The 56,423-nt window shown below is 69.1% G+C and carries 48 protein-coding genes, 1 tRNA gene and 1 pseudogene (1 of these 50 only partly in view); 29 read left to right on the forward strand and 21 right to left on the reverse strand.

Translation table 11 applies throughout. The annotated features are described in order from the left end of the window. The 6 genes from rpsU to GTY96_RS22160 all read left to right on the forward strand — a co-directional run. Positions 1 to 51: the final stretch of a 30S ribosomal protein S21 gene (rpsU, locus tag GTY96_RS22135; RefSeq protein WP_014395136.1), read on the forward strand. Its footprint begins 144 nt before the window's first position; the window shows 51 of its 195 coding nt (coding positions 145-195); its start codon lies off the left edge, out of view; it ends in the stop codon at positions 49 to 51. 110 nt (positions 52 to 161) lie between these two features. After that, the gene (locus GTY96_RS22140) at positions 162 to 620 is read left to right on the forward strand and encodes a GatB/YqeY domain-containing protein (protein ID WP_143906984.1); all 459 of its coding nucleotides are present in this window, start codon (positions 162 to 164) and stop codon (positions 618 to 620) included. 334 nt (positions 621 to 954) lie between these two features. Beyond that, positions 955 to 2,790 (forward strand): DNA primase, encoded by a 1,836-nt coding sequence (gene dnaG, locus GTY96_RS22145; RefSeq protein WP_186002114.1) that lies wholly within the window; start codon positions 955 to 957, stop codon positions 2,788 to 2,790. Between the two features lie 90 nt (positions 2,791 to 2,880). After that, positions 2,881 to 5,001 (forward strand): RNA polymerase sigma factor RpoD, encoded by a 2,121-nt coding sequence (rpoD, locus tag GTY96_RS22150; RefSeq protein ID WP_143906982.1) that lies wholly within the window; start codon positions 2,881 to 2,883, stop codon positions 4,999 to 5,001. 99 nt (positions 5,002 to 5,100) lie between these two features. After that, positions 5,101 to 5,427 (forward strand): MGMT family protein, encoded by a 327-nt coding sequence (locus GTY96_RS22155; protein WP_143906980.1) that lies wholly within the window; start codon positions 5,101 to 5,103, stop codon positions 5,425 to 5,427. Between the two features lie 54 nt (positions 5,428 to 5,481). Continuing rightward, positions 5,482 to 5,554: transfer RNA gene (locus GTY96_RS22160), tRNA-Ile, on the forward strand. 35 nt (positions 5,555 to 5,589) lie between these two features. Here the strand turns inward: GTY96_RS22160 and GTY96_RS22165 are convergent. Continuing rightward, on the reverse strand, positions 5,590 to 6,477 hold the full coding sequence (locus GTY96_RS22165) for an NmrA family NAD(P)-binding protein (protein WP_161665703.1): 888 nt from the start codon (positions 6,475 to 6,477) through the stop codon (positions 5,590 to 5,592). A gap of 138 nt (positions 6,478 to 6,615) precedes the next feature. Between GTY96_RS22165 and GTY96_RS22170 the strand changes: the two genes are divergently transcribed. From GTY96_RS22170 to GTY96_RS22195, 6 genes are all read left to right on the forward strand, one after another. After that, the gene (locus tag GTY96_RS22170; RefSeq protein WP_161665704.1) at positions 6,616 to 7,593 is read left to right on the forward strand and encodes an AraC family transcriptional regulator; all 978 of its coding nucleotides are present in this window, start codon (positions 6,616 to 6,618) and stop codon (positions 7,591 to 7,593) included. A 232-nt stretch (positions 7,594 to 7,825) separates the two neighbouring features. Continuing rightward, positions 7,826 to 9,040, forward strand: coding sequence for a methyltransferase (locus GTY96_RS22175; protein ID WP_161665705.1), 1,215 nt, complete (start codon positions 7,826 to 7,828; stop codon positions 9,038 to 9,040). A 140-nt stretch (positions 9,041 to 9,180) separates the two neighbouring features. Continuing rightward, the gene (locus tag GTY96_RS22180; protein ID WP_161665706.1) at positions 9,181 to 9,411 is read left to right on the forward strand and encodes a hypothetical protein; all 231 of its coding nucleotides are present in this window, start codon (positions 9,181 to 9,183) and stop codon (positions 9,409 to 9,411) included. A gap of 177 nt (positions 9,412 to 9,588) precedes the next feature. Then, positions 9,589 to 11,691, forward strand: coding sequence for a WD40 repeat domain-containing protein (locus GTY96_RS22185; protein ID WP_161665707.1), 2,103 nt, complete (start codon positions 9,589 to 9,591; stop codon positions 11,689 to 11,691). A 304-nt stretch (positions 11,692 to 11,995) separates the two neighbouring features. Beyond that, positions 11,996 to 12,619, forward strand: a complete 624-nt coding sequence (locus tag GTY96_RS22190) for a vWA domain-containing protein (RefSeq protein ID WP_235685794.1) — start codon at positions 11,996 to 11,998, stop codon at positions 12,617 to 12,619. A gap of 81 nt (positions 12,620 to 12,700) precedes the next feature. Next, entirely contained in the window at positions 12,701 to 13,795 is a 1,095-nt protein-coding gene (locus GTY96_RS22195; protein WP_161665709.1) for a helix-turn-helix transcriptional regulator, read from the forward strand. A gap of 56 nt (positions 13,796 to 13,851) precedes the next feature. On the opposite strand, the gene GTY96_RS22200 is transcribed toward GTY96_RS22195, so the two are convergent. Together GTY96_RS22200 and GTY96_RS22205 are read right to left on the reverse strand one after the other, a co-directional pair. Then, positions 13,852 to 14,553: an iron-containing redox enzyme family protein gene (locus GTY96_RS22200; RefSeq protein ID WP_161665710.1), complete on the reverse strand. Its 702-nt coding sequence runs from the start codon at positions 14,551 to 14,553 to the stop codon at positions 13,852 to 13,854. Positions 14,554 to 14,632: 79 nt separating this feature from the next. Continuing rightward, positions 14,633 to 15,445 (reverse strand): GNAT family N-acetyltransferase, encoded by an 813-nt coding sequence (locus tag GTY96_RS22205; protein ID WP_161665711.1) that lies wholly within the window; start codon positions 15,443 to 15,445, stop codon positions 14,633 to 14,635. 224 nt (positions 15,446 to 15,669) lie between these two features. Here GTY96_RS22205 and GTY96_RS22210 point away from each other — a divergent pair, with 224 nt between their 5' ends. After that, positions 15,670 to 17,664 (forward strand): S8 family serine peptidase, encoded by a 1,995-nt coding sequence (locus GTY96_RS22210; RefSeq protein WP_161665712.1) that lies wholly within the window; start codon positions 15,670 to 15,672, stop codon positions 17,662 to 17,664. Positions 17,665 to 17,769: 105 nt separating this feature from the next. Here GTY96_RS22210 and GTY96_RS22215 read toward each other — a convergent pair whose 3' ends face one another. Continuing rightward, positions 17,770 to 18,846 carry a lipase family alpha/beta hydrolase gene (locus GTY96_RS22215; RefSeq protein WP_143906959.1) on the reverse strand — a complete coding sequence of 359 codons (1,077 nt, stop codon included), beginning with the start codon at positions 18,844 to 18,846 and terminating at the stop codon, positions 17,770 to 17,772. Positions 18,847 to 19,290: 444 nt separating this feature from the next. On the opposite strand from GTY96_RS22215, the gene GTY96_RS22220 reads away from it, so the two are divergent. From GTY96_RS22220 to GTY96_RS22230, 3 genes are all read left to right on the forward strand, one after another. Beyond that, positions 19,291 to 19,893 (forward strand): hypothetical protein, encoded by a 603-nt coding sequence (locus GTY96_RS22220; protein WP_255442806.1) that lies wholly within the window; start codon positions 19,291 to 19,293, stop codon positions 19,891 to 19,893. Next, positions 19,886 to 20,935 carry a GNAT family N-acetyltransferase gene (locus GTY96_RS22225; RefSeq protein WP_161665713.1) on the forward strand — a complete coding sequence of 350 codons (1,050 nt, stop codon included), beginning with the start codon at positions 19,886 to 19,888 and terminating at the stop codon, positions 20,933 to 20,935. Before GTY96_RS22220 ends, GTY96_RS22225 begins: the two co-directional genes overlap by 8 nt. A 68-nt stretch (positions 20,936 to 21,003) precedes the next feature. Then, positions 21,004 to 22,044 carry a Gfo/Idh/MocA family protein gene (locus tag GTY96_RS22230; protein WP_186002112.1) on the forward strand — a complete coding sequence of 347 codons (1,041 nt, stop codon included), beginning with the start codon at positions 21,004 to 21,006 and terminating at the stop codon, positions 22,042 to 22,044. Positions 22,045 to 22,301: 257 nt separating this feature from the next. On the opposite strand, the gene GTY96_RS22235 is transcribed toward GTY96_RS22230, so the two are convergent. After that, entirely contained in the window at positions 22,302 to 23,264 is a 963-nt protein-coding gene (locus tag GTY96_RS22235) for an AraC family transcriptional regulator (protein ID WP_161665714.1), read from the reverse strand. 116 nt (positions 23,265 to 23,380) lie between these two features. On the opposite strand from GTY96_RS22235, the pseudogene GTY96_RS38735 reads away from it, so the two are divergent. Both GTY96_RS38735 and GTY96_RS22245 read left to right on the forward strand, forming a co-directional pair. Beyond that, a pseudogene (locus tag GTY96_RS38735) lies at positions 23,381 to 23,701 on the forward strand (quinone oxidoreductase family protein); the annotation flags it as partial. A gap of 143 nt (positions 23,702 to 23,844) precedes the next feature. After that, a complete protein-coding gene (locus tag GTY96_RS22245) occupies positions 23,845 to 24,363 on the forward strand; it encodes a quinone oxidoreductase family protein (RefSeq protein ID WP_268903966.1) in 519 nt (172 codons plus the stop codon). Between the two features lie 3 nt (positions 24,364 to 24,366). Here the strand turns inward: GTY96_RS22245 and GTY96_RS22250 are convergent, their stop codons facing one another. Then, positions 24,367 to 24,792 (reverse strand): DUF3592 domain-containing protein, encoded by a 426-nt coding sequence (locus tag GTY96_RS22250; RefSeq protein ID WP_161665716.1) that lies wholly within the window; start codon positions 24,790 to 24,792, stop codon positions 24,367 to 24,369. 109 nt (positions 24,793 to 24,901) lie between these two features. On the opposite strand from GTY96_RS22250, the gene GTY96_RS22255 reads away from it, so the two are divergent. Together GTY96_RS22255 and GTY96_RS22260 are read left to right on the forward strand one after the other, a co-directional pair. Continuing rightward, on the forward strand, positions 24,902 to 25,885 hold the full coding sequence (locus GTY96_RS22255; protein WP_161665717.1) for an RNA polymerase sigma factor: 984 nt from the start codon (positions 24,902 to 24,904) through the stop codon (positions 25,883 to 25,885). Continuing rightward, the gene (locus tag GTY96_RS22260) at positions 25,879 to 26,502 is read left to right on the forward strand and encodes a glutathione S-transferase family protein (protein WP_235685777.1); all 624 of its coding nucleotides are present in this window, start codon (positions 25,879 to 25,881) and stop codon (positions 26,500 to 26,502) included. The genes GTY96_RS22255 and GTY96_RS22260 overlap by 7 nt, the downstream gene beginning before the upstream one ends. A 116-nt stretch (positions 26,503 to 26,618) precedes the next feature. On the opposite strand, the gene GTY96_RS22265 is transcribed toward GTY96_RS22260, so the two are convergent. The 5 genes from GTY96_RS22265 to GTY96_RS22285 all read right to left on the reverse strand — a co-directional run bounded on the left by GTY96_RS22265 (position 26,619) and on the right by GTY96_RS22285 (position 33,125). Continuing rightward, positions 26,619 to 27,347: a hypothetical protein gene (locus GTY96_RS22265; RefSeq protein ID WP_201756318.1), complete on the reverse strand. Its 729-nt coding sequence runs from the start codon at positions 27,345 to 27,347 to the stop codon at positions 26,619 to 26,621. Further along, positions 27,347 to 29,176 (reverse strand): serine/threonine-protein kinase, encoded by a 1,830-nt coding sequence (locus tag GTY96_RS22270; RefSeq protein WP_235685778.1) that lies wholly within the window; start codon positions 29,174 to 29,176, stop codon positions 27,347 to 27,349. Before GTY96_RS22270 ends, GTY96_RS22265 begins: the two co-directional genes overlap by 1 nt. Before the next feature lie 108 nt (positions 29,177 to 29,284). Continuing rightward, positions 29,285 to 30,325 (reverse strand): hypothetical protein, encoded by a 1,041-nt coding sequence (locus tag GTY96_RS37770; RefSeq protein ID WP_235685779.1) that lies wholly within the window; start codon positions 30,323 to 30,325, stop codon positions 29,285 to 29,287. 106 nt (positions 30,326 to 30,431) lie between these two features. Then, positions 30,432 to 31,166, reverse strand: coding sequence for a hypothetical protein (locus GTY96_RS22280; RefSeq protein WP_143906941.1), 735 nt, complete (start codon positions 31,164 to 31,166; stop codon positions 30,432 to 30,434). 213 nt (positions 31,167 to 31,379) lie between these two features. Beyond that, positions 31,380 to 33,125: a sigma 54-interacting transcriptional regulator gene (locus GTY96_RS22285; RefSeq protein WP_161665720.1), complete on the reverse strand. Its 1,746-nt coding sequence runs from the start codon at positions 33,123 to 33,125 to the stop codon at positions 31,380 to 31,382. 457 nt (positions 33,126 to 33,582) lie between these two features. Here GTY96_RS22285 and GTY96_RS22290 point away from each other — a divergent pair, with 457 nt between their 5' ends. The 3 genes from GTY96_RS22290 (at position 33,583) to GTY96_RS22300 (ending at position 37,917) form a co-directional block, all read left to right on the forward strand. Then, positions 33,583 to 35,463, forward strand: a complete 1,881-nt coding sequence (locus tag GTY96_RS22290; protein ID WP_328700969.1) for an amidohydrolase — start codon at positions 33,583 to 33,585, stop codon at positions 35,461 to 35,463. Between the two features lie 314 nt (positions 35,464 to 35,777). Then, positions 35,778 to 36,293, forward strand: coding sequence for a hypothetical protein (locus tag GTY96_RS22295; RefSeq protein ID WP_143906935.1), 516 nt, complete (start codon positions 35,778 to 35,780; stop codon positions 36,291 to 36,293). 175 nt (positions 36,294 to 36,468) lie between these two features. Continuing rightward, entirely contained in the window at positions 36,469 to 37,917 is a 1,449-nt protein-coding gene (locus GTY96_RS22300; RefSeq protein ID WP_161665722.1) for a M20 family peptidase, read from the forward strand. A gap of 101 nt (positions 37,918 to 38,018) precedes the next feature. On the opposite strand, the gene GTY96_RS22305 is transcribed toward GTY96_RS22300, so the two are convergent. The 4 genes from GTY96_RS22305 to GTY96_RS22320 form a co-directional block, all read right to left on the reverse strand. Continuing rightward, complete coding sequence (locus GTY96_RS22305; protein ID WP_161665723.1) at positions 38,019 to 39,899, reverse strand: extracellular catalytic domain type 1 short-chain-length polyhydroxyalkanoate depolymerase; 1,881 nt, start codon at positions 39,897 to 39,899, stop codon at positions 38,019 to 38,021. Between the two features lie 121 nt (positions 39,900 to 40,020). Beyond that, positions 40,021 to 41,073: an alpha/beta fold hydrolase gene (locus GTY96_RS22310; RefSeq protein ID WP_143906930.1), complete on the reverse strand. Its 1,053-nt coding sequence runs from the start codon at positions 41,071 to 41,073 to the stop codon at positions 40,021 to 40,023. A gap of 2 nt (positions 41,074 to 41,075) precedes the next feature. Next, complete coding sequence (locus tag GTY96_RS22315; protein ID WP_235685796.1) at positions 41,076 to 42,692, reverse strand: hypothetical protein; 1,617 nt, start codon at positions 42,690 to 42,692, stop codon at positions 41,076 to 41,078. 143 nt (positions 42,693 to 42,835) lie between these two features. Beyond that, the gene (locus tag GTY96_RS22320) at positions 42,836 to 43,456 is read right to left on the reverse strand and encodes a hypothetical protein (RefSeq protein WP_143906926.1); all 621 of its coding nucleotides are present in this window, start codon (positions 43,454 to 43,456) and stop codon (positions 42,836 to 42,838) included. A 746-nt stretch (positions 43,457 to 44,202) separates the two neighbouring features. Here GTY96_RS22320 and GTY96_RS22325 point away from each other — a divergent pair. Continuing rightward, entirely contained in the window at positions 44,203 to 45,198 is a 996-nt protein-coding gene (locus GTY96_RS22325) for a ferritin-like domain-containing protein (RefSeq protein WP_161665724.1), read from the forward strand. 12 nt (positions 45,199 to 45,210) lie between these two features. Here GTY96_RS22325 and GTY96_RS22330 read toward each other — a convergent pair whose 3' ends face one another. Continuing rightward, entirely contained in the window at positions 45,211 to 46,782 is a 1,572-nt protein-coding gene (locus GTY96_RS22330) for a serine hydrolase (protein ID WP_161665725.1), read from the reverse strand. A gap of 126 nt (positions 46,783 to 46,908) precedes the next feature. Then, entirely contained in the window at positions 46,909 to 48,513 is a 1,605-nt protein-coding gene (locus GTY96_RS22335; RefSeq protein WP_161665726.1) for a PKD domain-containing protein, read from the reverse strand. A 248-nt stretch (positions 48,514 to 48,761) separates the two neighbouring features. On the opposite strand from GTY96_RS22335, the gene GTY96_RS22340 reads away from it, so the two are divergent. Together GTY96_RS22340 and GTY96_RS22345 are read left to right on the forward strand one after the other, a co-directional pair. Beyond that, positions 48,762 to 49,211 carry an OsmC family protein gene (locus tag GTY96_RS22340; protein WP_161665727.1) on the forward strand — a complete coding sequence of 150 codons (450 nt, stop codon included), beginning with the start codon at positions 48,762 to 48,764 and terminating at the stop codon, positions 49,209 to 49,211. A 181-nt stretch (positions 49,212 to 49,392) separates the two neighbouring features. Next, positions 49,393 to 50,217, forward strand: a complete 825-nt coding sequence (locus GTY96_RS22345; RefSeq protein ID WP_161665728.1) for a tetratricopeptide repeat protein — start codon at positions 49,393 to 49,395, stop codon at positions 50,215 to 50,217. Between the two features lie 40 nt (positions 50,218 to 50,257). On the opposite strand, the gene GTY96_RS22350 is transcribed toward GTY96_RS22345, so the two are convergent. Further along, on the reverse strand, positions 50,258 to 50,740 hold the full coding sequence (locus GTY96_RS22350; RefSeq protein WP_304503242.1) for a GNAT family N-acetyltransferase: 483 nt from the start codon (positions 50,738 to 50,740) through the stop codon (positions 50,258 to 50,260). 268 nt (positions 50,741 to 51,008) lie between these two features. Between GTY96_RS22350 and GTY96_RS22355 the strand changes: the two genes are divergently transcribed. Both GTY96_RS22355 and GTY96_RS22360 read left to right on the forward strand, forming a co-directional pair. Next, positions 51,009 to 51,851 carry a class I SAM-dependent methyltransferase gene (locus GTY96_RS22355; RefSeq protein WP_161665729.1) on the forward strand — a complete coding sequence of 281 codons (843 nt, stop codon included), beginning with the start codon at positions 51,009 to 51,011 and terminating at the stop codon, positions 51,849 to 51,851. Positions 51,852 to 51,948: 97 nt separating this feature from the next. After that, a complete protein-coding gene (locus GTY96_RS22360; RefSeq protein WP_143906912.1) occupies positions 51,949 to 53,106 on the forward strand; it encodes a 50S ribosomal protein L11 methyltransferase in 1,158 nt (385 codons plus the stop codon). A 62-nt stretch (positions 53,107 to 53,168) separates the two neighbouring features. Here the strand turns inward: GTY96_RS22360 and GTY96_RS22365 are convergent, their stop codons facing one another. After that, positions 53,169 to 53,984: a metallophosphoesterase family protein gene (locus GTY96_RS22365; RefSeq protein WP_235685780.1), complete on the reverse strand. Its 816-nt coding sequence runs from the start codon at positions 53,982 to 53,984 to the stop codon at positions 53,169 to 53,171. 502 nt (positions 53,985 to 54,486) lie between these two features. Between GTY96_RS22365 and GTY96_RS22370 the strand changes: the two genes are divergently transcribed. After that, positions 54,487 to 55,308: a WD40/YVTN/BNR-like repeat-containing protein gene (locus GTY96_RS22370; protein ID WP_161665730.1), complete on the forward strand. Its 822-nt coding sequence runs from the start codon at positions 54,487 to 54,489 to the stop codon at positions 55,306 to 55,308. A gap of 63 nt (positions 55,309 to 55,371) precedes the next feature. Here the strand turns inward: GTY96_RS22370 and GTY96_RS22375 are convergent, their stop codons facing one another. Beyond that, a complete protein-coding gene (locus GTY96_RS22375) occupies positions 55,372 to 55,740 on the reverse strand; it encodes a cupin domain-containing protein (protein ID WP_143906908.1) in 369 nt (122 codons plus the stop codon). Between the two features lie 198 nt (positions 55,741 to 55,938). Further along, positions 55,939 to 56,139 carry a cold-shock protein gene (locus tag GTY96_RS22380; RefSeq protein ID WP_014395088.1) on the reverse strand — a complete coding sequence of 67 codons (201 nt, stop codon included), beginning with the start codon at positions 56,137 to 56,139 and terminating at the stop codon, positions 55,939 to 55,941. Between the last annotated feature and the right edge of the window lie 284 nt (positions 56,140 to 56,423).

Here is a 56,423-nt window from a genome sequence, read left to right on the forward strand (position 1 = left end):
GCCCTCGCCGCCAAGAAGCGCGCTGTGAAGAAGGCCCGCAAGTCGTACTAGCAGGCCCGCAGTGAGGAGCCGGGGCGCCACCTGAAGTCAGGTGCCCTGGCTCCCGCCGTCCCATGCCCTGGCGCGGCGACCCCTATTTCCCGCCCGTGAGGAATCCCGACATGGCCACCCTGAAAGAGCGCATCGACGCGGACCTGAAGGACGCGATGCGGTCCAAGAACGAGCTGACCCTGAGCGTGCTGCGCATGCTCAAGAGCGCCGTGAAGTACAAGGAAGTCGAGCCGGGCGCCTCCGCGCTGGACGACGCGGGCGTGCAGCAGGTCATCACCGGCCTCATCAAGCAGCGCCGCGACTCCATCGAACAGTTCAAGTCCGGTGGCCGCCCGGAGCTGGCGGAGAAGGAAGAGCAGGAGATTGGCGTCCTGCAGCACTACCTGCCCCAGCAGCTCACCGCCGCGGAGCTCACCGCCGCCATCCAGGCCGCCATCGCCGAGGTCGGCGCCAAGGGCCCCAAGGACATGGGCGCGGTCATGAAGAACGTGAACCCCAAGCTCCAGGGGCGCGCCGAAGGCAAGGCCATCTCCGAGGAAGTGAAGTCCCAGCTGGCCAAGCTGTCCTGACGCACCGTGGTTTCCAGGGGAACGGGCGCCGGGAATGTCTCCCAGGGGCCCTCCCCGACCGGGCTCGCAGCGGATTTTTTGATCCCTCGCCCGCCGCCCATTAAGCGCTGATCCACAGGCCCTCCGCCCGTCCCCCACCCCGGGAGGCGTGCGGGCAGCCTCCAGGAGTGCGCGCCGTGTTCCAGTCCCCGTCCGATTCCGCGCCCCGTCCGCGTCCGCTGTCCCGCTTCGCGTGGGAGAGCCGCCGGCGGAGCGCCCGGTCCGGACGCGTCAGACGGAGCCGTCAGGATGGCGGGCGGATGGCCGAGCGCATGAGGATGGCTGGAGGGGCATCGTGATTCCGGAGCACAAGATCCAGGAGGTCCTCGACCGCGTGGACATCGTGTCGCTGGTGTCCCGCCACGTGGAGCTCAAGAAGGCCGGGCGCGAGTTCAAGGGCCGCTGCCCCTTCCACCAGGAGAAGACGCCTTCGTTCTACGTGGTGCCGGAGAAGCGCTTCTATTTCTGCCATGGCTGCCGGGCGAGCGGCGACGCGGTGTCCTTCATCCAACGCTACCTGGGCAAGACGTTCCAGGACGCGGTGCGCGACCTGGCCCAGGAAGTAGGCATCGACCTGGAGGCCGCGCAGGACCCGGGCCTCAAGGAGCGCCAGCAGGTCAAGGAGGCCACGGACTTCGCCGCTGAACACTTCCGCGCCCTGCTCTGGCAGGAGGATGAAGGCCGCGCCGCGCGCGCCTACCTCGCCAGCCGCGGCGTCTCCGAGGAAGTCGCCCAGGGCTTCGGCCTGGGGTGGGCCCCCGCGCAGTGGAGCCTGCTCGCGGACCGCTTCCAGAAGAACGGCATGCTGGAGTGGGGGCTGAAGGCGGGCCTCATCACGAAGCGCAACAGCGGGGATGGCTGCATCGACTTCTTCCGCAGCCGGCTGATGGTGCCCATCCGCGCGCCGGAGGGCCGGCCCATCGCCTTCGGCGGGCGGCTGGTCGCGGCGGAGGACGGGCCCAAGTACCTCAACTCGCGGGAGTCCCGGCTCTACAACAAGAGCGAGACGCTCTTCGGCATGGACCAGGCGCGCGACGACATCCACAAGCGCAAGACGGCGGTGCTCGTGGAGGGCTACTTCGACTGCATCGGCCTGCATCAGGTGGGCGTGCGTCACGCGGTGGCCCTGTGCTCCACCAACCTCACCGCCGGCCACCTCCAGGTCCTCAAGCGCGCGGAGGCGCGCGACCTGGTGCTGCTCCTGGACGGAGACTCCGCGGGGCTCGCCGCCGTGGAGCGCCTGGCCGGCCCCCTGCTCGCCGCGGGCGCGCCCACCCGGGTGGCGCTCCTGCCCCAGGGAGACGACCCGGACGTGTTCGCCCGCCGGGAAGGCACGGACGGCGTGGAGCGCCTCCTGGAAGGGGCCCAGCCCCTCACCTCCTACCTCTTCGCCACCCTGCTCCCCCAGGGCAAGCAGGCGAGCTTCGAGGACAAGATGTCCGCCCTCGAACGGCTCAAGCCCGTCACCTCGCAGGTGCCGCCGGGCCTGACGCGCTCGGCGCTCATCAGCGCGCTGGCCGGCCACTTCGGCTGGATGCCGGCGCAGATCGAGTCCTCGCTCCAGTACAAGCCGCCCCCCACGCCCCGGCCCCCGGCCCCGGCGCCCAACACCGTCGCCGCCCAGGCGGTCCCTCGCCCGGTGCCCAAGCCCCAGGCGGAGCGCCCTCCTCCGGAGTCAGAGGCGCTCTATGTGGCCGCCATTCTTCGGGAATCCCGCCTGCTCGCCCGGGACACCTTCCGCGTGTGTGATGAGTTGTCCCACATGGGTTTGAGGATGGTGCTGGCGCAGACGACGTCCGGGCAGGGGCTGGAGGAGGCGCTCTTCGAGGCGACGGAGGTCGTCAAGCGAGCGCTCCTGGAGGCCGGCCGGCGGCTTTCCCCCGGGGGAATGGAGCTGGAGACGGAGTTCATCCTCGCGTGCCGCGACATCATGGTGCGGCGTATCGACGAGCGGCTCGTTTATATAAAGCGGGCGACGGAACAGACGCCGGGGGCTTTTGATTTGACAGAGGAGACGCGGCAGCTCCTGTCCGAACGAAAGGAACTCCTGGCCCTCCGCAAGCGCGTCCTGGATGAGCTGAGGCCCGCTACCTCGGGAACGGGAACAAAGGCACCAATGCAACCGGTTTGAGTTCGCGTTTGTAAGAAAGCTCGACTTTGCGGTAGATCGGCCGGCTCGCCCAGGCCAAAGCACCTGATTTTCTTAAGGAGAAGTACCCGAATGCCGACGCAGAAGCCCCCCAAGGCATCCGTGAAGCCCACCAAGAAGAAGGTGGATCCGGTGATCCGCAAGAAGAAGGCCCCGGACAGCCCTGCGGCGAAGGTCACGAAGGCAGCGGAGCCCGAGGAGAAGGAGCTGGTGGCGAAGGAGGCCCCCTCCGAGGCGACCGAGAAGATCAAGAAGAAGAAGGGCGTGGCCGCGATCGCGGACGACGTGGACCCCGAGGAGGCCGCGGAGGAAGCCGCCGCCGCCGTCCAGGTGGATCCCGACGCGGTGGAAGACGACGTGGAGGAGGATCCCGTCGCCGAGCGCAAGGAAGTGAAGGACCTGCTGGCCGCGGGCCGCGAGAAGGGCTTCCTCACCTACGACGAGGTGAATGACGCCCTGCCCGCCGACATCGTGTCGTCCGATCAGATCGACGACGTGATGAGCATGTTCGGCGACAACGACATCGAGATCGTCGACGCGCAGAAGGCCGCGCAGTCCAACGAGATCAAGCCCACCGTCGCGGTCGAAGAAGAGAAGGAAGACCAGGACGAGGACGAGAAGGACGAGGACGACGAGCCGGGTGGCAAGTCCAACGACCCCGTCCGCCTCTACCTGCGCAAGATGGGCAGCGTCAGCCTCCTCACCCGCGAGGGCGAGGTGGAGATCGCCAAGCGCATCGAAGAGGGTGAGAAGGAAGTCCTGCGCGCGCTGCTGGCCTGCCGCGTCGCGGTGGCGGACATCCTGGACATCAGCAACCGGCTGAAGACCGGCAAGCTGCGCGTGCGCGACGTCATCAAGGACGCGCCGGAGGAGGCGCAGTCGGAGAACGCCGAGGAGCCGGTCGAGGAGGCCGCCGAGGGCGAGGCCCCCGCGCAGCTGGCCCAGAGCGAGCTCAACAAGATCGAGCAGATCTCCAAGCAGATCGAGCGCTTCCGCAAGTTCGCCAAGGACTGCGAGGTCCTGGAGGAGGAGCTCTCCGGCAAGAAGAAGCTGACGGAGGTGCGCAAGAAGGAGCTGAAGCAGGAGGTGAAGGACCTTCGGACCAAGATGATGGAGGTCCTGGAGGAGATGCGGCTGAACAAGAAGCAGGTGGACCGCATCGTCCTGAACCTCAAGGGCCTCATCGAGCGCGTGGAGAAGGCGGAGGAGGAGCTGGGCGACCTGGAGCGCCGGTACGCGGTGTCCATGAAGGACCTGCGCCCGCAGCTCAAGGAGTCGCGCGAGAACCCGAACATCGCCAAGAAGCTCCAGAAGCAGCTCAACTTCACGCCGGAGCAGCTGGAGGTCCTGGACCGCGACGTGCGCACCGCGGTGCGGAAGATCAAGCGCGTGGAGGAGGAAGCCAACCTCCCGGTGGACGCGCTGCGCCGCAACTACGACGCCATCCGCCTGGGTGAGAAGCGCGCCGAGCGCGCCAAGAGCGAGCTGGTGGAGGCGAACCTGCGCCTCGTGGTCTCCATCGCGAAGAAGTACACGAACCGCGGCCTGCAGTTCCTGGACCTCATCCAGGAGGGCAACATCGGCCTGATGAAGGCGGTGGACAAGTTCGAGTACAAGCGCGGCTACAAGTTCTCGACGTACGCCACCTGGTGGATCCGTCAGGCCATCACCCGCGCCATCGCGGATCAGGCCCGCACCATCCGCATCCCGGTGCACATGATCGAGACCATCAACAAGCTCATCCGCACGAGCCGCTACCTCGTGCAGGAGATTGGCCGCGAGCCGACGCCGGAAGAGATCGCGGAGAAGATGGAGCTGCCGCTCGACAAGGTGCGCAAGGTCCTGAAGATCGCCAAGGAGCCCATCTCCCTGGAGACGCCCATTGGCGAGGAAGAGGACAGCCACCTGGGCGACTTCATCGAGGACAAGAGCCTGGTGTCGCCGGCGGACGCGGTCATCAACATGAACCTGGCCGAGCAGACCCGGAAGGTGCTGGCCACGCTCACGCCGCGCGAGGAGAAGGTCCTGCGCATGCGCTTCGGCATTGGCGAGAAGAGCGACCACACGCTGGAAGAGGTGGGCCAGGACTTCGAGGTGACGCGCGAGCGCATCCGCCAGATTGAAGCCAAGGCGCTGCGCAAGCTGCGCCACCCCAGCCGCTCCAAGCGCCTGCGCTCCTTCGTGGAGAGCTGACGCGGCTCGCTTTTTCCGCTGAGCGGATTGGATCTCCGAAGGCCCCCGTTCCCGCGCGTCGTGGACCGGGGGCCTTCCTCGTTTCCCACCCGAGTCCCCATGCCTCCGAAGAAGCCCGAAGCCCCCCTGCCCTTCTCCGAGAGCGTGATGCGCCAGGTGCGCTCCATTCCCCGGGGGGAGGTGCGCTCCTACGCGCAGGTGGCCGTCTACGCGGGCCGACCCGGCGCGGCCCGAGGCGTGGGGCGGGAGCTGAAGCACCTGCCAGGACAGGCCACGCAGGTGCCCTGGTGGCGCGTCATCCGCTCCGACGGGACGCTGGCGCCCCCGGTGGCCCATGAGCAGGCGCGCAGGCTGCGCGCGGAGGGCGTCACCGTGAAGGAAAGCGGGCAGGTGTTCCGGGTGGTGAAGAAAGACAGCAAGGACTGACGCGCGGCGGCGCTTGCAAGGCCAGCGCGCGCGGGGAGATAGTCCCGGGCCTGAGGGCCCTTAGCTCAGCGGTTAGAGCTGTCGGCTCATAACCGATTGGTCCCTGGTTCGAATCCAGGAGGGCCCACTCCCCTCACCTCCTCGGGAATCTCCCTGGCCGCCCTATGTCGCCGCGTAGGCGCGGGCCAGCTCGTCGGCGAAGTCCTCGAAGCGGGTGGGTGTCGTGTTCGCGGGCGTGCGGCCTTCCAGGGAGCGGACACGGCCGGCGTTGATGGCCTGGCCCAGCTCCACGTAGAGCCGCGCCAGGTCCTCGGAGAAGCCGCCGACGACGAGCGCTCCCGCGATGTCCTCTGGAGGGAGCTGCACGTACGGCAGCGCCGGCTGCCCGATGCGCGCTCCGAGGATGCGGGTGGCCTCCGCGTAGCTGAGGTCGCGAGGGCCCAGCAGCTCACGCACCACGAACCCCGTCCAGTCCAGGGCTCGCAGCGCCGCCACGGTCGCGTCGGCGATGTCGCGCGTTCCAATCATTGGAATGGCGCGCTCGGGCTCGACGACGTCCGCGTTGAGCCCCTGGTGCCGGATGACCGGCAGCACTTCGAAGAAGTTCTCGAAGAACGAGCCCGCTCGCAGCACCAGCACGTTCACCCCCGCGAGCGCGCGCAGGCGCTTCTCCTGCGCATGCAGGCTGTCAATGGGGCCCGTGCCCACGCCCTGATCCGCGCCCACGCTGCTCAGCGCGACCACGTGACGGAGGCCCGCCTCCCGGATGGCGGCGACGACGGCCTCGCCCATCCGGTCCTGCTGCGCGCGGTAGTCCGGCACCCGCACGTCATAGGGCAGCAGCGTGTAGGCCGCGTCCGCGCCCCGGAAGGCTTCCGTCAGGAAGCCCGCGTCACCGGGGTCCCCGACCCGGACCTCCGCTCCGGCGCGGGCCAGCGCCGCCAACGACTGCTCCGAACGGCCGATGGCGCGCACCGCCTGCCCCGCGCGCAACAAGGACTCCACCACCCGCTTCCCAGTACGCCCCGTCGCTCCCATCACGGCAATCATCCGCAGCCTCCTCGTGTCTTGCATGCCGTCCAATATCGGCGCGACGCGGCGGCCTCTCAATGACAGCAGGTCCAGGATTCATGCCCGAACGTCCAGCTCGCTGGACGCCGCGCGCCCCGGCCCCGCAGAGTTCCAGGCATGGATGAACGGGACGTCTGGCGCTCGGTGGATCCGCTCGGAGAGGCGCTGCACCTGCTGCGCATGAGCGGGGCGTTCTATTGCAGCTCTGAGTTCTCCGCCCCCTGGGGCCTCGCGCTGCCGGCGATGCCACAGTGCCTGATGTTCCACGTCGTCACGGCGGGTCAGGCCTGGCTGGAGGTCGAGGGGCGTGACAGCGTCCTGCTCCAACCCGGAGACCTCGCGCTCGTGCCGCAGGGCACCGGACACCGCCTGGTGAGCGATCCCGGCACCACCGCCGCCCCGCTGTTCGAGCTACCGCGCGAGGCCGTCAGCGAGCGCTATGAAATCCTGCGGCATGGCGGCACGGGCGCGGTGACGAAGATGGTCTGTGGCGCGGTCCGCTTCGACCATCCGACCGCGCGCCACTTCGTCAGCCTGCTGCCGCGCATCATCCGCGTCGCTGCGTCCCAAGCGCCGAACCCGGAGTGGCTGCACAGCACGCTGCGCTTCATGGCGGCGGAGGCCGAGGCCCTCCGGCCCGGCGGTGAGACGGTCGTCACCCGGCTGGCCGACATCCTGGTCATCCAGGCGATCCGCGCCTGGCTGGAGCACGACCCGGAGGCGCGCACCGGCTGGCTCGGCGCGCTCCAGGACCGGCAGGTGGGCCGCGCCATCGTGCTCATCCACCGCGACCCCGCGCGCGCCTGGACGCTCGGCACGCTGGCGAAGGAGGCCGCCATGTCACGCTCCGCCTTCGCCGCGCGCTTCACCCAGCGCGTCGGCATGCCCGCGATGCAGTACCTGGTGCACTGGCGCATGCAGGTCGCCGCGTCGCTGCTCCGCGAAGAGGATGCGGGACTGGCGGACGTGGCGAGCCGCCTCGGCTACCAGTCCGAGGCCGCGTTCAGCCGCGCGTTCAAGCGCTGCATCGGCGTCGCACCCGGGACCTTCCGCCGCGACGTGGCCCCCCTGCCCGCCCCGGACTCCCGTCATTGAGCGCCCCCCGTGACCTGGAGGTGCTCCATCGCTGAACGTCCGCGGCATGTTGGTGGGTTGGGCGAAGGTATGGATCAAGCGCCATGCCGGGTTGACCCTGTCAGCGGGGGTGAGGACCTCGATACGCGTTGGAGCCGACATCCCGATGGAAGCGGTGACCTGGATCGTGACGACCCCCTCGGGGCCCTATCAGCACCAACCGGCGGAGCGGCGGCGCATAGGATGTGACGACATGGACTTCCAGGCGCGACTCGAGGCGCTCACGCACGAACTCCGGCCCTGGTCCCCGCTCTGGTCCCGCTCCATCCTCCAGGGCTGGCCCGAGTCCGGCGCCGCCTATCCCGAGGACTGGCTGGCCCATGCCCGGTCGCTCGATGAAGCGGGCGAGCGGCAACTGGACCAGGGCGTGCTCGTGGGCGTCCCGCCGCCGTCCCTGTCCGCGCTCCTGGGCGCGCTTCAAGAACTGACAGCGCTGCCCTGGCACGAGGGCATTCACGCGCTGACGGTCGCGGAGACGCAGGGACTCAGCGTCAAGAAGACCCACGAGCTGGAGCGGGTGCTCGCCCTGCTCGCGCCGAGAGCCCGCTTCATCCACCAGGCGGTCGATATCGGCGGCGGCATGGGACATCTCGCCCGCCTCTGTACGCGGACGTTCGGGTGGACCTTCCACAGCATCGACCGGGACGCCGCGCTGCAGGACAAGGGCCGGCGGTGGCTGACGAGAAACCCGCCCCCAGTCAGGGACACCCTGTGTTTCATCCAGGCCTCCGTCGAGGACGGGCTCCAACCGCGGATCGATCCGCTCTTCTCCGGCCAGGACCGGGCTTCCATCGGCCTGCATACCTGTGGACCGCTCGCCCTCACGCAGATCCGCAAGAGCCAGGACGCGGGCTTCGTCCTGAACATCGGCTGCTGCTACGACAAGCTGGAGGCCCCTCGGGACTACCCCGTCTCCCGCTTCGGGGGCGTGCATCCGCTGCCCTTCACCTCGCATGCCCTGGCGCTGACGACTCGGGGACGGCATCACAAGACCGAGGAGGAGTTCGCGCGGATGAAGCGGGTGTACGCATGGCGCTTCGCGTTCGATCTCCTATCGAGGCGGCGCTTTCCCGAGCGCGGCTTCGTGAGAGCAGGAGACGCCCCCCGGGCGCTCTATGCCGGCCCTTTCTCCGTCTACGCGCTCGACCGCATGGAACGCCTCGGCCTTGATTCCGGCATGACGGCCGCCGAGCTGGATGCCTTCGAGGTGTCCGTTCGCGCCGAGACGCGGGAACTCTTGCTCTGCCATCTGCTGAGGGACCGCTTCGCGAGGGCGTTGGAGGTCGTGCTCCTCCTTGATCGCGCGCTCCTCCTGGAGGAGCTGGGCTTCCAGGTCGAGCTCCTCCAGCTCTTCGATCCGCGCCTGTCTCCGCGAAACCTCGCGCTCATCGCGTCGCGGAGCGCTTGAGCAGTCTGACCCCAAGCTCCCACTCCCGCTGTCGTTGCAACGGCGCACGGAGCACGGGCCAGGCGCGTGTCCGCCGAACATGAGTAGACAGCGGGCATGTCGCCCCTGCGCTCATCCGCGGCACGGCAGACGATGTCCGGGTGCCCTTGCGCGACGTCCTCTCCACCGAGGCGATGTCTGTGGTCCTGCACCGGCAGCTCTCACCGTTCGTCTCCGCGCGGGTCGGCCGACAGGTGAAGCCCTCCTATTGCCACGTCGCGGAGCGCATGCCGGGCGAGGTGCTGCGCCGGCACGTGGACCGGCCGCAGTGCGCGTTCACCCTCTCGCTCCTGGTGGACTTTCCACCATGCCCGGCGGGAAAGTGCGCCTGACTGCGCTGGCGCTCTCCCACGGGGAAGGATCGCCTGGGGGTGCGTCTTTGGGATTGGGGATGCGTTTCTCTACGAGGGGCGGGAGATCGCGCACTGGCGCAACACCCTGGCGCCAGACAAGCCGTGCATCTCCCACTTCTTCCACTTCGTCTCCGAGTCGTTCGATGGAGCCCTGACATGAACGAACTCTGTAAGCGTCTGCCGATCTTGGCGTTGCTGTTCGCCGCCTGTGCGACCCACCCCGCCCAGCGTGAGTCCGACGCACTCCGGCCATCCTCGCTCGAGCAGGAGCTCCGCTCGCGCGTGTACCTGGCGAAGGGGGATGCCGCCATCGAGTCGCGACAGTGGGGGCTGGCCGCGGGCTACTTCGCAGTGGCGCGCGCGTCGCAGGACTCCGCCGTTGCACGCTGGGGACAGGGCTGGGCGACGGACCGCGCCTCCCGCCAGCGATGGACGAAGAAGTTCGAGGGTTCCGTGCTCGCGGTGGCCTTCTCGCCAGACGGAAAGCTCCTGGCCTCCGCCGGCTTCGACTCCGTCGTCCGCATCTGGAACGTGGGCAACGGCGAACCGGTGGCGGCGTTCAAGGAGCATCCGGCGGAGGTGCACGCCGTCGCGTTCTCCCCGGACGGGGCGCTGCTGGCCTCCGCCGGCCGGCCGGGAGAGATCCGCGTCTGGGATGTGCGCCAGGGCCGCCGTGTGGCCGTGCTCCAGGGCCACACGGACGTCGTGCGGGGCCTGGCGTTCTCTCCCAGTGGGAAGCAGCTCGCCTCGTGCGGCGTGGACAACACCGTGCGCGTCTGGGACGTGCAGTCCGGCACGGAGCGGCTGCGCTTCGAGCACGACGCGTATGCGATCGCCGTGGCCTTCTCAGCGGATGGCCGGTGGCTGTTGTCGACGAGCATGGACAAGACCGCCCGCGTCTGGGACCTGGAGGCCCGCAGGGAACTCCACCGCCTCACCGGGCATGAAGAGAAGGTGGAGTCGACCGCTTTCTCCTCGGATGGGAACCTCGCGATGACGGCGGCCGCGGACCACTCCATCCGCTTCTGGAATCCCCGCTCCGGGCAGCTCGTCGACGTCTTGAAGATTCCGGCGGACATCTCGGCCACGTCCATCGATCCTCGGTTCCAGCTCGTGGCCCAGGCGGGTTGGGATGGGCGCGTGCAGCTCTTCGATGCACACAGCGGCGAGCTCCTGGAGCGCCTGGATGCCCACCACGCCTTCGTGATGTGCATCGCCCTGTCGCCGGATGGGCGCACCTTCGCGTCCGGAGGGATGGATGGCTCCCTGCAGGTCTGGGCCCGGCCCTCCGCGCCCGCCGAGGTGCTGCTCCGAGGACACGAGGCCTGGGTGGAGGCGCTGGCCTTCTCCGAGGAGCAGGAGCTCGTCACCGGGGCGGAGGACGGCATGCGCCGCTGGCGCCTGGGGGACGCGAGTGCTCCCGTGGCTCGGACGGAGAGCACGGAGGCGGTCGTGTCGCTCGCGGCGAGCCCCGACCGGCGGTTCATCGCGGCAGGCACATTGAAAGGGAAGGTGCGTCTGCTTGAAGCCGCCACGGGCCAACAGGTGCGCGAGCTGTCCGACGTGAAGGGCTCGGTGCGCGGGCTTGTCTTCAGCCCGGACGGGAAGGTCCTGGCCGCGGGTGGCGACCGGGACGTCTACCTGTGGTCGATGCCAGACGGAGTGCCGCTCGGGCAGCTGGCGGGGCACACGGGGAAGGTCTGGGCCCTGGCCATCAACGCGGAGGGGACCCGGCTGGCCTCCGGAGGCTCGGACAAGCTCGTGCGGCTCTGGGACCTGGGGCGGCGCCAGCCCCTGCGCCAACTGGACGTCGGCGACCGCGTCCGGGCGTTGGCCTTCACGCCCGGCGACAACCATCTGGTGACGGCGGGCATGAACCAACCCATCCGACTCTGGGATGCCGAGGACGGTCGCCTGCTGAGGAGCATGGACGAGGGCTCCGTGGGCGTGCTGTCGCTGGGTGTGTCACCCGATGGCGGGTTCCTGGCCTCGGGGGGAATGGACATGCGGGTGAAGGTCTGGAGCCTGCCTGGCGGGGACCTGATTGGGCGGGTCCGGGGCCAGCAGGGTTTCCTTTCGGCGGTGGCCTTCTCACCCGACATGTCCGTCCTGGCTTCGGCGGCGTCCGACCGGACCATCCGTCTTCTCCACTTCGACAGCCTGGTGCACCCGCCGCCCTCGGGAGGAAATCTGGAGGAGACCCTGCGCGCCTATGGACTCGTCTGGGACGAGGCGCGGCTCGTCGTCCAGCACCGCTGAGGAGGAGCCACCGGAGCCAGCGGCTGGCGGCGAGCGTCATGGAAGTTGTCGAGTGAGAGGCTCCAGCCCGTTGGGAGGGGCTCCACCGCGCCGACCCGACGTGGGGACGGAGGCTCCGGGATGGACCGGAGCTGTCGGTCTGGATGGCTTTGTCGCCCGAGAGTAGCGGCCCATATGGATTTTCCGCTATTTCCAGTTTGAGCCGATCGCGCCATCATTTCCCATGAACCCGCGTGACGGTCATTTCCCGAGGCACGGGTCACGCTCGCGACGTCGCTCCGCTGAAGAGAGGAGATCATCCGTGATGACAGGCAAGGTGATGCTGCGTCTGCTCCTGGTGTTCGCAACGTTCGTCATCGCGCGCCCAGGAACCGCATCGGCGCAGAGATACGAGGATCACACCGTCCTTCTCCTGGACCGAAGCGCGTCCATGGCGCTCCCGACGACCGGCGGTCTCACGCGCTTCCAGTTGGCGGTTCGGCGGGCCCAAGACATCGTCGCGATGGGCGGCAGCACCCCGCAGCATTACGCGGTGGTGTCCTTCAATGGCACCTCATACATCGTGCACCTGGGCTTCACGACGAACACCGCACTCATCCAATTCACCCTGAACAGCCTCAAGGTGGGCATGGAGTCGGCACCGGTGGCACATGCCATCTGCGGATCGGTGGACGAGCTCCTGGCCTACCGTCCCCAGGTGCTGGCATGGAAGCGGATCGCCTTCTTCTCGGCCTCCGACGGGGACACCGGCACTCCCCCGTCCTCACAGTGCTACGGCCCGCCGAGCACGACCCCCTCGCCGACGCCCGGCTCCTGGCAGTTCAAGGTCCGCAACAAGCTGGTGTCGGGCGATCCTGACAACGAGGGCGATCCCCGCTCCCCTCTTGTCCAGTTCTCCAATGTCTTGTTGGGCGGTCCTTTTGGATGAGGAGGATCACGCTCGCCGCCTTCGCGCAATACCCCTTGGGAGTGAGGGACAGGTTTTCAGTCCGCGCCTAAAGATGGGCGGATGTCCAACCTCATGACTTTCGATACCCAAGAGCTCATGCTTCGGGACAGGGTGATTTCGACCCTCAATGGCTCGCTGGACCTCCCCCAGGTCCTTGAAGCCGCTCGAGCGCCCCTCCTTGAGTTCGCACAGGCTGACTCCGTGGCTTTGTGCCTCATGCGCACCACGCCTTCACTCGACTTCCGATGGCATGTCCCGGGCCACCGACTGCGTGTCCTCGATGAGTATCTCGGCTTGGCTGGCCATGACTTCGTCCGGGCCCCCATCTTCGCCCAGCCGGGTGTGGTCCTCCGCGATCCGGAGATGCTCTCCCGCGAGGAGTATGAACAGAACCTCCTCTACCAGCGCAGCCGGGAGCTGGATCTAGGCCTGGAGCACGTCATGGCCGTCCTCCTCCCCATCCGCCCCGACTTCCTCTGTGCCGTCGCACTCTACCGGACCCAGCGGCGCCCCTTCTCCGCGCAGTGCGCCGCCGCCCTCTCCAGCCTCAACCCGCACCTGGTGAATACGCTGCGCAACTGCAATGACGTCCAGGCGTTCACCACTGGCGGCCACCTCCTCGAAGAGCACTACCGCAACCCCGACACCGCGTTCCTCGTCGTGGAGCTTCCCCACCGGGAGGTCATGCGCTCTCGGCACGCCGCTGTCCTCCTGGAGCGGTGGTTCGCCCCCTCTGAACTCCACTCCTCCGGACTCCCCCTCCCACTCAAGGAGCAGTTGGACGCCCTGGTTCGCATGAACCCGGATTCGCGGGTCGAAAAGGACGTCTGGGTGTCCCTCCGTGACGATGGCTACCGCCGGGTTCGATTCATCGAGCTGCCCGCCTCCGAGGGCCCCCGGCGATGGGCCCTCCTGCTGAACGAGATTCCCACCTCCATCCCGCTTCCCACGGAGATGAGGCGCAAGCTCACCCGCCGCCAGATCACCGTCGCGATGTATCTGCTCCGCAACTGGCCCATTCAGCAGATCGCCGATGAACTCCGAATCTCGATCCTGACCGTAGACACCCACTGGAAAAACATCCGCGACAGGCTGTGCATCGACAGCCGCGCGGACCTCCTCTATCAGGCCGCGCGCCTCAACAAGCCCGTCTGAGGAACAGGAGTTCCCCCGTGTTCCCACAGGGGAGCACCCTGCTTGCGTGCAGCCCCCTACCTCGCGAGGGTGACACCGCCCTCACGGAAGATGCCCGGGTAGATGCTCCGGGTGGCCCGGGCCGAGAGGAGGATCGCCGCCTGATCCTCCCGGTCCGTCAGCCGCCCCAGGATCTCCACCATCTCCGCCACATGGTCTCCGTCCAGCGCCCCGTGGCTGCGCAGGAACGTCACCGACTTGTGGATGTTGGGAATGGAAGACACCGCCTGCAGCCGCTCGGCCCACACCCCGGCTCGCGTCTGCGACAGGTACTCCAGCACGAACGCGGTCCCCAGCACCGCCGTCGGCACGCCCGAGCGCGACGTGAAGAAGTTCCACCCCGTATAGGCATCCACCGCCGGGCTCCGCGCCGTTGCCTCCACCTGCCCCTCCGAGCACCCCAGGTTCTTCAAGTCCGACAGCAACCACCGCTCGTGCCCCCGCTCCTCCTCCGACTTCTGGATCAACAACTCCGCCAGCTCCGGGTTCCGGCCCAACCGCTTGAGCCGATGCCCCGCCTCCCCGAGGAGCGGCGTGCTCCAGCGGGCATAGTGATACGTCTGGGTGAGGTAATGGATGTAGCCCACATCATCGAGGGTGCCGTCGAGGAGGCGGCTGGCGTCAGGCTGCGCATCCACCGCCGCCACCAGCCTTCGCGCCTCCTCATCCAGCGCCGCCACCCACTGAGTCCCCGTCTGACAATCCGTCTGTGATTGCACGTACGTCTCCCGTCCGGGGCCGTGGGGCTCCCGACTGCTGCGTGTTGAAGATGGAAGGAAAGGAAGAGCCGCCCCGGGCCTAGCCGGCGGGGCTCACGCCGCGGTCCAGCGCGTGGAAGAGCGCCAGGGTGTCAGCCGGAATCTCTTCGAGCGCGATGATGAGCGGCAGCGTGAACCACTGAAAGTACGCGTCGTAGAGCGGCTCCGCGATGAAGCGCGCGCCCAGCTTCCTGGCGAAGAGCAGCGGCGCCTTGGGCAGCCGCAGCCCGTCCAACATCCCCTGCTCCGCCCTCGCCCACTCCTCCGGCGTGTAGAAGGGGCTGCGAGGATGCGCCGGGGCCAGCCACGGGTCGGGGACCTCCACCCGCCAGCGCGGACTCAGCCATCCCCGGTGAGCCGCGACCTGCCACGACAGCAGCGCGTCCTCGCGCGAGTCCGTCTCCAGGTTCGCGGACCCAATCCAGTGCGTCACCCCGCGCCGCCGGCTCTCCGCGTACATGCCGGCCTGCAACCACGTGATGGCCTCCGAGCGCCGCCACCGCTCCAGCACGCAGAAGCGAGAGGGCTCCGCGAACACCCGCTCCGGCCCGAGCAACCCCGAGAGGTCCACCCGCTGCTCCATCTCAAGGCCCATCCTCCCGCCCAGGCTCGCCGCCAGCTCGGGGTTGGGCAACGACAACCGCAAGGTCGCCACGGGCTCGGTGCCCGCATAGACGAGCAGGTGCAGCGTGGTGTCGAGCGTGTCGAAGCACGTCACCTCCCGCCTCGACGGCGCCCCCCGCCCCGACAGCAATCCCAACTCTCCGCCGAAGACAGCCCAGCGGATGCGGGCCGCGTCATCCATCTCCCGCTGGGTGGTGGCGACACGCCAGCGCCAGTGCCTGCACGTCATGGGTCCTCTCCCGGTAGCGAAACGAGGCGGTGTCTCACCGCCCTCACACGTTCTTTCGCCGCTGGTGACCCGAGTTCGAGCCCGGCCCCACAGGAAGGGCGGTGTCAACGTTCGCGGACCCACATGCCCAGAAATACCGCGTTGACCGCTTTATCAAGAATAGCTAATTTTACTGCCTGTGCGAGGGCTTCCGACCCGGTGCCCGCACGTCCCCGAGAGGCCGAATGAAACTGAAACTGACCCAGGCGGTGAGCGTCATCTCCCTGCTGGCCGCGGCATGCGGCCCGATGCCAGAGGCCCAGGAGTCCGACAGCGAGCAGTTCGGTCACTCGGCGCAGCTGCTCCGCCGCGACCGGGCCATCCCTGGCGAGTACATCGTCGTCCTGCGTGACTCCACGCCGGAGGTCCGGCAGCAGGGGGCGGCGAACATCGCCCAGGACATGGTGTCCCTCGCCGGTGGCAAGGTGCTGCGGACCTACGAGCACTCCATCCACGGTTTCCTGGCGAACATGAGCGAGGCCGAGGCCCGCCGGCTCCTGTCCGACCCTCGCGTGGCGTATGTGCAGGAGAACGGCCTCATCCACGTGTCGGCGACGCAGACCAACGCGACCTGGGGCATTGACCGCATCGACCAGCGGGACCTGCCGCGCGACAGCTCCTACACCTACAACGTCGACGGCACCGGCGTGCATGCGTACATCATCGACACCGGCATCCGGCTGACCCACACCGAGTTCACCGGCCGCACCGGCAACGGCTACGACTTCATCGACAACGACAGCGACCCCACGGACTGCCACGGCCATGGCACGCATGTGTCTGGCACGGTGGGCGGCACGACCTGGGGCGTGGCGAAGAAGGTCACCCTCCACGGCGTGCGGGTGCTCGACTGCACGGGCTATGGAAACGACGCGCAGGTCATCGGCGGTATCGACTGGGTGGCGGCCAACCACATCAAGCCCGCGGTCGCCAACATGAGCCTGGGCGATGTCGGCATCCAGGCCATCGATGATGCGACGGAGCGGTTGATCGCCGCGGGCGTCACCACGGTGGTCGCCGCCGGCAACGACAGCGCCAACGCGTGCAACTACTCGCCGGCCCGTGCGCCCAACGCCATCACCGTGGGCTCCACCACCAGCACCGATGCCCGCTCGTCGTTCTCCAACTACGGGACGTGCGTGGACATCTTCGCGCCGGGCTCGAGCATCACCTCGGCCTCGAACTCCGGCAACAGCTCCAGCACCTCGATGAGCGGCACGTCCATGGCCTCGCCGCACGTGGCCGGCGCCGCGGCGCTCTACCTGAGCGCCAACCCCACCGCGACGCCCGCGCAGGTGCGCGACGCGCTGGTGAACAACGCCACGCCGAACAAGGTCACCAGCCCGGGGACCGGCTCGCCCAACAAGCTGCTCTACACGCTCTTCATCACCGGCGGCGGCGGCGGTGACACCACCCCGCCCACGACGTCCATCACCTCTCCCGCGGGCGGCGCCACGCTGAGCGGCACCGCGAGCCTGAGCGCCAGCGCCACCGACAACGTGGGCGTGTCGCGCGTGGAGTTCTACGCGGGCACCGCGCTGCTGGGCACGGCGACGGCCTCGCCGTACAGCATCTCCTGGAACACGACGACGGTGGCCAACGGCACCTACTCGCTGACCACCAAGGCGTATGACGCGGCGAACAACGTCGGCACGTCGGCCACGGTGTCGGTGACGGTGAACAACGGCACGGGCTCCTGCTCCATCAACGAGCAGCTCCTGCTCAACCCGGGCTTCGAGAGCGGCAACACGGGCTGGACCACCTCGTCGGGGGTCATCGACGGCACCACGTCGGGCAGCGCGCCGCGCACGGGCACCTACAAGGCCTGGATGAACGGCTACGGCAGCACGAGCACGGAGTTCGCCTACCAGGACGTCACCATCCCCTCCACGGCGTGCAGCGCCACGCTCAGCTTCTGGGCGCGCATCACCACGGCGGAGACGACGACCACGACGGCCTACGACAAGCTGGCCGTCCAGATCCGCAACAGCGCGGGTACGGTGCTCGCCACGCTGGCCACGTACAGCAACCTGGACAAGAGCACGACCTACGTGCAGCGGACGTTCGACCTGGCCGCGTACAAGGGCCAGACCATCCGCCTCTACTTCAACGGCACGGAGGACTCGTCCCTGCAGACGAGCTTCTTCCTCGACGACACCGCGTTGAACGTCGTCCGGTAGTCCTCACGGACGAGGACAGCCGGGACCTCCCCGCGCGAAGGCCCAGCAACCCCACCGGGTTGCTGGGCCTGTTTTTTCGGCCGGAGCCGGGCCACGCCTTGTCGCTCAGCCGCCCTTGGGCATGTTCAACGCCATCGCCACCAGCGAGAGGGTCAGGTCCTCGGGGTGGTAGGGCTTGAAGGGGTTGAGCGTCGTCCCGGTCGAATCGAGGTGATCCAGCCCTTGCAGGGTCACCGACTTGGAGCCAGGGATGAACGCGTCCTGCGGCAGCACCAGGCCGTCTGACTTCACGCCGTAGCGCTGCTGCATGTACTCCTCGGCGGCGAACAGCGGCGAGGTGGGGTTGGCGGTGGTGGAGGCCATGCACACCGCGGGGATGCCCGCGGGCATCGGGTGCTCCGCCAGGAACTTCTTGCGCGAGTCGTACGTCAGGTCCTCGCCGGCCTGGATGCTGCCCCCCAGCGCCTCGATGGCGCCGCCCACCCCGTAGCGCACCAGCGGGTTGTCCAGCAGGTCCTGCGCCATGGGGGAGCCGCCGTACGGCGACTGGATGGTGACCAGGGCGCGCACGTGGTCCTTGAGCTCCGGGTACATCGCCAGGGCCGCCGCGGAGTCCAGGCCGCCCTTGCTGTGGCCCATCAGCACCACCTGCTTGCCGTTCTTGGCGGCCTCGAGCACCGCCTGACGGACGATGGCCGCGTTGTGCTCCACGCCCATGTCCGTGTCCACGGGCACCCGGCCCACCTGCAGCCCCTGGGCCTTGAGCGCGTCCAGGTTCTTGTCGAAGTACAGCTCCTTGGGCGCCGCCTCCGACAACAGGCCGCCCACCGCCAGGAACACGCAGTCCTTGGCCTCGGGAGGCAGCACGTTCTGGCCCGCGCGCACCGCCTGGTTCAGCTTCTGGAACTCCGGCGTGGCGTCCCTGGCCGGCGGATACGCCTTCTGGATCCAGCCGATCTTGTCCGCCTCCCCCCTCCCCGGCCAGGGGATGGGCAGGCGCAGGCTGTTCACCTGCGAAAGCTCAGGGCCCCGCTGCGCCCCCGCCGGAGCGTCCGCCGTGAAGCCGTCGCTCACCACCAGGGCCTTGGGGCCCTGCGCTGCATTGGGCCGGAGGGAGGCCTCTGGAGCGACCCGCGTCTGGGGCGGCGAGGTGAGGCTGGAAGGACGCGTGATCTGGGCCATGGGCGGACCTCGGATGGGGGAAACGAGAGGAGCAGCGAGGGAGGTGCCTACATTGTCGCAGGAGGGCGTTGTTTGTTGCGTGCTCCGCTCCAAGGGCGTGAGAAGCCGAGAACCCCAGGTGGATGCCGCATTGCGACATCCCCGAAACCGCCTCCCGCCCCCCGGGCGCGGGTGTTTCAAATCACCAATCCAGGCCCGGCTCGGACGCCGGACGCGCCCGGGGCATGTCGGCTGTGGGGAACATCACGGTGGACGTCTGGGATTGCCTCAACAGTGACAATCCAGAGCGCCTGTCCCAGAGGACAACTACCGCCCAATCACATCCAAATTAAATCTTCCACCATGAACAGCATGCAGTGGCGGGATCTGCGAGAGATGTTGGGCGAGCACGAAGCGCCTGGGGGGCATTCCCTCGAACAGTTGTCGAGAGAGGACATCCCCCTCGTGACCGGGCTCTTGCGCGGCTGGTATCCGGACATCCAGGTCGGCACGGAGAGCCGGCACCTGGAGCCCTCGTTCTACGAGCGGGAGTTCTTCCTGCGCGGCGAGTCTCCGGACCGGCCGCTGTGCGCGGTGCTGTGCCGCACCCGGGAGCAGCACGACATCATCGGGCTGCTCACGCTCGAGAAGAACGCGCGGGGGCTGCAGATCTCCGCGCCCATGGGCGTGGTGGAGCCGTCCCGTCGAGGGATGGGGATCGGCCAGTTCGGGGTCAGCCTCCTGGAAGTGGTGGGCCGGAGCATCGGCGCGGAGGTGGCGCTCTACTACTCCACGCTGAAGGTCGCCCAGGCCCAGCTCAACGCCGAACGCCGTGGCTTCAAGCTGGTAGGCATTGTTCCAGCCTTCGACATGGATGCCATTGCTCCCGGGACCGTCAAGCGCGTCTACGAGGCGATCTACGCCAAGGTGCTGGTCAGCCCGGAGCGCATCCACGTTCCGGATTGGGACGCGCTCGTCCCGTCGACCCGCGCGCTCTTCACGCACCTGTTTGGCACGCACCCCGCGCATCCCCACGAGCTCCCGATGAGGAACCAACTCCATGGTTGAGCTGCGCACCTTCGAGGGCGACGCCGAAGAGGCCTCCCACTTCATCAACGGCGTCTGGCAGGACCGCTACGGCAAGAAGCTGCCCCTGGCCGTGTGGGACGCGCGCTTCTTCGACTGGCTGCTCTTCCGCGAGGGCCAGGCCCCCCGCGACTATCTGGTGGCGGCGTACGACGGCGGCCGGCTGGTGGGCACGTTGTTCGCCGAGCCCGCGAGGCTCCGCGTTGGCACGCGGGAGGTGGATGGCACCTACGGGAGCTGGGCCAGCGTGGCCCCGTCGCACCGGGGACAGGGCATTGGCGGAAAGCTGGCGGAGGAGCTGTTCCGGCGCCACCGCGACCGGGGCGCGATGCTGACCCTGGGCTGCGTGGCGGCGGGGACGGACGGGCCGGGCTTCTGGAAGCAGACCGAGCACGCGCGCATCCTCGGCGGGATGGGGCTCTGGGTGCACGTCTTCGACGCCCAGGCGCTGGCCCGCTGGTCGATGAATGCCTCGGAACGCGCCCTGTTCACCATGGCCCGGCCGTTCCTCCGACACCGCTTCCGGCAGGCGAGCGGACAGGACATCCGCCCCTACCGGCCCTCGGACCTGCCCCGGTGCATGGCGTTGCTCCAGCGGATGATGGCGCCCGTGACCCTGGGCTACACGTACACGGCGCAGCGGCTGGCGCACCAGCTCCAGTACCGGGACGTGCCGCACACGTTCGTGCTGGAGCAGGCGGGCGAGGTCCAGGGCTTCGTCAACAGCTACCCGATGCGGATGACGGGCCGAGAGACCATGACCGCGGAGGTCGTGGACCTGATGGCCTTCGCGGACTCCGTGTCCCATGACGACCGGCGGCTGCTGCTGCAGGTGGCGATGCAGGACATGGAGCGCCGGGGTGCGAGCTGCGCCGCGATGCTGCGGAGCCCCTGCATCCCGGCTTCGCTGATGTGGCGCTCGGGCTGGGTGCCTTTCCCGGGAGGCGCGAAGGTGACGTGCCTGCTGCCCTCGCCCCAACTGGAGCTGCCAGCGTCCCCCTGTGTGTTCACGCACCTGCGCTGAGCCGGAAAGGGGCTGGTTTGGGGAGGAGCTCACGCATCCCGTGAGGCCCAGCGGATAGATTCGAGTCCGTGAGCCCCTTCCCGACCACCCTCCCCCCAGCCGAAGCCATTCCCTTGCGCGGAGGTCCCGCGCTGCGGTGGGGCGTGCTGGCACCCGGGAGGATCGCGGGGGGCTTCGTCTGGGCCCTGCATCAGCACACGGACCAGCGCGTCCACGCGGTCGCCTCGCGTGCTCCCGAGCGCGCCCAGCGCTTCGCCGCGACCCATGGCATTCCTCGCGTCCACGAGTCCTACGAGCAGCTCGTCGCCGATCCTCACGTCGACATCGTCTACGTGGCGTCTCCCCACAGCGAGCACAAGCGACAGGCCTTGCTCGCCATCGGCGCCGGCAAGCACGTCCTCGTGGAGAAGCCCCTCGCGCTCGATGCCGCCGAGGCCCGGGACATCGCGCGGGCGGCTCGCGCCGCGGGCGTCTTCGCCATGGAGGCCCTGTGGTCGCGCTTCCTCCCCCAGACCCTTCTCATTGAACGACTGCTGCGCGATGGCGTGCTCGGAGACATCCGGCTCGTCATGGCGGACTTCGGTGGCCGCTTTGACTTCGATCCCGAAGGCCGCGTCTTCAACCCCTCGCTCGGCGGCGGCGCGCTGCTCGACATCGGCATCTATCCCATCTGGCTCGCGCACTTCGTGCTCGGCCCGCCCCCGCGGGTGCACGCCACGGGCTCGCTCGCCCCGACGGGTGTGGACGGGCAGGCGGCGCTCGTCCTCACCTACCCCACGGGTGCCCAGGCGCTGCTGCACACCACCCTGTTCGCCGAAACGCCCCAAGAGGCCGTCATCGCGGGCACGCATGCGCGCCTCCAGCTCGATTCGCGCTTCTTCGCTCCCAGCGGCTTCACGGTGAGGGCCGCGAGGTCGGACCAGCGGCTGCGCTGGACCGATCCCTCCGGAATCCACGGCAGCGAGGGCCTTGCCTACCAGGCCGCCGCGGTCGCACGACATATCGCCGAGGGCCTCACGGAGTCGCCGCTGCATCCGCTCGAGCACAGCATCGCCTTGCTCGAAACCATCGACGCGGCGCGCGGACAGCTTGGCGCCGCCGGCCTCTGAATGGCGCCGCGGTCGGACTGCTGGACGCGCGCCTTCTCTCGGAAGCCCTCGCCGACGACTTGCTCCGGCTCCTCATCCATCAAATCTCAAGACCCATTGTCTGCCATTACCGTGCTCGCCTTCGCCTCCCGCGCGATGAGCGCCAACGCGCTGCCAGCGGATCCATCCCATCCAGGAGGAAGCGCGTGTTCGCAACGAGCGGCCGTTCATCAGACGGCCAGCGCTCAGGTGTCGGACGCGGGAGGACTGTCGAGGCGTCAGCGGATCGCGGGGGGTGAAACACCGCGACGATGGGTTCCGGGCGTCATCCCGACATGGCGCTTGAAGGCCTTGCCGAAGGAGCTCTCCGTCTCGTAGCCCACGTCGCGGGCGACCTCGGCCAGCGACTTGCCGGGGTCGCGCATCAGGACCATGGCCTGATGCATGCGCCAGCGAGCGATATACGCGAGCGGCGCCTCCCCCACGAGCGCCCGGAAACGTTCCGCGAAGAGGGTGCGCGACATGCTGGCGAGCTTCGCGAGGCCCGCCAGCGTCCAGGGAGCCTGTGGCTTCTCATGGATGCGCTGCAACACCTTGCCAATGCGCGGGTCCACCAGGGCCCTCAGCCACCCGTTCGCGTGGGAGGCTGAATCCATGTGCGCCCGGAGCGCCTGCACGAAGAGCACGTCCGCGAGCCTGCTGACGATGGTGTCATAGCCGGGCTGTCTGGCTTCGACTTCGGAGGCCACGAACCGCAGCGTCGGCTCCAGCCAGGGCAACGCCGGGATGCCGTCGCCCTTCACGTGCAGGAGCGTGGGGAGGTGCCGCAAGAGCGGGCTCAGGGCCTCCCCCTCGAACGCGAACGAGCCCACGAGGAGTGTCGCGGCCACGCCTCCGCCCCCGTAATGGAGCAGGCCCCCGCAGCGCATGGGCCCGCGCGTCGCATAGACCTCCTCCACGGGCAGTGCCCGGGTTCCCTTCGCGTCCCGCAAGGTGAAGCGCACCCCAGCGGGGATGAACACGAAGTCACCGCCCACGAGCGTCAGGGATTCCTCGTCCGTGGACAGCAGGCAGTTGCCGCGCATCACGGCGTAGAAGAGGGGATTGGGTGAGCTGTCGATGCGCATGCCCCAAGGCGCCGTCAGCTCGTAGCGTCCATGCACCTTGCTGCGCAGCTGGATGCCGCCCAGGACTTCCGTGAGGACGTCGAACCCGGCTGAGTCACCGGACGTTTGGACCATGGAAACGGACTTCTGGCGCATGTTCGTCCTCCAGAGCGGGACTATAGGTCCATCCCGTGAGCGGCAGGGCGAGCGCGTCCACGCGTTCGACGGTCCGCCCCAGAGGAGTCAGTCCCATGAAAGCCATCCTGTTGCGTGCCTTTGGCGCGCCCGAGCAGCTTCGCCTCGAGGACGTGCCGACCCCGGTGCCCGGTGACGGCGAGGTGCGGATCCGCGTGCATGCCGCCGGGCTCAACTTCACTGACCTCGCGCAGCGGGAGGGACGCCTGCCCGGCGTGCCGCCATTGCCATTCATTCCTGGCCTGGAGGCCGCGGGGGTGGTGGATGCGACCGGCGCCTCCGTCCACGGCGTCGCTCCAGGCGCGAGGGTCGTCGCGCTCCTGCCGGGACAGGGAGCCTTCGCGGAGTACGCGCTCGCTCCTGCTTCGGCGCTGATTCCCATCCCGGACGCGGTCTCCTTCGAACAGGCGGTGGGGCTCCCCGCGCACGGGCCCACGGCGCTCCTGGGGCTTCGCGTGGGGGCTCGGCTCCAGGGAGGCGACACGGTGTTCATTCCTCCGCTGGAGGAGGCGTTGGGACGCTGCTCGTGCAGCTGGCGAAGAAGCTGGGCGCGTCGCGCGTCATCGGAGGCGCGAGCCATGAGGCCCGACGCGCCCTGGCGCACCGGTTGGGCGCGGATGCCACCGTGGATACCTCACGCGCGGACTGGCCCGAACGCGTCCGCGAGGCCACGGGTGGGCGCGGCGCCGATGTCGTCTTCGTCTCGGGTGGCGGCGAGACCGGCGCCCGGAGCCTTCAGGCGCTCGCGCCGCGAGGACGACTGGTCCTGTTCGGCGCGGAGAGCATGTTCGACACGCAGCTCGGCCGGGAGCAGATGGCGGGCCTCATCGCTCGGAACCAGTCGGTCTCGGGCTTCGCGACCTTCACCCTGCCCCAAGAGGAACTGCGGGCGGCGCTCCTGGAAGTCCTCGCGCTCGTCCAGCGCGGCGAGCTCTCGGTCGTCATGGGTGCGCCGCGTCCCCTTGAAGCCGTGGCTCAGGCACACCGGGACATGGCCGCACGGAAGACGGAAGGGAAGGTCGTCTTCCGCGTTGCTTGAGGTTCACCCTCGCAGATAGCCCCCCAGCACGCCGGAGCCGCCGCAGAGCGCGAAGGACAGGACCAGGAGTATCACCAGGACGACCTGCGGCCGCTCGAACCCCACGTCCTCGCGCAGGTGCTGTCTGGGATTTTCGGGCAGGTAGGCGATGTCGAGGGGGCTGCCTGGGGCCCGTTTGGAGGCCGCCTCTTCCGCGGACTCGGTGAACTGGTCTTCGACCTCAGGCCCCTCCACCGGGCGGAAGGAGTAGTAGACGGTGCTCGTCGACCGGGTCTTGGAGTTCTGGACACGGAGCACCTTGCCGCGCGTGTGCAGACCTCGCTGCCGCACCTGAAGGGTGAGGGTGCGAAACGTAAGGAAGTGCCGCAGAAGCAGAAGCGGCGCTCCCACGAAGAGTGCCAGGAGGATGACCAGAAGCGGGAATGGCATGGCGGTGCGCAGGATCGCGCGCTGGAGCGCGCGGTGGCAACCGGCGCCAGAACGGCCCGGCCCGTGAGAAGGGACGTATCCTTTCGGTGCCCTCGGCCGTTCTCCCTGCATGACGCCTCCTCCAGACCCACTCCCGTCGACGCTGCGCGGTTCATGGCAGCGCTTCCTCGATGTCTATGAGCCGCACCGCTCCGAGCTCTACCGCTATAGCCGGTACCTCACCCGCAGCCCGTGGGACGCCGAGGACCTGACCCAGGACACCCTCGCGCGCGCCTTCGTCACGCTCGGACAGCTGGGCGCCGCGCCGCCCAACCCCCGCGCGTGGTTGCTGCGCGTCGCCACGAACCTGTGGATCGACCGGACGCGCCGGACACGACCGGAAGATGTCCCCATGGAGGCGCCCCCGGTTCAGGCCGACCCGCGCCCGACCCGCGAGGCGGCTGGGACGCTGCTCGTGAGGCTCCCTCCGCAGGAGCGCGCGGCGGTGGTGCTCAAGGACGTCTTCGAACTCTCGATCGAGGACATCGCGGAGACGCTGTCCACGACGGCGGGCGCGGTGAAGGCGGCGCTGCACCGCGGGCGCGGCAGGCTCGCGGACTCCGACGCGGCGTTGACGCGCGCCCCTGCCCCAGGCGCCCTCGACGCCTTCTGCGCCGCCTTCAACGCGGGCGATCTCGACGCGCTCACGGCGCTCCTGCTCGACAGCGCCATCGTCGAGGTGGTGGGGGCGACGACGCAGTACGGCCCGGAAGCGGCGCGGCGCACCGTGCTGTACGGCATGCTCTTCGGCGTCGAGCGAATGGTGGACGCCGAGCGGCGCGGCGGCATCGAGCCGCGCTTCATCCAGGGCGTGCGCGCCGTCGCGCCGCGAGTGGAGGCCCGCGAGCACCGCGGCAACTGGGTCCTGCTGCACTGGTACTCGCACGACGACGGAGAGGCGGTGCGCGCGCTCACCCTCTTGCGCGGCGAGGAGGGTCGCGTCGCGCACCTCGCCAACTATTTCTTCAGCCCGGACCTCCTCGCGGAGGTGTGCGCGGAGCTCGGCGTGCCGTTCCGCGCCAACGGCCACCGCTTCTGGATCGAGGGATGCTGATGCGCACGCTCTACTTCCACCCGCTCTCGTCGTTCTGTCAGAAGGTCCTCGTCGCGCTCTACGAGCTCGAACTGCCGTTCGAACGGCGCTTCGTGGACCTCGGGGCTCCCGCCGACCGCGAAGCGCTCGCGCGACGCTGGCCGTACTGCCGCTTCCCGGTGCTCGAGGACGACGGCCACGTCGTGGCGGAGTCGAGCATCATCGTCGAGCACCTGGGCCCTGGACTCATCCCCTCCGGCCGGGAGGCGGCCCTGGAGTGCAGGCTCCTCGACCGGGTGTTCGACCTGCACGTGAACGAGCAGGTGGGCAAGGTCGTCGCCGACCGGCTGCGGCCCGCCGACGCGCGCGACCCGATCGGCGTCGGACGCGCGCGCAACACACTGCGCACCTCGTACGACGTCCTCGAAGCGCGTCTGCCAGGACGAACCTGGGCGGCCGGCGACACGTTCACGCTCGCTGACTGCGCTGCGGCGCCCGCGCTCTTCTACGCGGCTCGCGTCGAGCCGTTCCAACACCCGCACCTCACCGCGTACTTCGAACGCATCCTCGCAAGACCGACGGTCGCGCGCGTCTTCGAGGAGGCGCGGCCATACCTGCACCTCTTCCCCGTGAAGTAGGCGCCCCCCGGACCAGAGGTCAGGCGGCGCCCTTTCGGCCCGCACGCGGGTTCCCTTCAGCGCGGGGAGCCCGCGTGCTCGAGCAGTGGCGCCGAGACGAGCCTCCCGCCCAACGCTCAGGGCGCCGGGCGAGCTGGCGGGGCGGGCGTCACCACCATCCCGTCCAACACGCCATACGCGTAGGCCACCGCGAAGGCGTAGGCCCCCACCAGGTACGTCACGTTGAGCGTCCGCGCCGTCCCCGCGTCGCTCGCGCTGTAGCGGCCGTCCGGCCCGCGCAGCGAGAGCGCGGTCCCCAGCGAGACTCCCGCGGCCGCGAGTCCCAACCCCTGCGTCACCGCCAGCACCGTGCCCATCCCCGAGCGCTTGTGTTTGAAGTGCCCCACGCCAAAGGGCGCCAGATACCAGGCACGGGTCAGCGCTGGCGCGGTGGGCACCTCGTCCTTGCGCAGGAGCGGGTCGACAATGGGGGTTGGCGGTGGCAACAGCCGGGGACGCCGCTCGGCGCGCAGCTCCGCGATGCGGGCCTGGTGCTGAGTACGCGCGCGCTCGACGAACGCGAGGAAGTCCGGCGGATACAACAGCGGGTCCAGCACCGAGTCGCCGTGAACGGCCAGCCCTCGCACCACCTCGTCCTCCGCGCGAGCCAGCTCTTCCTGCGCGTGGTAGGTGGCCGCGAGCAGCAGGTGCGCTTCCGCCTCCAGCACATCTCCGTCGAGCCGCAGCGGATAGAGCAGGGACTCCAGCTCGGCGCGGGCGTGGGACAGCTCTCCGGACTGGTAGGCACCGCGCGCGCCGTCGAGCGGGGACGCCGCGAGCACCACCATCATCAAGGCCGCGCACATCACGGCGTCACCTCCAGCGCCACTTCGAGACGACGACCAGCGACCACGTCCACCTCTCGCTGCAAGGGAGGCGCACCCGCGCGGCGTGCCGTCACCGTGTGACGCCCATGCTCGACCCGCACCGGAGCAGCGAGAGGCGCGATGCCCACCTCTCGGCCGTCCACGAAGAGCCGCGCGCCCGCCGGAGCGAGGATGAGCACCTCCGCCTTGCGCAGCGACAACACCACGTCGCGCGTCACGGTCTCCCCCGGAGCGAGCGTCACCTCCTGGTCGACCTCGTCACACAGCGGATTGACGAAGCGCAGTCGGTAGGTCCCCGCGGGCAGCGAGAGTTCACGCACGCGGGGCGTGTATCCCTGGCTCTCACCGTTCACGAAGACCTCTGCCCATGGGCGTGCCGTCACCTTCACCACGGCGGGCCGCTCGGGGACGGGGGTTCCCACTTCCGGAGCCGGGGGCGGTGCCGAGGGCCTTGTCGGCAGGGAGGGCACGGCTGGCTTCGCCGACTCCACTCCGTCCGGACGCCCTCTTGAAACGGAGGGCCGAGCGGGCTTCTCCACCACGGCACCGTCCTTCGTGCGGCTGCCGGAGGAGCCGACAACGGGCGCCGTTTCCAGGGACGACTTCCGCGGCGCGACCTCCGCGGCGGGGCCCTGACCAGCCCCCCGAGGAGACTCCACCGGCTCCCCCGCGAGGTCTTCCTTCGAACGCGCGGTGACGCTCGCCACTTCCACTCCAGATGTCACGGCGCCACCCGCTGTCCCCTCGCTCCTTCGAGTGAGCGTCCATCCACCCCACCCCACCACCGCGCAGAGCACGAGCCCCGCGCCCACGGCGCCAGCCCTCCCCCCAGCGCGCCTCGGCCGCTCGCGCAACAACGCCGCCACCTCGGCGGACGTCGGCTCCAGCGCCAGCGCGGCGTTGAGGACCTTCGCGGCCCGGGCACCCTCTCCGCGCGCCAGCAGTCCGCGCCCCTCCTCCAGCAACCGCTCGAAGCGAGCCCGGCGCCATCGAATGGCACCTGCCACCGGGTTCGCCAGGAACTCCCGAGCCACGTCGGCGGGCGGCCCCACCTCTCGCTGGAGCAGTTCCTCCAACGCCAATGCCAACACGGCCCCGTCGTGCGGTCGGTCCCGTGCATCCTTCGCCAGGCACCGCGCGACCAGGGCCGCCAGCGGCTCGGGCGTGCCCGGCACCACCTCCGTCAGCGACGGCGCATCCTTCGTCATCACCGATGCGGCCAGGTGCGCCGCGCCCTTGCCCGCGTGCGGCGTGCTGCCCGAGCACAGCTCGAACAGGATGACCCCCACCGCGTACACATCCGACGCGGGCGAGTACGCGCCCGTGTCGATGCGCTCGGGCGCCATGTACGGCAACGAGCCCGTCACCGCTCCCGTGCTCGTGAGGCGTTCCTGATCCTCCAGCGCGGCGAGGCCAAAGTCCGCCAGCTTCAGCGGGCCTCCTTCCGCCACCAGCACGTTGTCAGGCTTCACGTCGCGGTGGACGATGCCGCGCGCGTGCGCCGCCGCCAGCGCCCGGGCGAGCTCCCAGCCCAGCACCATCACCGCCTCGGGCGGCACCGGCGCGAGCCTCGCCGCCAGCGCGCGCAGGTCCTCGCCCCGCACCCACTCGCAGACGAGAAACGGGCCTTGGTCCCCATCCTCGCCGTAGTCGTGGACCCCCAGGACGTTGGGGTGATGGAGCGACGCGGCCAGCTCGGCCTCCCGGCGGAAGCGCTCCGCGCGGCCCGCGCCGCCCCCCGGGTGCATCCGCTTCACCGCCACCGGGCGCGACAGCCGCAGGTCCGTGGCCAGGAAGACCGTGGCCATTCCCCCACGCCCCAACTCCCGCTCGAGTCGGTAGCGGCCCGCAAGCACCTCACCCGTCATCACCCGGGCATTCTCCGGGAGCGCGCTCCCGCGAGCAACCCGAACAGATTACAGCGACAGCCGACAGGCCTTCGTGTCCCCCACCTGCTCGCAGGCGCCCGTCGCCCCTCCGGGGCAGTCCCGGTCCAGCCGGCAGGGTTGCCGACACCGCAATGCCGTCCCCGACGACAGACACACGCTACAGGGCGCGCAGTCCAAGGAGTTCTCGCAGACCTCTCCCACCGACGACGGAGTCCCCGAACACTCCCGCACGCACAGTCCGTCCGGAGCACATTGGTAACCCGGCTCGCAGAGGCCCGCACCCGCGGGATTGCACTTCTCCTCGCACCGCAGTCGCTCCCTGGGACACGTGGCGATGCCGGGACAGTCGAAGGAGTCCCTGCACGCCCCTCCCAGTCGAGGCCCCACCACACAGTGCGTATTCGTGCACCGCCGCTCATCGCGACACGTGAAGTCCAACGAGCACTTCAGCGTGCACGCTCCGCCTTCACAGGCCGCCGCGGGATCCGCGCACTCGCACGCCCGCGAGCACGTCCCCCCCAGCTCCACCGTGCTCGAACATCCCGCGTCCGGCGGCGAGCACCCCGCCCCCGTGCAACCTCCATCCGGCTTCACGCAGCCGGCGTCGGGGCAACCGCCATCCGGGACCTCGCACCCCGCACCCGTGCAACCTCCGTCCGTCGGCGGCGTGACCGGCACGCAGGCGTTCAGGGTGCCGGACGGATCCGGCACGCCCCCGCAGCCATATCCCGGCCGGACACAGTCCTCGCCGCAGGTCCGCAGGCACTGCCCCAGCTCCGTCGCGCACACGCTGCCTCGCGGACAGGACCGCTTCGCGGAGCACGCCAGCAGGCAATACCCGCCCGGAAACCCCATGCCGCAGGTGAGCCCCGGACCGCAGTCAGCATCCGCGCCACAGGCCTCCCCCAGCCGGTCCGCGTCCACGGGCTCGCACTCCCCTCCCACACAGACCTGCCCCTGGGAACAGCCCTGGGACTCGTCGCAGCGGACGCGGATGTCGAGCGGACAGCCCGTCGCGGCGAACAGCACCAGCGCGGGCACCAACGAGAGCAGGAGGAAGCGGCGCATCACCAAGGCCCGGGCGACTCTACGCGGAGGGACGCGCGAAGAGCAGCCCCCCAACACGAGGGGCCTCATGTTCCCCGACGGGGGAACACGAGGCCCCCCTCACCCGCTACATGCAGGCGCCCATGACGCCGGGCGCGGAGAAGCACTGGCCGCTCTTGCACTGAGCGTTCTCCGTGCAGGGGAAGCCGAAGTCACCCGGGCTGCAGAACCCGAGGACCGAGCCGGTGAAGGGCTTCACGCAGCTCCACGCCGAGGGGCAGTTCGAGCCGTCGCGGCAGAGCCCCTGCATGCAGAAGCGGCCCTTGTTGGCCAGGATTCCGTCGTTGCACACCGCGCCGCCCAGGCCCGTCGGGCACACGCCGTCCTCGGGGCACGGCGGGAAGCTGGCGCAGTACGGCTGCTTCGAGCCCTGGTCATCTGGATCCAGGCACACCGAGTAGGTGTCGCAGCCGTCCTTGAAGTCGGAGGTGTTCGGGTTGCACGAGGGCGGGTTGGGCGGGGGCGTCAGGCTGCACAGGCCCTCGATGCACTGCTGGTTGCTCTGACACTGGCTGTTGGAGGTGCAGGTCGCCACCTTCTTGTTCTTGCAATACGAGGCGAGCGTGCCGGTGTCCTCGGCGTCGCAGTACTGATCCGCCGCGCAGTTGGCGTTCGTCTGGCAGCCCAGGGCACACAGGCCGTTGAAGCAGAACTGCCCGGAGGGACACGCCTTGCTCGAGCCGCACAGCTCCGCGCTCTGCTCGCTGGGCTTCCCGTCGGGCCCCTCGCTGTCATCGTCCTTCGTGCTGCCACAGCCCACCACCGCCAACGCCAGGAACAGGCTCATCACCACATGCTTCATGTTCGTCTCCAGGATGTTCGTTCGTGCCGCGGCGACCCTCCGCCAGCGGGTGATGGGCACCCCCATCGCAACGGGCGTGCCGCGGCCTCGCGAGGCATCGGATCGCCACGATTCCAGGGGGTTGCATGACGCCTCGGGCCCGCCTCGGGCCCGCCGCCGGGGGAAACGTGCCAGGACTGGCACGCGGACAGCCCCTCCCGAGGAGGCGGCCTGTCAGTCCTCCTCGCCCAGGTAGCGAAACAGCGAGCGCAGCCCGATGCCCAGCGCCGCCGCGGCGTCCTTCTTGCTGCCGCCGCAGCGGGCAATCGCCTCTCGCACGTAGCGTTGGACGAACGCCTCGCGCGCGTCCTCCAGCGGAATCATGGGCGCGGCGTCACCGCCCAGCTCCAGGTCCTCGGGTCTGAGCAGCTCGTCCTTCGCCAACACCGCCGCGCGTCGCACGCGCGACGTCAGCTCCCGCACGTTGCCGGGGAAGGGGTGCCCTCGCAGCGCCTCCGTGGCCTTCTGCGTGAAGCCTCGCGCCTTGCGTGCCTCCTGCGTCAACACGTGGTGGGCGATGAGCAGCACGTCGTCCCCCCGCGCTCGCAGCGGCGGCACGTCCACGCGCACCTCTTCCAGCCGGAAGCGCAGGTCCGCGCGGAAGGTGCCCCGCCGCACCGCCTCCGACAGGGCCACGTGGGTCGCGGACACCACGCGCACGTCCACCTTGCGCGGCTGGTGTTCGCCCAGCCGGGTCACTTCGCGCTCCTGCACGACGCGCAGCAAGCGCGTCTGGAGCGACAGCGGCATGTCCCCAATCTCATCCAGGAAGAGGGTGCCCCCGTCCGCCGCTTCCACCAGCCCCGACCGCGCCGCGCCCGCGCCGGTGAACGCGCCACGCGCGTGGCCGAACAGCTCACGCTCGATAAGGCTCTCCGGCAGCGCCGCGCAGTTGATGGCCACCAGCCGTCCGCGCCGACCGCTGCGCCGGTGGAGCGCCCTGGCCACCAGCTCCTTGCCTGTTCCCGTCTCGCCCTCGATGAGGACGTTGAGCGGCGTGGGCCCCAGTCGCTCCACCTGCTGGTACAGGGCGCGCATCGACGGGGACTCTCCGATGAGCCCCTCGAACGTCGCGGCTTCGATGCGGCGGGTGAGGCCCTCCACCTGCGCGCGCAGCTCCGTCAGCTCGCGCCGGGTCGACAGGAGCAGCGCCGTCAGCGCGCAGAGCGCCATGGCCTCCTCCAGGTCCGCCGCGGAGAAGGCCGCCGCGCCCAACCTCCTCCCCAGGTACACCACGGACAGCGGCACCGGCTCCACGCGCAGCGGCACCACCAGCGCGGAGCCCAGCCGCAGGGCCTCCATGCTGGGCGCCCTGGCCAGCACCGCGTCCGCCTCCACGTCGGCCACCCGCACCGGAGCGCCCGACGTCAGCACCCGGTCCACGAGGCTGTCCGCCACCGCCGCGTCAGGCATGGCCCCCGTGGAGCACAGCACGCGCCGAGGTCCCTCCCGCGAGTCCGCGGCGACGAGGAAGCCCACGTCCGCGCCCGCCACGTCGGCGAGCCCCCGCATCGCCACCTCCAGCAGCTCCAGCGGGGGACGCTGCACCAGCAGCCGCGAGGACAGCTCCGCCAGCACCGCCGCCAGCCGGCCCTCCTGTCGCCGGGGCGCCGCCTCCGTCGCATCCGCCGCGACGGTCTCCACCGCTTCGACGAGCTCCAGCTCCGCCGTGCCCACACGGAAGCGGTCGCCGGGCACCAGCGGCGCCAGGTCCACGCGCCGCCCTCGAACCTTGAGGTCACAGCCCTTTCCCGCTGGGGACACGCTCCAGCCTCGCGCATCGCGGAACAACAGCGCGTGGCTCGGCTTCACGCCGGGCGCGACGATCACGGCGTCGCAGGTGGCGTCGGAGCCCACGGAGACGACGGGCTTGTCCAAGGGGAGACGACGGCCGTCGGGGAGGACCAGAAGCTGGGGCATGGCGGAGCGCGGGCGCCGCTGTCGCATATCAGGAACGCGAGAGGCGGGCACGTGCCTCCACGTCGGCCCCGGGGCCTCGGGCAGCGGCATGAACCCTGCGTCGTCGCACCACGGTCCGACGAACCGGAATCGCTGACGCGTCAGAGCTGGCATTGACACGTCAGAACACATCCCTGACGTGTCAGACTCGAGCGACAGCGATTGATAAGAACCCCTTGCACATCGACTTGCCTAATTTTCATGCGTGCGATTGAAGTCCGTCTGTGTACGGTGATTCATCCCCTACAGGAGCTCCATGAACCGTTACCCTCGCAGAGAGTCCCCAGGCCACTGGCCTGCCCTTCCGCGTTCCCTTGTGTTTTGCGCGGCGCTCGCCCTCCTGTCGTCCTGCACGACGAAGGGAGGGGTCGGCACCCCCGCATCTGGCACCACCGTCTTTGTCGGCAAGGTCGTCACCATGGATGACCTTGGGACGATCGCGGAGGCGGTCTCCGTGGACAGCCGGGGCCACATCGTGAAGGTGGGCACCGAAAAGGAAGTGATGAAGGACCTTGGCCCAGGGGTGGGCCTCGTCCGTCTGGCGCCAGGGCAGGTGCTGATGCCGGGGTTCATCGACCCCCACCTGCACCTGTTGCCGACGCTGGCCCAGAGCCTGCTGGGGTCACACAACCTGGCGCCCTGCCTGCCCCCGCCCTACAAGGAGGCCTCCGCCCCGGGCTGCGAGAGCCACGCGGATCTGCTCAGCGCGCTCAAGTCGATGCGGATCGCCGCCGAGACCCAGGTCAACAGCAAGGAGTTCATCCTTGGGATGAACCTGGATCCGTCACGGCAGCAGTTCGTCGCCGGAAACTGCGGCGTGAGCGGGAATGTGTCCTTCATGGCGCAGCCGAAGCTCTATCTCGATAACTGTGTGAGCAAGGACCGTCCGGTGCTCATCCTGGATCAGTCCGGCCACCTGGCCTACGTGAACCAGAAGGCCTTCGATGTCGTCTGCAAGGGGGCGAAGAACTGCACGACCCCTGCGTCGGTCACGGACAACGGCGGAAGGTGGCGGTCGGACGCGAACGGATTCACCGGGTTGATCGAAGAGTCCGCCGGGTACGCGCCGTTCATGGCGGCGATGGAGAAGAGCCTACCGCTGGGGCTGGTGCAGACGAATCCAATCCAACTCGTCGAAGCCTACGAGAAGGACATCCAGAAGACCGTCCAGGAGCTGCGCAAGGCAGGGCTCACAACCCTCGCGGATGGAGGCCTGTCGAGCGCGTCCCAGATCCAGGCCGTGAAGTTTCTCGCGGAGCGGCGCGACTTCCCGATGCGGATCACGGGCCTCGTGACCTACGACGCCGCGACCCAGGGCGTCGTGGCCGCCCCCGGTGTGTCTCCCGTTGGAATGCCCGCGCAGGGGATCCAGCCGACGGGCCCCGCCTGCGATCCGAGCCAGGATCCCCAGTGCCAGCTGCCCCGGTGGCTGGGCGTTGGCGGCATCAAGCTCTGGGTGGACGGTTCGACGCAGGGCTGCACCGCTTGGCTCGAGTCTCCCTACCAGTACCTGAGCTCCGGGCACTGCCCGGACAAGAAGGAGGGCGAGGCCGACTTCCAGAGCGTGCAGGCCATCGTCGACAGCTTGAGCCCGCTCTGGAAGCAGGGGTCCTGGCGGTTCCAGCTGCACGCCAACGGCAACCTGGCGAACCAGTGGGCCGTGGATGCGTTCTCGAAGCTCCAGCTCCAGAACGTCAATCCGCACCGGGCGCTGCTCATCCACAACACGTTGGGGCAGGAGCAGGTCACCCAGAACATCAGCGACCTGCGCAAGGGCACCTATGTGTCGGGCGGGAAGAAGGTGCCGGCGCTGGATGTGCGCGTGACGCACCTCATCGGCCATGTGGCGTATTGGGGAGACGCCTTCAATCAGATGTTGGGCAAGGAGAGCGCGCGCAACATCGACCCGGTCCTCTTCGACCGTCGCCATGGCGTCCCCTTCTCGTTCCACAGCGACTCCATGGTGACACCGGCTCGCCCGCTCTGGTTCGTGGAGCAGGCCGTCACGCGGCGCACGTGGGCCTATCCTGATTTCAAGACGACCACGGTGCTCGGGCCCGAGCACGCGGCGACCGTCGAGGAGGCGCTGCGCGCGATCACCGTGGAGCCCGCCCGTCAGCACGAGCTCGACGCGTGGCTGGGCAGCATCGAGCCAGGCAAGGTGGCGGACTTCGTCGTGCTGGGGGCCAATCCCCTGGATTACGACCCGGCCAAGGGTGGAGACCCCACGAAGATCAGCCAGATTCCGGTGATTCAGACCTACCTGAATGGTCAGCCCACCGGGAACGCCAACGACTGACCGGGGCCGTTGTCACTCCGTCGTGCGGCAGCGCTCGCAGCCCTCGCTGCCGCACCCTTCCTGCCTCCTTCGGACCGGTAGGCGTCCGCCAGTGGTCACGTCGCGGGCCTCCTCCCTCGCATCGTTCTTCTGAGAACCCGGAACACAGACCATCCTGAACAGAGCGATTCCCAGACCAACGGGACAATGGCTGTCATGGCCAGGCAAGCACACTTTGCGATACCAGGCAGGCACAGCATCCAGTGTCTGCCCGCCCGAGCGCCCGCAGGTGCGCCGGGCTTCCTGTCATTCGCGGTGCTGAACCAGGGTGGACCATGACGAACCTCGGCAGATGGCTGGTCGGTGTGACGTGTTCGCTGTTCCTCGGTGCTTGCGGACCGCTCCCCGAAGGCGAAGGGGAGCAGGCCGCCAATCCCTCTGACGTCACCGACGACGCGGAGATTGGGACGGTGCATCAGGAGACGCTCGGGGGCGACCTGGGCAGCAACATGGGCCAGCCGGTGGTCATCTACCCCACCACCTGCACGGCGACGAACCAATGGCACACCACCTGCGGCTCCGGTTCGTCCCGGGACATCGCCTACGTGTGGAAGGTCCCTGAGACAGGCACCTATTCGTTCTCCACGCGGAACTCGAACTACGACACCGTCATGGAGATCCGGAACTACAAGGCCACGTCCGAGGTCCTGAAGTGCAATGACGACACCGGAAGCCTCTACACGTCCGCCATCAGCCTCAGTGGCCTGATCAAGGGCACCCAGTTGCTGATCATCATCGAAGGCTACGAAGGCGACTGCGGAAACACCCACCTGAACATCGTCAAACGGTAGCGGCCTCCTCGGGAAGGGAGGATCCGCTCGGGGGCCGGGGGACGTCCGCACCCGCGGAGGGGGGGCGGGCTTCCTCGGGTCGCGGGAGGACCGGGGTCGAAGGCGAGCTGCTCCAGGCGGTCGCGCCGCGCATGCTGATACGCTCGGAGGCGCCCTCCCTTGGAGCCCTGAGTTGATGAAGCGTGCCCTTCTCGCCGTGCTGGCCCTCCTGCTCCTCCTCGTGGGCATCCTCGTCGTCCGGACGCTCCACTTCGGCTCGCGGCAGGCCCCCGCCGAACCCGCCGAGCCCTACTCGGTGGATGCCCCCGCGGCCGCGGGCCGCCTCGCCCAGGCGCTGCGTCACCGCACCATCGCCGCCTCGGACGGGACGAGCGGAGAGGACGCCGCGTTCCAGGCGCTCCATGCCCAGCTTGTCGCTCAGTTCCCCCTCGTGCATGCGCAGCTGGGGCATGAGGCCGTGGGCGCGCATTCGCACCTGTATACGTGGGAGGGGTCGGAGCCCGGCCTGAAGCCAGTGCTCTTGATGGGCCACCTGGACGTGGTGCCCGCGGAGGCGGAGGCCACCTGGAGCCACCCGCCCTTTGGAGGTGAGGTGGCGGACGGCTACGTCCACGGCCGCGGGGCGCTCGACGACAAGGGAAGCGTGCTCGCCATCCTGGAGGCCGTGGAAGGCTTGCTCGCCCAGGGCCACCGCCCACGCCGCACGGTGCTGCTCGCCTTCGGCGCGGACGAAGAAGTGGGTGGGCGCGACGGCGCCGCGCAAGTGGCCAGGCTGCTGCTCGAGCGGGGCACGCGTCTCGAGTCCGTGCTGGACGAAGGGGGCCCCATCGGAGTGGGGCTCGTGCCCGGCGTGGCGGCGCCGGTGGCGCTGGTGGGTGTGGCGGAGAAGGGCTCGGCGCGCCTCGAGTTGAGGGTGCGGAGCGCGGGTGGTCACGCGTCCATGCCGCCCCCGCAGACGGCCGCGGGGATCCTCGCCCGCGCCCTGGTGCGCATCGAGGAGCACCCCTTCGAGGCCGGGCTGCGCGGCGCGACCCGGGGGTTGTTCGAGTACGTGGCGCCGGAGATGGAGTTCGGCATGCGCCTGCTCTTCGCCAACACCTGGCTCTTCGCCCCCCTCATCGAGCGGAAGATGGCCGCGACGCCCTCCACGAACGCCAGCATCCGCACCACCACCGCGGCCACCATGCTCGAAGGCAGCCCCAAGCCCAACGTGCTGCCGTCGCAGGCGCGCGCGGTGCTCAACGTCCGCCCGCTGCCCGGCGACAGCCTGGAGGCGGTGCGAGACCGCATGCGGGAGGCGGTGGACGATGCGCGGGTGGAGCTGTCCATCGAGGGCGACGAAGCCTCCCCGGTGTCACGCCTGGACACGGAAGGCTGGCGGCAGTTGCAGCGAAGCATCCGCCAGGTGTTCCCGGAGGCGCTGGTCGCGCCCTTCCTCACCGTGGCGGCCACCGACGCCCGGCACTTCTACCCCTTGAGTGACAGCGTGTACCGCTTCATGCCCGTGCGCATGACCCGCGACGACCTCGCACGCATGCATGGCCGCGACGAGCGGCTCTCCGTCGAGGGGTACGCGGCCGCCATCCGCTTCTACGCGCAGTACCTGCGCAACACCACGCGCTAGCAGGGGCGGCCTCATCCGCGCGGGCCCTGCCCTCTTGTGGGAGGGCAGGGCCTGGAGCGCCTTCCATGACGGCCCGGAGGCCGTCCTCCCGCGGTCGCGACCTACGGGGTGTAGACGACGGTGAGCGTGGCGTTCGCGCCGTCCTTCACGAACAGGTAGGCCGTCGCCGCTGGGTCCTGGGCGAAGCGCAGACGCAGCTGCGTCCGCCCGACCTTGTTGACCGCGGAGGCCCCCGTGCCCGTGAAGTCCGTGGAGCGGGCGGTGCCGGACGTGAACTTCGCCACGCTCGCCACGGCGCTCGCGGTCGCGGGGGCGGCCCAGTCGGCCGTCTCCGTCGGGGCGGCGTTGAAGGTGCCCGTGGCCACGTCGATGACGAGCGTGTTGCCCGCGGGGCTCGCCCAGGGGTCGCCGGAGCCGGATGAGTAGGCGATGGTGAGGAACGCCCGGGTGATGCTGGCGGTGTCCGGCAGGCTGGCCGTGTCGAACGACAGCAGGGAGCGGTTCTGCTTGCCGTCCGTCCCGCGGCCGAGCGCGAGCCCCGTGAGGGTGCCAATCGTCGCCGCGCTGCCATCCGCGTTCGCCTTCACGTAGCCATCCTCCTCGGGGATGCTGGTGAAGCTCACCATCGTCGGCGTCGTCTCGCTGTTGTTCACCGTCACGGAGGTGTCCGCGTCCAGCGCCGAGTTCCCCGCCGCATCGAAGGCCCGGGCGCTCAGCGCATGCGAACCGTTGGCGACCGTCGTGGTGTTCCAGGCGAACTCATAGGGTGCCGTGGTGTCCGTGCCCACGAGGCCGTCGTCCACGTAGAACTCCACCCGCGTGACGCCGACCGCGTCGGAGGCGCTCGCGGTCACGGTCACGGTGCCGCTCACCGTGGCGCCGGTCGCCGGCGCCGTCACGTTCACCGTGGGCGGGACGGTGTCATCCGGCGGGGTGCTGGCGTCGGTGAGCCCGAAGAAGCGCGCCTGGTAGTACACGCCGCAGAGGTTCACGTCCGTCTGATACGCGCCCGTCGCGCCGCAGACCGTGCTGCTTCCAGGAAAGCTGTGCTGCGGATCCACTGGAACAGCGTGGCCCATGCCGGTGATTTCGTAGGTCTCCACGAGCGCCGTGCCCGCGCTGTCGCGGTACACCTTGTGAGGAAAGCCCGCCACCGTCTCCGTCGTATCCGGCGTCTGGTCAATGCCGAGCACCTGGGTCCACTGCTCCATGGACTCGGTGAGGTTGGATGACTTCACCGTGAAGTCATTGGTGCCGTGCCAGATGGAGACGCGCGGGCGAGGGCCCGCGTAGCCGGGGTACGCATTGCGCACGAGGTCCGCCCAGGCCGCGGGCGTCTTGTTGACGCCCGGGCTCATGCAGCTGAAGCCCTCCGTCATGGAGCTCGCGCACCGATAGGGCCCGCCCGAATTGATGGCGCCCGCCGCGAAGACGTCCGGGTAGGTGGCCAGCATGGCGGGCACCATGTAGCCACCGGCGGAGAAGCCGGTGATGAACACCCTCGCCGGGTCGATGGAATAGGCGGCCTTCATGGCGTCCACCATCTGCTTGATGGACAGCGCCTCCCCACTGCCGCGCGTGGTGTCCCCCGGCTCGAACCAGTTGAAGCAGCTGGTGGCGTTGTTGCTGCTCGGCTGCTGCGCGTAGACGACGTAGAACTTGTAGACGTTCGACGCGGCGGTCCAGCCCCCGGGCTCCGCGGCCGCGGCGGACTGCGTGCAGCCATGCAACACCACCACGAGCGGTGCATTGGCCGGCATGCTGGCAGGCACCTGCCGGAACATCTGCAGGTTGCCTGGATTGGACCCAAAGCCTGTCACCTGCGTCAGCTCCTGCGCCACCTGCTCGACCCGGGAGCCCGGAGTGTCCGGGGCTTCAGCGCCGAGCGGACCGCAACCGATGGCGGCCACGACGGAGAGCGTGAAGCCAACCCAGGGGACGTGCGCGAACCACCGAAGACGACGGATGCCTCGAACGTGCATGGTGCCTCCCGGGCCGCCAGGGGGGAGGTTGGCGGCCGAGGGTCGAGACCTGACTGTCTTCAGGTGGCGCGGTTCAAGGCGCGTCGCGTCGCAACCGCATGAAACCTGAACCACCCTTCATCTAGGGCGCGGCGGACCCGGAGGCCGGCACGCTCCCAAGAAACGCCTCCAGCGCGGCGTTGAAGGGCGCCGGACAGTCGAGCTGCACGGTGTGGCCACACCCCTTCAGCTCCACGAGCTTCGAGCCCGCGATGCGCGAGTGGCCGTACTCGAAGATGTCCCGGGGGAAGCCGCCGTGCATGAACGGGTTGGGAATCAAGCGGTCCGCCTCCCCGAAGATGATGACCGTGGGCGCCGTGATGCGGTGGAGGTTGTCGCGCACGAAGTCATCGTTCGCGAGCCCCCTCACCGAGCGCACGTTGGCATAGGCATACGCGTCGAACTCGGGCGACTTCGCCAGCCGCACGCGCTCCTCGATGAGCCACTCCAGCTCCGGCCGCCAGTTCTGGAAGTTGGCCTGCCGCACGCTGCCCCAGATGCCGTATTCGGGCGCGGACTTGATGAACTCCGTGCTCATCACCCGCGAGAACCACGCCTTCTCCTTCGGGGAGAACTGCTCGAAGCCCGCGGGCGACACCAGCACCAGGGCCTCGGGCTCGTCCGGGTAGCGGATGGCGTACGACAGCGCCGTCTGCCCGCCCATGGAGTGGCCCACCAGGATGGGGTGCTCGACGCCCAGGCCCTGCGTCAGCTCGCGCACCGCGTCCGCCATGGCCTCCATGGTGTACGGGAAGGAGCCGGGCTTGTCGGACTTGCCGTACCCCGGCAGGTCCACCGCGACGACGTGGTAGCCAGCGCGGCTGAGCGTGTCGAGCTGCGAGCGCCAGAACTTCAGGTAGCTGCCCAGCCCGTGGATGAGCACCACCGTGCGCGCACCCGGCGCGGCGGGCAGCTCCACGTAGGCCATCTCCGGCACGCGCGTCATGCCGTAGGTGGCGGCCGTGTTCGGCAGGGCCATGCGCTTCACCGGCCAGGGCGTCGTCGCCCCGGGCGAGGCGTAGTCCAGGTCCTGGAACGCCAGCGGCGGCGCGCTGGCGTACGAGCGGACACAGCCAGAGGAGGAGGCGAGCCCCGCCGCGAGCAGCAGGGCCTTGAGGGCGCGGAAGGTGCTCATGGTCAGAACGCGTACCAGGTGAAGGTGGTGAAGGCGGCGAAGGGGTTGGTCTTCACCGTCGTGGAGCCGTCGTAGAAGTCGCCGCGGAACAGGTAACCGGCGTGCACGCCCACCGTCATGAGGTAGCGGATCGTGTAGCGCACCTCCGCGTTCACCTCGGCGCCAATGAAGCGCCCCCGCCGCACGGCCGCGTCCCAGCGCGGCGGCGTCACGCCCGAGTTGGCCAGGCCGGTGGCCAGCTTGAGGTTGAGCTTGTTGGGGATGACGTCCCACGCCGCGCTCGCGATGCCGGTGCGCAGGCCGTAGCCCTGGTTGGAGATGTCCGTCACCGCGCCCGTGTAGTTGTTCACGGTGCTGGTGAAGGGGAACAGCAGCAACATCTTGTGGTTGAACCACACCGAGCCGGGCAGGCCGTACTGGTTGAGCGTGAAAGCGCCCGTGTAGCGCCCGTCATCCAGGTTGCTGTCGCCGGTGGTGAACATGCCCTCCAGCGTCACCAGGTCCGCCGGGCCCCGGCCCCACTGGTAGAGCACCTCCAGGTTCGCGGACAGGCCGGAGATGTCCACCTTCTTGTTGAACGTGGTGTCCGCGCGGTCGCTCGTGTAGCTGCCGCCGTTGTACATGACGAAGCCGGAGGCGGCGAGGCGCCCGGTGCGGAAGTCGATGTTGTGGTTGAAGTTCGCGCCCAGCCAGAAGACGTTGCCGGTGGGCCGCTCGATGTTGAAGCGGGGGGTGCCCACGAACGGGCTGAGGCCCGTGGACGACGGCCCGCTCTTCACGATGCCTTCGAAGGCATAAGCGTCCCCCTTGGTGTCATCGCGCAGGTACCACGCGGACAGGCCGATGTTCGTCCCGGGCCGCACGGGGTAGGCGTAGTCGGCGGTGAGCAGGTAGATGAACTTCAGGCGGGGATCGTCCCGCGTCGCCTTGTCCGACTGGGCGCTGCCCAGCGGCAGGAGGCTCAGCTTGGACAGGCCCTTGTAGTTGCTGAAGATCGACAGGCCGGTGGCGTCGCTGCCCAGGAACGCCAGCTTGTAGCCCGTGCGGATGATGTCGTTGAGCGGCGTGCGCGTCGGGTCGAAGATGGAGTCGTAGACCGGCTGCGTACCGATGAGCAGCGTGAGCTGGGCGGGCTTGCGCGTGGGGTAGATCGCGACGTTGACGTTCTTCGTCTGGATGTTGACCTGATCCGCGTTGAAGCCGCCGCCCTCGTTCTGCTGCGAGGCATTGGCGGCGCGGCCCCAGAGGTAGTCCACCTCGAACTGGGCGCGGAAGGACGCCAGCCCGTCCACGAAGGAGGGGCTGTACTCCAGGACGGGGATCCAGCGCTGCTCGACGTAGAACGCCGAGCGCCCCCGCTCCACCCGGACGGCGCTGCCGGACAGCGAGCCGATGGGGCCCAGCGCCACGCCCTTGAGGCCGGCGGGATCCCCCACGCTGTTGGTCAGCGACAGCCGGGTGAAGAAGTAGTTGATGAGGATGAACTCGCGAGGCTTCGCGTCCTCCTCCCGGTCCTTCTCGTCGAACCAGTCGCCGTAATAGAGCCCGGGGACCGTGGCGGTCTGCCCCGCCGCTGGCAGCGCCAGCCCGAGCGCGAGCATCGCGGCGCCCCAGCGCATCACCCTGCGTGCCTCACCCAACCACCCTCCCGACATACACACCTCGACCCTGCTGGATTGCCGGAAGAGCCGAGGGGGCATGCCCCACCCGGCTCGATGGAAGCGCGGCGGGGGCGGCCAAGTCGCCCACCGCCGCCGTGCGACTAGCCGTTGATGACGTAGACCTGCACCGCGTTGCCGGTGAAGGGCTGACCGGAAGCACTGACCGTCTTGGCTCCCACCGCACCGTCGGCGCAGTGCCACCCCGTGGCCTTGGCCTCGAAGTACAGCTCCATGGAGAGCTTCTTCGTGTCCGAGGAGAACTTCGCGCGGCCCTCCTGCTTGAAGCTGCCGTAGTCCACGAGGACCTCGAAGCAGCTGCCGTCCGCCGCGATGTTGGAGAGGGTGACGGCCTTGGAGTCGAACACCAGCGCGTTCTGCGCGACGGTGTGGTCGCAGGTGCTGCCGGGCTGGCCGACCCCGGCGGAGTCACGGATGGTGCCGGGGATGCTGCTGACGTGGAAGTTGTTGCCCCCCACACCGATGGTGACCTTCTGGAAGCACTGGCTGGCCGAGCCCCAGTTGATGTCCTCGTCCAGCGACAGCGGGTGGCTGGGGATGTTGTCCCCCTCCATCACCAGGGTCTTGCCCTCCAGGAACGCCAGGATGTTCGACTGGGTGTCCAGCTTGGGCGTGTTGTCCACCGGCGGATCCGTCGTGTCATCCCCACACCCGGAGAGCCCCAACGTGCACAGCATCATCGCGGACGACAGCATCTTCTTCATGTGAGTGTTCCTCTTCCCATCCGGCGACAGCGCCGGGACGACGACACGACAACGCCTGGGACCCCGCCAGCGGCGGCTCGGGGCACGGAAACGGGAACATGAGCAGCCGGGCGGCAGGCATCCTGTCCGCCTTCGCTCTTCCCCACCCGCGGGGCTCGCGGAGCGAACGGGATCCGCGCCGGGGAAGATGAAGGCCGATTCATGTTTCAGCTACCGGTAGCACCCGCCAGACAACCTTGTCAAAAGACAGACGATGGCCTCGCGCGTCAAAGCGCAGCACCAACGCAGGGCGTCAGACTTCACGGAGGCGACGCGGAGGGGCCGAGCCGAACGGACCTGAGCGCGGGTTCCCGGGCGCGTATCAGGCCAGCACGGGAAACACCGGATCAGGAGCGACGGGCCGCGCTCCCGGTGACGGCTGCGCGTGGCGCTGCGTGACCGCGCGTGCGGGGCCGTGCGCCAGAAATCCACCGGTTCGTGCCCCCCAGGTCCGCCGTAGCAGCAGTGGCGCGCCCTTGTCGGTGCGCTCGCCGCCCCCACCCGGCGCGGGGTCTCGTGAAACACATCCACGTGCAGCGGGATGCACACGTGCGCAGCGCGCGTGTACGGCACATTGCGCACCAGCTCCGCCGCCGCTCTCGACTGGGGCGGCGGCGGGTGCTGGCACATGGCTTGCTCAGTGCGTACGCGGTTCTTGAACGGCAGCTGGCGAGCGCTGGCTCCACTCACTTTCGAAAGGGATGCGCATGACCGAGGGGCTCGGGCAGGTCCTCCTGGTGATCATCCTCTTGGGGCCCGGGCTCTTCCTGTGGGGAGTCCTCGTCGCCGCGAGGAAGCCGCGCGATGGGGGCTCCAAGTGGATCGGGGGCGTGATGATGTTCCTGAGCGCCTCGTTCATGGGGTTCTTGTACTGGGCGTACAACCTGATCTTCAGCTCAAGCTATGCGAAGGGACGGGTGCTGCGGCTGAGGGGGCGGGCTCGCGTGGCCCGTCGCGCCCTGGGGGAAGGCTGGGTGGACGGCGTGGTTCCGGAGGTCGCGGGGCTCACGCCCTGGCAGCGGACGGTGCTGGGCGAGGCGTGGAGGTACTCCGCGAGCCTGGAGCACGCGTCGGTTCCGGCCTTCGCGAAGCTGTCGCTCAAGCTCACCGCGCTGGGCGCCCCCTCGGAGCTGATCGAGGCGTGTCACCTGGCGGCCCTGGACGAGGTCCGCCACGCCAGGAGGTGCTTCGCGCTGGCCCGGGCCTACGCGGGGCTGCCCTGGACCGCGGGGGCGATTCCAGAGCTGGGCCAGCAGCGCCCCCAGCCACCGAGCCCCGAGGCCGGTGACGACTGGGCCCGGCTGGTGCGCGGCTCGTTGCTGGATGGGTGCCTGGGGGAAGGGGTGGCCTCCAGGGTCGCGAGTGAAGGGGCGAGCCGGGCCAGCGACCCTGTCGTGCGCGAGACCCTGTCGGTCATCGCCGAGGACGAGGCACGGCACGCGGAGCTGGCCTGGGACGTCATCGCCTTCGCCCTGGAACGGGGCGGGGGCAAGGCGAAGCAGGCCCTGCGTCAGTCCTTGGAAGCGCTGGAGGCGCAGCGGACGCCCGCGCTCCCACGCATCCCAGGAGTCGACGAGGGATTCCTCGCGCGAAACGGCGTGCTGCCCCAGGCGGAGCTGGGGCAGCTGATGGAGGAGTGCATCCAGCGGACGCGGACCCGGGCAGCGGCGTTGGTGGGAACGTCCGTCCGCCTGGCGAGCTGAAGCGTCCCGGGCTCACTTCCCCGTGGGCACTCCGAGCTTCTCGAGGACCTTCACGGCATTGGTATTCCCCGCGTTGAGCGCGAGCGACTTCTTGTAGTTCGCGATGGCCGCTTCCTTCAGGCCGGCCTGGAGCTGAGCCTCCCCCAGGCTGTCGTAGACGTTCGCGTCCGTCGGGAAGAGCTTCACGTTCGCTTCGAACACCCGCACCGCGTCCGCGCCCTGTCCGCCCCTCATCAACTGATAGCCAAGTTGGTTCAGCTGCCCCGACTCCAGGCCCGTCAGGCCCTCACCGTGCTTCGCGGTGTACCAGGCAAGCGCGGCGTCGACGCCCTTGACCCGCGTGAGCATGTCCACATGGGCGACCGGCGACTCGGGCGTGGGCTTGAACGTGGCCCAGGCATATTCAGAGGCCACGCTGGCGATGATGCGGTCGAAGAGCAGGAACCCGTTGTCGGAGTTGGCCATGACGACAACTCCGGCCCCCGTGTCACTGAAGGACGTCAGCGAGGCCTGGAAGCCCTCGTCCGCGCCTCCGTGACCGAAGCCGTCGGCGCCGGGGATGAGCTGGAAGCCCAGCCCGAACCGCTCCGACTGCTGCGAGAGCATCTGCTTCGCCATCGACTGGGACAGCACGCGCGTGGACTTCCCTGCCTTCGCCTTGGCCACCTCGATGGCGACCCGCGCCAGGTCGGACGGCGTGGTCCACAGTCCGGCCGCGGCCATCTCCGGGTACACGTGCCAGCGGCCCGCGACGCTCTTCCCGTTGGAGTACGTCCCGCTCGCCGTCCGGGCGGCACGGTCCGGAGCCGGGGGCTGCTCGAAGGAGCTCTGCGTCATGCCGAGCGGCTTCAGCACCGCCTCGCTCATGATCTGGGGGAACGGCTTCTGGAGCTGATCCACCATCATCAACTGGACGATGGACGTGCCGCCGCCGCTGTAACGCGTCTGCGTGCCGGGGACGATGTCGACGCGCACCGGGGAGGTGTTCGCGGGTGCCACGCCATCCAACACCTGCACCAGCGTGGGCATGGGCGCGTCCACCGCGTACCCGGGGAAGCCGTGCACCGTCGTCCCCCCGCTGTGACTGAGCAGCTTGCGAAGGGTGACCTTCTGCTCCTTCGTGAAGTCGTTCTCCGGGAGCTTCCACGAGCGCAACTTGTCGTTGATGTTCTCGTCGAGCGACCACTTGCCTGCCTCGACGAAGTGCAGCGCCGCCATGGCCGTCACCGGCTTGCTGATGGAGCCCGCCTGGAAGAGCGTCTCCAGGGTGACGGGCTCCGAGCCGCCAGCGTCCTTCACGCCATAGGTCTTGGCCCAGACGATGGCGTTCTTGTCGAAGACGGCGATGCTCAGCCCGGGAATCTGGTACAGCGCCATCCACTGTTGGATCGTCAGGCGCTGGGGTTTCTCGCCTTCGATGACCACGGGGGCCAATCCCGCCTCGACTCGCGCCACACGGGCCGTCTGGGCGGGGCTGGACACCCACTGCGTGGCGGGCTTCTTCGCCCCCTCCGCGGCGAGGGCAGTCCCTCCCGAGCCGAACAGGACGGCCGCGAGGGCGATGTGGGACACAGGACGACGCATGCTTTCACCGGAGGAAGGAGGTGGAACCTCCGGTGTACTGCATTGGCTCCGGATCGATTGCCAGCCCGAGCTCCACTTTTCGCGACCTTGGCCCCGGGCGGACCTGCCGGTGGGGAGGGGGACCGGTCAGCGCACCTCGAATTCGTAGATGCGCGTCGCCGGGTCGGTGGTCTGGGTCGGGGTGGCCACGTTGAGCTTGATGTAGCGCGCGGAGGTGGCGCTGATCGAATGGGTCGAGCTGTCGGCGGTGTTGTTCGTCACCGTCACCGGCGTGCTCCAGGTCGTGCCGTTGCTGGAGGTCTGGATGGTGAATGCCCGGGTGTTCCAGGTGCTCGATTCGCCCCCCGCGCCGGCATGCTTGACGACGAAGCTGCTGACGGTCTGCGCCGACCCGAGATCCACCTGCAGCCAGGAAGGAGAGGTCAACGAGCAGAACTTGTCGGTGGTGCCACCGGAGACGCTCCCGTTGACCGCCTTGGCCGGTGTCTCGCTGCTGTTGCAGGCGCTGGAGCCGGTCGCCGGCTTGTTGAGCGCCAGGTTGATATTGCCGACGCCAACCGAGACGACCTGGGTCTTGGTGTTGTTGGCGCCGCCGTTGTCGGTCACGGTCAGGCTGACGCTGTAGTCACCGGCGCTGGCATAGACATGGCTGGGGTTGGTCGCGGTCGAGCCACCGCCGTCTCCGAAGGTCCAGCTTCGGGAGGCGATGCTTCCGTCGCTGTCGCTGGAGGCGTCGCTGAAGATCGCGGTCAGTCCGCTCACGGTGACGCCGAAGTTGGCCACCGGCGGGGTATTGCCGCTGACCGCGGTGTTGATCGCCGCCGCGTACTGCGCGGCCGTGCCCTGCGCCCCGCACTTCTGGATGTCGTCATACAGCCAGATGAAGCCGCCGCCGATGCCGGCGGTGCTCTTCCAGTTGCTCATCTTGCTCTGCACGGTGGCCGGGCTGTCGCCGCTGCCGCAACCGGTGCCATGGCGCGACCAGAGGCCCGGGGCGACGGTCATGCCCATCGCGGTGTTCCAGGTCGCCGGATTGTTTCCGGCGCCGCCGTCGTACACCTGAAGGTAGATGCCATCGACCGCGCTGCCGAGGTTGTCCTTGAGAGACCGCCAGAAGCCCTGGTTGGTGTAGGGCGCGAAGGTGATCTTGAAGCCCAGGCCGCTCAGCATCTGCCCGAACTGGGTGGTCGGCGCGAGGTCGTAGGCGCTCTCGTCGTCGAAGTTGACCGCGGCGGCGCCCGTGGCGGTCTTCAGCGCCTGGAAGTTGCGGTACAGGATGCTGGTGCTGCCGGTGCCACAGACGAGCGTGCTGCCGCAGCCAGCGGCGGTGCCGTTGACCAGCCTGGCCATGCGCTCGAAATCCGGGACGCTCCAGGCGCCAATCGACACTTCGATGCGATTGACCGAGGTCGGCGCGGTCTTGAGCGTGGCCAGCCGCGCCGGCCAGGCCGAGTCACCGATATAGGCGCCGTTCTTGACCACCGGGATGTCGTTGTAGACGAGGTCGCCGTTGTCCTCGATGTGGAAGCTCCAGAGGATCACGGTGGTGAAGCCCGAGCCGCGCAGGTCGTCCATCACCGCGGTGCCGCCGGAATAGAACGGGCCGCCGCCGTAGATCGCCGAAGCGGCTTGGGCCGTCGGCGCGAAAGAGGCCAGGGCGAGAGCAACGAGCGCCGGCCAGACGTGGCGGGCGGGAAGGAGGCAGGACGAGAGTTCGTTCGACTTCGGCATGGTGCGATCCCCTATCGCCAGCCTCGGCGATGGGCAGACATTGCGGACAACGAAACCAGCATGTCAATATTACCAAGTCAAAATTGAATAGAACGCAATTCTAACGAACACGTCACGTTTTGGAGTCCTGCCCGGCCCGCCAATCCCACACATGTCGTCCATTTCAATCCGGGTCGGCATGGGCTGAGTCGTGGCGGCGCGGGTGCGGCTGTGGAGACGCCGCGCAGCGACCTGGCGTAGAACGGGGCATGACCAACGCCTCCGATAGCGTCCTGCTCGCCGCCGCCACGGTGGAGGGCGGCGAAGGACTCACCCAGCACGTCCGCACCGGACGCCACCAGTTCATCGCGGATGAGCCCGTGGCACGCGGTGGCGCGGACCTTGGCCCCGCGCCGTATCAGCTCCTGATGGGCTCGCTCGGCTCCTGCACGGCCATCACGCTCAAGATGTACGCGGAGAAGAAGAAGTGGGACCTGGGCAGGCTCGTCGTGCGCCTCAAGCTGATTCGCGAGCCCGCGGGTGAGCGCGTCGAGCGGGTCCTCGACTGCGCGGACACGGTGACACCGGAGCAGCGGGCGCGGCTGCTCGAAATCGCCGCGAAGACGCCCGTCACGCTGACGCTGTCCCGCGCGCTGCATATCGACACGCGCTTCGCGTCCACGGAGCCGCCGGACTCCACCGGCCCCACCCAGGGGTAGCCCCATTGAACCTGGCACCCCCAGCACAAGCATGAGGCAGGGGATGCCAGGGCTCCCGATAGCTGGCACGTGAAGTGCTTTTCAGGGTACGAGAGGCTTTGTCCTTTACCTCCCGGACTCCCACGTGAATGCACTTCCCCTGCCGAAAGAGCGCCATCTCAGGCCCCTCTCCTTTTTCTCCTTGCGCAGAGGCATCACGGGACTGGCGCTCATCGCCGTCTACCTCATCTCCTATCAATACTTCGCCCGAGGGGGCGCGAATCCCAGGGTGAGCATGTCCCCGCAGGTCGTGATCCCGCTCCTGGTCGCGGTGTTCCTGACGCTGTTCGCCTTCTTCTTCTGGCGGATCCGCAGATGGGGGGCCGCCTATCATCAGGGGGTTTCCTTCTTCGGAGCAGGTGACGAACGAGAAGCGGCGCACCGCTTCGAGGAAGCCGCACGCCGCAGCACGCAGGGGACGCAGCGAGCCGTGTCGGTCGCCTTGCTCGGCCAGTGCATGCTGGCGCTGGGGGATGCTCCGCGAGCGCTCGAGCTCTTCGGTTCGGCGGAGCGCTCCCACCAGGTGCGCAGGTCCGTGCCGGCGTTGTACCGGTGGATGCCCAACTTGATCGCCATGGCCTACTTCGTCCAAGGAGACGGCGGCGCCGCGCGCGCATGGCTGGAGGAGGGGCGCAAGCGGGCCAACGGCCTCCCTCCCACGTATGCGTTGCTCCCGGAAGTCGGGCTCCTCTGCCGCGAGGGCCGCCACGCAGCCGCGGTGGCGGAGTTGGAGTCTCGCACGGCGGAAGCGGACATGCTGGTGGGGCGGGATGCCCGCCGACTCAAGCTCCTCCGGGCCTTCGCCCTGGACTCCCTGGATCCGGCCACCCATGCGGCCGCCATTGACGCCGCGCTGAGCACGACACAGCCCACGCGCCCCGACGATTTCGACATGCTCTCGGCCCATTGGCCGGAGCTGCGGGCCTTCATGGAGCGCAAGGGTATCCCCGGCACGCGCGCCGCGTAGGTTTCGCGTCGAAGCAGCCCACGGGAGGCCAGGGGCGCCGCTACTTCCGGCGATAGACGTCCGGGTCGTGGCGCTCCATGAAGCGCTCGGGGCTCTTCAGCGGGGTGAAGCCATGCCGCGCGTACAGGCTGTGCGCATCCCGCGTCGCCAGGAGGAAGCGCCGCAGTCCCTGGAGGTCGGGGTGCGCCATGACGGCCTCCATCAACCGCTTGCCCAAGCCCTGGCCCTGGTGTGACTCCAGGATGAACACGTCGCAGAGGTAGGCGAACGTCGCGCGGTCCGTGACGACGCGCGCGAAGCCCACCTGGATACCGTCCGCACCATACAAGCCGAAGACAAGAGAGTTTCGCAGGGCCTGCTCGACCATCGACCGGGAGATGCCCGGGCTCCAATAGGAGCGCGTCAGGTATCCGTGAACGACGTCCAGGTCGATCCGGGCCGCGTCGTCCGAAACGAAGAAACCGCCCTCACCCTGGACCTCCATGGCGTGAGGAAGCGGTGCTGCATCACCACGGGTGCTCATCCGGTCCTGTTCTCCCCGCGGAGGCCAGACCTGGAAGAGGACGGCTCGCCGCGCCGCCGACGGTATCGAAGAAAGAGGGGTCGGTGCTGTCCGTCGAGGTCAGCGGCCTTGCGACCGTGCCGGCCTTCGGGCGCTCGGGTTGGACAGCGCCCCGTTCGTTTGACACCCTCCTGGGCACATGCCCCCCACCCCCTCGACTCCACCCGCCTCCCCCTGGTGGGTCGAGCGCGCCGAGACCCTTCTCCTGGCGCCCTGGGATTCACGAACGTTGGGCCTGGGCGCACGGTGGGAGCTCTTCGAGCGGTTCTCCTTCGTGCAGGAGAACGTGGAGCCCGAGCTGCTCCTTCTCGACGTCCGAGCGCGTCCGGAGCTCCAGGTGCTCTGGGCGGCGCTGATGGCGCGCGCGCACGCGGTCACCGAGGCGCTGGATGCGGCAGGCGCGGACGTCGCGCAGCAGCTCCGCTCGGGAGGCCTCTCTCCGGCGCGCTTCAGGGAACAGTGGGAGGGGCTTGGCTTCACCGAGGCCACGGGCCGCGCGAGCACGGCGGCGGATGACTGGCTTGAGGGCCTGCTGCGCATTTCACGTATCACCACGGGCCAGGACCGCCCCCCCTTCGGGCAAGTGAACATGGCCTCGCGGGCCCAGCGCATCTCCGACTTCCTGTCCACCACGAGCCCTGGGCAGCGCGACACCGTCTACGACCTCGGCTGCGGCAACGGGAAGTTCGCCATCACCGTGGCCGCGAGCACCTTCGCCCAGGTCAAGGGCGTGGAGTACGGACAGACGTACGTCGAGTCCGCGCGCCGCAATGGCGAGCGCTTCGGGCTGCCGAACCTGGAGTTCATCCACGCGGATGTCCGTGACGTGGACCTGTCGGATGGCACCGCGTTCTATCTGTACTTCCCCTTCTGGGGAGAGGTGGCGCACGCGGTCGCACGGATGCTGGGGGAGGTCGCGCGGGCTCGGGACATCACCGTGTACGCCTCGGGCCCGCGCCACGACTACGGCGAGCACTTCCTCGAGCAGGTGTCACAAGGAGCCCTGTGTCTGGCGCCGCAGCGCCAGGATTTCGCCGACGTGATGGTCCTGCGCAGCGCAGCCTTCGCCTGAGCAGCCGCACCCGTTCGCGCGGGGAGGCCCCGCCATCGGGAGCCCCCTGCCCTACCGTGTGCGCGACGGTGGGGCTCGGACGTGCTAGCCCAGGCCCATGCACCGCCCACGCCGCCCCACCGCCGCCCAGAAGGGGCCGTCGTCCACCGCCACGCCCTTCGAGTTTCCCCCCGACGCCGCGTTCACCTGGCACTCGGAGAGTGATGAGCCCGCTCCCACGCGCCTGTCGGCCGTGGATGATGGGCTCAGCGCCGACACCGCGCTCAAGCGCGTCCGGCGGGGCGAGTTCCTGCGCTACACCGGAGACTTCCACAACGCGAAGCAGCTCCTCGGCGCGCTGGGTCGGCGCCTCGAGCGGCCGTCGCAAGCCCGCTCGCCGCTGGAGGCGTTCCGGGCCGAGCGCCGCGCGCGGCAGCTGGAACATGCGACGCTGTCGCGAGTCGTCGTCGCGCTCGACAAGAGCTACCGCCTGGGCCTCGCGAGAGCACCGGAGGTCTCCGAAGCGTGTCGACAGGTGTGGGGCGAGCCCACCGCGGACTTCACCGTCGTGCCGCTCAAGCAGTTGCTTGGCATGCTCGGGGCCACGGAGTGGCGGCGCAAGGGCCTGGCCGTCCCGGGGCTGAAGGGCCAGCTCCATCCGCACTACGGCGTCTACCTGCCCACGCGCACCGACTACGTGGAGCTGCTGGCCGCCGTGGCGGACGTGAAGGACAAGCGCGTGTTCGACGTGGGCACCGGCACCGGAGTGCTCTCCTTTCTCCTCCTGCAGCGAGGCGCGGCGTCCGCGCAGGCCACGGATTGCGACTCCCGCGCGGTGGCGTGCGCCCGGGAGAACGCGGAGCGACTCGGCCTCTCGCAGCGCTTCCAGGTCACGGAGTCGGACCTGTTTCCGGACGGAAAGGCGGACCTCGTCGTCTGCAACCCACCGTGGATTCCGGAGCCGCCCAAGAACCGGGTGGACCGAGCGGTGTTCGACGAGGACAGCCAGTTCCTGCGGCGCTTCCTCGAAGGACTCCCCGCCGCGCTCACCCCGGGGGGAGAGGGGCTGCTGATCCTGTCGGACCTCGCGGTGTTGCTGGGCTTGCGTCCGCCCGGGTGGCTGGAGGAGCAGTTCGCGCGCTGCGGCCTGACGGTGTCCTGGCGAAAGTCCACCCCGGCGCGGCACTCCAAGGCCAAGGACACGACGGACCCACTGCACGCCGCGCGCTCCCGGGAGATCACCACCCTCTACGGCCTCGTGCCCGCCGCCAGGTAGCACCGGGAGGCTCGAGCACGGCGACCGCCGCGGGCGACGGGATGCGGCGCCTCGCTCCGGGGTCAGGTGCCGGCACGCCGGAGCAGCACGGCGCGAGCATCGACGTTGAGGACCTGCGTGCCTCCCGCGAGCGTGGCCAGCGGGACGTCCCAATGGCAGTGACCGCAGATGACGAGGAGCCTGCTCCAGGGCTCCACGGCCTCCCGGATGACGGCGTTGCCGCGCAGGTTCGTCCCAGGCACGTCCGGGCCTTCGTGGAGGAGGAGCACCTCGGGCTCCTGGAGGAGGACGCTTTCGATTCGCTCCAGTTGGGCGGACTGCTCGCGCCGGTTCAGCTTGTCGGGCCGGCCGATGATGTAGCTCACCCCGCCCAATGACAGCCCATCCGGCGCGACGACCTCGCCATCCAACAGGGTGCGCCCCGGTTGGTGGAAGAAGCGCGCTTGCTCCTGGCCACGCCCGAAGGTGTCGTGGTTCCCCGCGACGCCGACGACCCAGCGAAAGGACGCGGAGAAGGCGCTCCAGACGCTCCGCACATCTCCCGAAGCCCCCCGCACCTCCGCGCCGGGGCTGGAGAAGAGGTCGCCCGCGAGGAGGATGCCAGTGCGGCTCGCGAGAGGGATGTCACCCGCCTCGCCCATCATCGCCAGCTCATCCGCCAGGACCTCGCCCAGCAGCGCCGCGGCCCCGTCGCGCAGGGCATGGGGTGCCATGCCCTGGAGGTCCGACAGCGCGATGACCGCGTCCACGTCCGGGGGAAGGGTGTCCACCCAACCGCACAGCAACGGCAGTCTTTCAGCGCGCGTCCCCCCTCGCGGCGCGGCGTTCAGGTACCACCATTCATGAAGGGGCTTCTCATCAACGGTCAGGATTCGCATGCCCCGTCGACGAGGTCCGCTCCCGAGGCTGACAGCGCGTGGCGGGCCCTCTTCCCTGGGGAAACCGCGCTCGCCGCCGCGTCAGTCTTGTTCAACGACATGCTAGTGTCGCAGGCACCTGCTTGGCCGGAGCCGGGTTCTGAGGTCGCGAGCAATGTCGACGTTTCGAGGAACGGTTCTGGCCCTCGTCCTGGGATTGAGCGTGGGAGTGGCCGCTTCGTGCCAGTCTCCAACCGGGTGCGAGGGATGCATCAACAAGCAGGGCGTCTGCCTCCGAGGCACCCTGGATTCAGCCTGCGGCTCGTTTGGCGCGGCATGCGTCGCCTGTGGGTCGGGCGCCCTGTGTCAGCAAGGCGTCTGCGCCCCGGAGCTGCCTGACGCGGGGCAGAACGACGCGGGGCAGGACGACGCGGGCCTCGGGGTTGACGCTGGACCGGCGGACGGCGGCATGGCGGATGGAGGAGGCCATGGGGATGGTGGCTCGACGCCCAGCTTCCAGCTCATGCCGAGCACGACCACGGCGACCCTGCGGGATGTGGCCGTCGTGTCCCCCACGGAGGCGTACGTCGTGGGACTCCGCGGCACCGTGCTGCGTTGGGACGGCAGCCAGTGGAGCGCCGCCGGTTCGCCGACGTCCCTGGATCTCTACGCGTTGACGCTCGCCGAGGGTGGAGGCTGGGCGGTGGGTGAAGGCGGGACACTCCTGTCCCTGGCGAGTGGCACGTGGTCTGGGTACAGCCCCCCGCTGACGGCGGCCCCGCTCACGGGCATCGCCGCGGCGTCATCGCGGAGCGCCATGGCGGCCGGCAAGGAGGGGGATCAGCACTACACGTTCGTCTGGGACGGCGCGCAGTGGACGAAGCTCGCCACGGGCACCCCCCACCCCTACACCCAGATGCCAGACATCTTCATGGTCGCGGACGGCACGGCCTTCGCCGCCAAGGACAGCTCGGTCGTGCGGTGGACGGGCACCGACTGGGAGTCGCTGACGACGCCCACCACGACGAGCCTCCAGGCTGTCTGGGCCGCTTCCGCCAACGAGGCCTTCGCCGTCGGCTCGTCGGGAGTGGTGATGCGGTGGAGGTCCACCGCCGGCCTCGTCATGGATCAGCTCTCGCCCTACCCCTTCCTCCACGGCGTCTGGGGGAGCGGCTCGAGCGACGTCTGGGCCGTCGGCTCGGGCGGGACGATCCTGCACTGGAACGGCGATGACTGGACGCAGGTGGACTCGCCTACGACGAAGGACCTGTACGGTGTTTCGGGCTCGGGCCCCGACGACGTCTGGATCGTCGGAGCCGGGGGCACCATCCTCCACGGTCCTTGAGGAGAACGCGCGGGGGGCCGGCGCCGTCGGCCCTCCTCGCGGCAAGCCCTGCTCGCCGCCGCGTCAGGCCTTGGCGCCCTTCGCCACGGCGTCGTGCTCGTCACGGCCGTGCACGGAGGACACGGGGCTGGTCGCCTCCACGGCGGAGAAGGTCTCCAGGACCTTGTACGTGTGACTGGAGCCGCGCGGCACGAGCCAGGAGTCACCGGGGTTCAGCAGGATGACCTGCCCCTCCAGGTGCAGCTCCGCGCGGCCCTTGAGCACGTAGCCCACGGTCTCGTAGTCGCGGGTGCTGGCGGGCTTGGCCTCGGCGGGCGGCTCGTCCTCCCACAGCCGCATGGCCACGCGGACGCCGGACGCGAGGTACTTCTGGCCCATCTCCCCCTTGGGGGAATGGCGGCTTTCGACCTTCTTCACGCTGGTGTCGCCCATGGTCGCTTCTCCTCGGGGGGCGGCGTGCGACGCCGCGCTCCACCTGGGAAGAAGGTAGGGAAGGCCCCGGGCGCTGGCGGACCGCGCGTCGCGGATCGCCTGCCTGCCCTGCGTCCAGAAAGACGAAAGCCCAGTCTCCGCAAGGGAAGACTGGGCTTCGGTGACTCACCGCTCGCGGAGAGTCGGGATTCGTTCAACTCAGGCGGCGCGGACGTTCTGCGCCTGCAGGCCCTTGGGGCCCTTGGTGACTTCGAACTCCACCTTCTGGCCCTCGGCCAGGGTGCGGAAGCCATCCATGTTGATGGCAGTGTGATGGCAGAAAACGTCTTCGCCATTGTCCTGCGCGATGAAACCGAAGCCCTTCGCGTCGTTGAACCACTTCACGGTACCAGTTGCCATTGTGAGTCTCTTCTCTTTCTCTGCTCTGAACCGGTGACCGGCTCTCGCCTGCCACCGGTGCCGAAACGAACACCGCCCCGGCACGCCGGGCACTCTACCCACTTCCTGCGGGAACTCCACTCCTGAGAGTGGAATCCAGCAGGCAGCCGTCCGTCATCCGACACAGCGGACTCCGTCGAGGCCCGGCGATTGAACACCCCGGGCCCCGCCGCCATTCCGGACGAGCGCGTCCCGGCCTTCATACTTCTTCACCCCAGCCGGGCGTGGGCTTCACACCCGGCTTC

The organism is Corallococcus silvisoli (assembly GCF_009909145.1).
Classification (GTDB): Bacteria; Myxococcota; Myxococcia; order Myxococcales; family Myxococcaceae; genus Corallococcus; species Corallococcus silvisoli.

Bases quoted from the DNA above. Each gene is read 5' to 3' on its own strand.
- GTY96_RS22140 (WP_143906984.1), top strand. From the start codon at position 162: ATGGCCACCCTGAAAGAGCGCATCGACGCGGACCTGAAGGACGCGATG.
- rpoD (WP_143906982.1), top strand. From the start codon at position 2,881: ATGCCGACGCAGAAGCCCCCCAAGGCATCCGTGAAGCCCACCAAGAAG.
- GTY96_RS22155 (WP_143906980.1), top strand. From the start codon at position 5,101: ATGCCTCCGAAGAAGCCCGAAGCCCCCCTGCCCTTCTCCGAGAGCGTG.
- GTY96_RS22165 (WP_161665703.1), bottom strand. From the start codon at position 6,477: ATGATTGCCGTGATGGGAGCGACGGGGCGTACTGGGAAGCGGGTGGTG.
- GTY96_RS22170 (WP_161665704.1), top strand. From the start codon at position 6,616: ATGGATGAACGGGACGTCTGGCGCTCGGTGGATCCGCTCGGAGAGGCG.
- GTY96_RS22175 (WP_161665705.1), top strand. From the start codon at position 7,826: ATGGACTTCCAGGCGCGACTCGAGGCGCTCACGCACGAACTCCGGCCC.
- GTY96_RS22185 (WP_161665707.1), top strand. From the start codon at position 9,589: ATGAACGAACTCTGTAAGCGTCTGCCGATCTTGGCGTTGCTGTTCGCC.
- GTY96_RS22190 (WP_235685794.1), top strand. From the start codon at position 11,996: ATGACAGGCAAGGTGATGCTGCGTCTGCTCCTGGTGTTCGCAACGTTC.
- GTY96_RS22195 (WP_161665709.1), top strand. From the start codon at position 12,701: ATGTCCAACCTCATGACTTTCGATACCCAAGAGCTCATGCTTCGGGAC.
- GTY96_RS22205 (WP_161665711.1), bottom strand. From the start codon at position 15,445: ATGACGTGCAGGCACTGGCGCTGGCGTGTCGCCACCACCCAGCGGGAG.
- GTY96_RS22210 (WP_161665712.1), top strand. From the start codon at position 15,670: ATGAAACTGAAACTGACCCAGGCGGTGAGCGTCATCTCCCTGCTGGCC.
- GTY96_RS22215 (WP_143906959.1), bottom strand. From the start codon at position 18,846: ATGGCCCAGATCACGCGTCCTTCCAGCCTCACCTCGCCGCCCCAGACG.
- GTY96_RS22225 (WP_161665713.1), top strand. From the start codon at position 19,886: ATGGTTGAGCTGCGCACCTTCGAGGGCGACGCCGAAGAGGCCTCCCAC.
- GTY96_RS22235 (WP_161665714.1), bottom strand. From the start codon at position 23,264: ATGGTCCAAACGTCCGGTGACTCAGCCGGGTTCGACGTCCTCACGGAA.
- GTY96_RS22250 (WP_161665716.1), bottom strand. From the start codon at position 24,792: ATGCCATTCCCGCTTCTGGTCATCCTCCTGGCACTCTTCGTGGGAGCG.
- GTY96_RS22255 (WP_161665717.1), top strand. From the start codon at position 24,902: ATGACGCCTCCTCCAGACCCACTCCCGTCGACGCTGCGCGGTTCATGG.
- GTY96_RS22260 (WP_235685777.1), top strand. From the start codon at position 25,879: ATGCTGATGCGCACGCTCTACTTCCACCCGCTCTCGTCGTTCTGTCAG.
- GTY96_RS22265 (WP_201756318.1), bottom strand. From the start codon at position 27,347: ATGTGCGCGGCCTTGATGATGGTGGTGCTCGCGGCGTCCCCGCTCGAC.
- GTY96_RS22270 (WP_235685778.1), bottom strand. From the start codon at position 29,176: ATGGCCACGGTCTTCCTGGCCACGGACCTGCGGCTGTCGCGCCCGGTG.
- GTY96_RS37770 (WP_235685779.1), bottom strand. From the start codon at position 30,325: ATGCGCCGCTTCCTCCTGCTCTCGTTGGTGCCCGCGCTGGTGCTGTTC.
- GTY96_RS22280 (WP_143906941.1), bottom strand. From the start codon at position 31,166: ATGAAGCATGTGGTGATGAGCCTGTTCCTGGCGTTGGCGGTGGTGGGC.
- GTY96_RS22285 (WP_161665720.1), bottom strand. From the start codon at position 33,125: ATGCCCCAGCTTCTGGTCCTCCCCGACGGCCGTCGTCTCCCCTTGGAC.
- GTY96_RS22290 (WP_328700969.1), top strand. From the start codon at position 33,583: ATGGATGACCTTGGGACGATCGCGGAGGCGGTCTCCGTGGACAGCCGG.
- GTY96_RS22295 (WP_143906935.1), top strand. From the start codon at position 35,778: ATGACGAACCTCGGCAGATGGCTGGTCGGTGTGACGTGTTCGCTGTTC.
- GTY96_RS22300 (WP_161665722.1), top strand. From the start codon at position 36,469: ATGAAGCGTGCCCTTCTCGCCGTGCTGGCCCTCCTGCTCCTCCTCGTG.
- GTY96_RS22305 (WP_161665723.1), bottom strand. From the start codon at position 39,899: ATGCACGTTCGAGGCATCCGTCGTCTTCGGTGGTTCGCGCACGTCCCC.
- GTY96_RS22310 (WP_143906930.1), bottom strand. From the start codon at position 41,073: ATGAGCACCTTCCGCGCCCTCAAGGCCCTGCTGCTCGCGGCGGGGCTC.
- GTY96_RS22315 (WP_235685796.1), bottom strand. From the start codon at position 42,692: ATGCGCTGGGGCGCCGCGATGCTCGCGCTCGGGCTGGCGCTGCCAGCG.
- GTY96_RS22320 (WP_143906926.1), bottom strand. From the start codon at position 43,456: ATGAAGAAGATGCTGTCGTCCGCGATGATGCTGTGCACGTTGGGGCTC.
- GTY96_RS22325 (WP_161665724.1), top strand. From the start codon at position 44,203: ATGACCGAGGGGCTCGGGCAGGTCCTCCTGGTGATCATCCTCTTGGGG.
- GTY96_RS22330 (WP_161665725.1), bottom strand. From the start codon at position 46,782: ATGCGTCGTCCTGTGTCCCACATCGCCCTCGCGGCCGTCCTGTTCGGC.
- GTY96_RS22335 (WP_161665726.1), bottom strand. From the start codon at position 48,513: ATGCCGAAGTCGAACGAACTCTCGTCCTGCCTCCTTCCCGCCCGCCAC.
- GTY96_RS22340 (WP_161665727.1), top strand. From the start codon at position 48,762: ATGACCAACGCCTCCGATAGCGTCCTGCTCGCCGCCGCCACGGTGGAG.
- GTY96_RS22350 (WP_304503242.1), bottom strand. From the start codon at position 50,740: ATGAGCACCCGTGGTGATGCAGCACCGCTTCCTCACGCCATGGAGGTC.
- GTY96_RS22360 (WP_143906912.1), top strand. From the start codon at position 51,949: ATGCACCGCCCACGCCGCCCCACCGCCGCCCAGAAGGGGCCGTCGTCC.
- GTY96_RS22365 (WP_235685780.1), bottom strand. From the start codon at position 53,984: ATGCGAATCCTGACCGTTGATGAGAAGCCCCTTCATGAATGGTGGTAC.
- GTY96_RS22370 (WP_161665730.1), top strand. From the start codon at position 54,487: ATGCCGAGCACGACCACGGCGACCCTGCGGGATGTGGCCGTCGTGTCC.
- GTY96_RS22375 (WP_143906908.1), bottom strand. From the start codon at position 55,740: ATGGGCGACACCAGCGTGAAGAAGGTCGAAAGCCGCCATTCCCCCAAG.
- GTY96_RS22380 (WP_014395088.1), bottom strand. From the start codon at position 56,139: ATGGCAACTGGTACCGTGAAGTGGTTCAACGACGCGAAGGGCTTCGGT.